Here is a 57,671-nt window from a genome sequence, read left to right as displayed (position 1 = left end):
CATGGCGCTGTCTTCTCCGGACAGTCTCCGGACGGTACGCTGGTAGAGGCGATGGAGATTCCGGGACATCCGTTCTATCTGGGAGTTCAGTACCATCCGGAGTTCAAGAGCCGCCCGAACCGCGCACATCCGATCTTCCGGGAGTTTGTGAAAGCGGCTCTGGAGGTAAAGGAAAAAAATTCTTAAAATAATGGAGAAAATAAAGTATGAAGATCAACGAAAACTATAAAAATCTGGAAGAAAGCTATCTGTTTTCCACCATCGCTAAAAAAGTAGATGAATACACCAAAGCCCATCCAGAGGCAAAAGTAATCAAAATGGGTATCGGTGACGTAACCCTTCCGATCTGCCAGAAAGCAGCTGACGCATTTGCAAAAGCAGCTATGGAGCAGGGCAAGGCGGCTACGTTCCATGGATATGGTCCGGAGCAGGGATATGATTTTCTGCGCGTAGCAGTTCAGAAGTATTATGCGTCCTTCCAGGTTGAGGTGGCGGCGGAGGATATATTCATCAGCGACGGCGCGAAGAGTGATGTCGGAAATATCCTCGATCTCTTTGATGCGGACAACACGGTCCTGATCCCGGATCCGGTATACCCGGTTTACATGGATACGAACGTGATGGCAGGCAGAAAGATCGTATTTATGGATGCCAATGTGGAAAATGGCTTTCTTCCGATGCCTCCGAAGGGACAGAAAGCGGATATTATTTATCTCTGCTCCCCGAACAACCCGACTGGCGGTGTGTACAACCGTGAGCAGTTAAAAGAGTGGGTTGACTATGCGAACGAGCAGGATGCGATTCTTTTATTTGATGCGGCGTATGAGTCCTTCGTAGCAGATCCGGCGCTTCCGAGAAGTATTTTTGAGATTGAGGGCGCAAAGACCTGCGCGATCGAGTTCTGCTCCCTTTCGAAGCTGGCAAGCTTTACCGGAACCCGCTGTGGCTATACCGTGGTTCCGTCTGAATTAGAGCGCGGTGGTTCTTCCATCCGCAAGATGTGGCTGCGCCGCCAGACAACCAAGTTTAACGGCGTTTCCTACCCGGTACAGCGCGCCGCAGAGGCAGCTCTTTCACCGGAGGGCATGGCACAGTGCCGCGAGCACCTGGACGTATACCGCACCAATGCGAAGATCATGACAGAGACCTTAAAAGAGCTTGGCATCTGGCACATCGGCGGCGAAAATTCACCGTACATCTGGATGCAGTGCCCGAACGGCATGAAATCCTGGGAGTTTTTCGACGATCTGCTTGCCAAGGCAAATGTGGTCGGCACACCGGGCAGCGGATTTGGTAAGAATGGAGAAGGATTCTTCCGTCTGACTGCATTTGGTACGACTGCGAATACAAAAGAGGCAATGGAGCGGATCAAGAAGGTTTACGGAAAATAAATAGCTCTATTTTATAAATGAGGGGGCTGGTGCATCTGGGGCATTGTTATCCTATGCACCGTCCCCTTTTTGCTGAAGCAGGGAGGTGAGGACCATGGTGACCTTAAACGATTATCTGTATTCCGGCGATACGATGTTTAAGATTTTAAAGAATTACAGCCGGGATTTGAAAACAGAGGCAAAACAGACAAACAATGAGATAGACCTGATACATGCAAATTTCCTGATTCAGATCCGGGAACTTTTGGAACACAACGATTTCCTGACTGCCCAGTCACAGAAGATCCGGGAATTTTATATCCATATGGCAAAGGAATATCCGCTTCTGGCATTTAATTTTAAGGGAAGAATCAAGTCGCTGATCCGCTCGGAGGCGAAATTTAATGGATATATCGTTGAATATATTTATGACTGTTATACGGAACATAAGGCATTTCCGTCGATCTCCGATTTGAAGCAGAGATTGAGCTGTTTCCGCGACCTGATCGCGTACCGGATCGTGATTTCACTGCCGAAGTGTTACCTGAAACCGGGGGAATCGCAGCAGGAGGCAGATATCCGGTACCTCTACCAGATTGCGAATGAACTTCCGGGATTTCTGGAGGAACGCGGGTTTACGGCGGAACCGGCATATGGGGTTAAGGAGAGCACCTCTTTGCTGATGGATGAGGAAGTCAGACCGTACTACCGTGATTATGTCTGCGGAAATAGTTCGGATGATTACCAGTCTCTGCATATTACGTTTTATGATAATTGTTCCAGAAGCTATGTGGAGGTACAGCTTCGCACGAAGCACATGGACGATATCGCGGAGATCGGCGTGGCAAATCATTTAAGCTATGAAAAGCGCCAAGAGGGCGAGCGGGCCAGGCGGGATGAGATACCGGAAGGTGCATGTATTTATTTTGATGAGGCATATGAACGCTGCCAGCGCCTGGTATCGCTCAATTTAGCTGAAGTGGATGTCAATATGTTTTCGGCGATCAACAATGACCTGGTCAATGACGGCTGCGGGCTGTACCGGGGGCGGCTGATTCTGCCGTATGAGCATTTGTCGAGGCATCAGAATGAGCTGGTGGATTGAGGGGTTCACGGGCAGGCATGAATCCGGTTGCGAATAGTTGACGAAACGGGAAGATTCATATATAGTTGCCTGTAAAGGAAAAATGACCGAAAATGATAGGGAGGAACCAGTTTATGGACCATACATCCTGCCGCCTGCGTCTGGCTGCCATCGCCGATGCACCTGCGATACTGGAAATTTATGCACAATATATGGACACGCCGATCACGTTTGAGACGGAGCTGCCGTCTCTGGAGGAATTTGAGGAGCGCATCCGGGCGATCACGGCGGAGTATCCGTGGATTGTCTGCGAGGATAAAACGGGCAGAATCATTGGCTATGCATATGGGCATAAGCAGCTTGAGCGCGCGGCGTACCGTTGGAATGCGGAACTTTCTGAATATCTGGACAGTCGGGTGACATCGAAGGGCATCGGCAAACGGATGCTTCTGGTGCTTTTAGAGCTTTTAAAGGCGCAGGGCGTCCACACCGTCTACAGTCTGGTGACGAGTCCGAATCTGAAGAGCGATGCGATGCATAATGGATGCGGCTTCCGGACGATGGGCGTGTGCAGGAATACCGGCTATAAGAGCGGAAAATGGCATGATGTTACCTGGTATGAGAAAGCGCTGCTGCCGTATGAGGACGTACCGGCGGAGATGATTCCGATTGGGAAGATGGAGAAGGAGACGGTAGATAAGATTTTGGCGTCTTTTTGAACAGAGACATAAAACAAATCTGCATAAAATAAACAGGGCGTGTGAAAAAGGAATTTCCCATTTTCACACGCCCTGATCAGTTCTCTTTTATTCACCAGCGCCGTAATGCGCTGTCCATTCATTCACTCAGATTAGTTGAAGTATCTCTTTAACAGACCCTCAAATGCCTTGCCATGTCTAGCCTCGTCACGAGCCATCTCATGAACGGTGTCATGGATTGCATCCAGGTTAGCAGCTTTCGCACGTTTTGCAAGGTCAAATTTGCCTTCGGTTGCGCCGTGCTCAGCCTCTACACGCATCTCCAGGTTCTTCTTGGTGGAATCAGTTACAACCTCACCCAGAAGCTCTGCAAACTTAGCAGCGTGCTCAGCCTCTTCGTAAGCTGCCTTCTCCCAGTACAGACCGATTTCCGGATAGCCCTCTCTGTGAGCTACACGTGCCATCGCCAGGTACATACCAACTTCTCTGCACTCGCCTTCATAGTTAGCTCTTAAATCTTCGAGAATATCCTCGCTGACACCCTGTGCCACACCAACTACGTGCTCAGCTGCCCATGTCATCTCGCCGGACTGCTCTTTGAACTTGGAAGCCGGAGCGCCGCATACTGGACATTTCTCCGGAGCAGCCTCACCCTCGTATACGTAACCACATACTGTACAGACAAATTTCTTCATAGTCAATTCTCCTTTTCTAAAATAAATTTTTAATTTCGTGTTTTATAGAAACAATAAATAGATAGTAAAGTTGCTTGCAACCATTCTGTTTCATAGGAGCTTTTAAAACGAAATCGTTTATTTGGCTTAAATGAAATCAGTAATGATTACTGATGTTAAGATATCATAGATTCCTGTGTTTGTCAATAAAAAAATAGAAATAATTCTTATTTTTTTCATTTTTATCGATAACCTGGATATTCTCAGAACTTTTTCGCTGGTGATGTATTCATACCCGGTCAGCGCATGGCAGAAATCGGGAAGCGGCTCATTTGGTCCCGTCTGTTCCGATACAAAATCAGCCGCTTCTATATTAGTGTTTTTCCCCTTTCAGACACTCATCGCATATCCCATAGAAAAACACGGTATGGTCATCGATCGTTCCCGGCGCAAATTCTTTGGCGGCTGTCTCCAGCTCCTTGGTTGCTTCCATCGGAATATCCATGACCCGTCCGCACTGGCGGCAGACGTAGTGGTAATGTGGGGATGTATCATAATCGAAATGATCCGTGCCGTCGCCGCAGGACAGCTTCCGGATCTCGCCCAGCTCAACTAACAGGTTTAAATTGCGGTAAACGGTTCCAAGGCTGATATTCGGAAACTGTTCCCGGATGCTGGTGTAAAGGGCGTCGGCGGTCGGATGATCCTTCCGGCTCATCAGGCAGGCTTTGATCGATTCGCGCTGACGGCTGTATTTTAAGGTTTTCATAAGCGACACTCCAATCCTTCTAAATAATATTGATAATGATTATTATTTATATTATGCGTCCTGACGCGATGAAAGTCAATCTTTTTTCAAAGATTTCCGTGAGAAATTTTAGAGTCAAATTTCAACATCACCGATGCATAAAAGATCCCGTCCTCATACCGGAAATCCACCAGACCCTGGTACCGCTCAGCGATCGAACGGATGGAGGCGGTTCCCGTGCCGAAGCCGTCATGTTTGGTCGAGCGGAACCGCCCATTTTCCTCGATCGGCGGATGGCAGCAGGTGTTGTCAACGGCGATCACGATGTGACCGGCATCCTCCTGGACGCAGATGCGGATAAACGGCGCGCTGTCCGTACATTCCCGACAGGCGTCGAGGGCATTTTCCAGAAGATTGCCGAAGATCGAGCAGAGCTCCGGCTCACCCAGCGGGAGAGAGGGCGGAAGCTGGATGCGGACCGAAAAATCGACCGACGCCTTGCGTGCCTCCTCGCCGTAATAGCTGATAATCGTGTTGACCGCATAATTTTCACACCAGGTCCGCGCGGTGTCCGGTGGAAGCGTCATACGGTATTGTTCGATGTAGGTATTCAGATCCTCCGTTTTCCCGCTTTGCAGGTAATGCTCGATGAGATTTAAGTGCTGGCGCAGGTCGTGGCGCGCCTCCCGCACCTCTTCGATGTGGCGGGAAAGCTGCTGATACTGTGTGTACTGCATCGCCAGGAGGGTGTCCTGCTGCGCCGCGCGTTCTTCCAACTGCGCCTGCTGGCGGACTGCATTGAGCGCTTCCAAAAGGACATAGTAGATGAGAATTGTCATAGCAAAGAGCCAGAGGCGCGTGAGGATAAAACGGAACTTGCGGACGGTATCAATGTTTAAATCAAAGTTATAAGCGCAGATAATCAGGGTGCATGAAAATGGAATAAACCAGACTTTCTGCCAGAATGCGGAGCTGTCTACCTGAAAAACGCGTTCCGTGGCATTTTTCATAAATTTGAGCCCGAGGGGGAGCGTCAGAAGCAGAAGAATCGAGATGAGCAGCAGGCTTTGATCGCGGAGTGAATAATAGGTAATGCTGGGATCGTAGAACAGACGGCTTTCCAGAAAGAAACAGATGCCCCGGACTGTGACAAAATAATTCAGGATGAAGTTTCCCAGAAACAGAAGTTTCCAGAAATTAGCCTTCACACATAAAAAATAGATCGCCAGGGAAACGAAGGCAAATACCGTGTCGGTGACCCGGGTCGGTTTACCGTGGCTGATCAGGTAGGTATACAGGGAGGACTGGAGCAGCTGACCGATAAAAATGAACAGAATCAGGATTTTAATCGGAAATCGAAGCTGCTTTTTAAATGGCAGAATCGATAAAATAAAAAAAAGGAATGGAATAGACGGTTTCAACGAGAAATGCCTTGCCAAACACAGACCAGTTCATAGAGTACCTCCCTTCCGCAATGTGTCAAACAAGTAGGTTGCAAATGCTTCTTTTGTCTCTTTTTTCTTCCGGCGGCTGCAGAAAAAGCAGCTGCCGTTTTTCAGATGGACAGAACCGTCCTCGTCCACCGAGGCAACCTGTGAAAAATTGATAAGCAGCCCGCGTCCGCTCATGTAAAAACGTCTGCCCTTCGGGAGCAGCGACATTAGCTCCGAAAAAGAAATCCGTGTGGCGGTGTCACCGGAACTGGTGTGGATGATCAGCCGGTGGTTCTGCGTCTCCGCATACAGAAAATCATCAAGCAGAATCCGCTGCGTGGATGACTGTCCCCGTCCGAGCGCCGCCTGAATTTCGATGTAGGCAGGCGCGGCAAGAAATGTCCGGATCTCATCGAGACACCAGGCAAGCGCCTTTTCCTCAACCGGTTTTAAGAGATAATCAAGGGGATGGGCACGATAGCCTTGCAGCGAATAATCGCGTTCCGATGTGGTGAAAACGATCGGGAGACGTTGCGCGCTCTTGCGAAGCTCCAGCGCCGTGTCAATGCCATTGCGCCCGTTCCGGTCCAGCATAATATCCATAAAAACCGCATTAAAAAGTCCCGGACGGAACGCTTCCAGAAATGCCTCGCCGCTCTCGTAGCAGTCAAAGTGCGCCGTTTCCCCGTGCTTCTCCAAGTTCTCCTGTATCAAATGAATCAGATGATTCTGATCTATTTTCAAGTCCTCAACAATCGCAAAATGCATCAAAGCTCAACCGCCTGCCACTCAAAATGTGTGTAAATATACTCACATCGAGATGTTGTAAGTTCTCACGAACATTACTTACTGCTTCATCGTATATGCTTTTACAATCTGTAAACAGATATGCTACTCACAAGTTCTTGTATACTCCACAGTCGTTAATTCCCGAAATAGCCTTCGGTACATACTTACATTTGCTTTTCATTATGCAATCTTGTAAGTTTTAGCATCTTTTAAATTAAGTGCCGCATTGAGATCCCTATCTGCAACATAGCTACAATCACATCTATAGATTCTATCTGAAAGTTTTAAATCTTTCTTTATAGAACCGCAACAATGACATAGTTTAGAAGATGGATAAAATCTATCTACAACCCTAAGTTCAATATTGTTATCATCACATTTGCTTTTCAGTGTAGTTCTAAACTCGTAGAATTTCTGTGATGCAACAGCTTTAGAAAGATGCCTGTTCTTCATCATACCTGACACATTCAAATCTTCAATCGTTATATAAGATGGTTTGGTTTTCACTATCTCAGCAATTATCTTATTGATGTAATCAGTATGGATATTATCCCGTCTATGATAAAGTTTCTGTACTTTGAGCTTTTGCTTTTGTATATTTGCTCTTTGAGTGGACTCTCCTTTCTTTAAATATTCATATTTACGAGAGAGACATTTTTGCTCTCTTCGTAGTTGTTTTTCAAGTTTCTTTAATCTTGCTGATTTATTAATGTTCTTGTACGTCTTTCCGTTTGAAACAATAGCAAAATTTTTTAAGCCTAAGTCTATCCCAATGCCATCATTATTACTGCTATCAATAAGCATATCAGGAATCTCTACAAGAACGGATACATAGTATCTACCAGCTTTAATAGATACCGTACCGCTTTTAATTACATACCCATCTTTTGTCGTAGGAATATATCCTTTTTCTTTGATACGAACCCAACCAAGTGATGGAATATTAATTCTGTGTCTTTCGCATCGGCAATCCTTTGGATTATTCTTTACGAAATACATCTTCACATCAGATTTTCCTTTCTTTTTAAAATTAGGAAAAGCACTTTGATGTTTGAAAAATCTGGTAAATGCGACACAACCATTTTCGATTGAACGCTTTACAGATTTTGAACTGACTTCCTTAATCCATAGCTTATCTGGATTTTTGGGAAGATACTCATTGTTCAGCCAGACACTAAAACTTTTACCACTCATAAACTTTTCTCCATTGTCATGAAGCTCTTTGTTGTGAGCGAGATAGAAGTTGTAAATATATCTACAAGTTCCTATTGTTTTACGGATCTTAACTTTCTGCTCCTCTGTCGGATTTATTTCCGTTTTGAAGCTCTTTAGCAATTTCCACATCCCTTTCTATTTGTTTTTTATACTTACGAAGTCCGTACAACCTACAAGAGAACGCATGGAGTATTGAAACAATATCCTGCACGAGTTCTTCTTGTGGTGATAGTTCTTCATTGTTCACTACCACGATGGTCGTATTAAACTTCGTACAGAATTTTTCAAACCAGTCGTAACCAAATCTGATAAATCTATCTTTGTGAGTTACGATTATGGTTTTGATTTTTTGTTCCATCACTTCATCTAATAATTCGTTCCACTTTTTACGATTGTAATTAAGACCACTTCCATAATCTTCAATGCACTGGTCTACAATAATACCTTTAGCATTACAAAACTGTCGTAAAAATGCAACTTGGTTTTGTAAATCATCTTTTTGATTTTTTGTAGATACCCTGGCATAAATAACTACCTGACGTTGGTCATCTTCAGTATTTATTCCTTTGAATTGCAGATATTGGTCATAAGTGTAATAACGTCTATCAGTTGGAGTTCGGTTTGCCTTTAGAGTTCCTTCTCTATCCCAACGCTGTAATGTTTTTACGGATACCCCTAACAGTTCAGCGAAATCTTTTGGCTTGTAATTTGTGATATTTGATGTGTTCATAATAATTTACTCCTTTGAGTATATTTAAACACATTTAATCACATTGGTCAATAAATTCGATTACTTAATATATTCTCCTTTATTCAAAACCGTGACCATTTAGGTCGAGGTTTGACCGTTTGCGTCGATGTGGTTTTCATTAAATCGCTCATTTGGTATGCTTATAGTATAAAAGTTATGACCCGAAATGTAAATGAAATGTTGTTACAGATAAATCAAAAAAGGCAGGTGGGATATGGTACGGGTAGTGATATATGGAGAAAAACCGACCGACATTGAAGGACTGGAAAAAATGCTGCGTGAAATATTGACTGAAAACCGCAGATGGCCGATGATTCACACGTATATCAGCGATCTGGACGCATATCTGCACTTTGTAAAGGGGAATCCCTACCTCATTATGCTGGCATCCGTCCAGGGCAGACAGGGAGCGGAAATCGTAGAAAAAATCCGGGAAAACAACCCGGCGGCGTCCTTGATCTGGCTTTCCGACCGGGACAATGCCCTTGAATCCTGGCGGATCCATGTGACTGCATTCGGGGTATTTCCGACGAAAAAAGAAGAATTAGAAGAACTTCTGGCGGCGTGCAGCGAAAGCCTGCTGGCTCGGAAGAAAAAGTATTTTGTTCAAGTGGGAAACAGACTGAAATAGAAAAATTCGCTCAGAATAAATGGAGGAAAACAGCATGAAAAAGAAATATAAGCGTGCCCTGGCAGCGGCGCTGGCGGCGGTGATGATATGGAATACCTGTGACTGGCACCCGCAGGTGCTGGCAGGCAGTTCGGTGCAGTATATCGAGGAAGTGAAGGAGCTTTCGGATGAAATCCTGCATCAGGAGGTTCCGTATGGAACGAAATATAAGGATCTGGAGCTGCCGGACAAGCTGAAGGTGCGGGTTTTGGCAGAAGAAGCATCGGATGAAGAAGACGGTGCAGAAAAGATTGCTACGCCGTCGGAGCTTCAAAGCGGAGACGGTAAAGTGGAAACAGAAAAAAAGTCTCAGACGCTTTCTTCATCTGAAACAGATGGTACAGTTCGGAAAGCATCCCCATCTGAGGCAGATGCTACAGAAAAATCGGAAATAGGGGGGGGTGGATGACACTGAGCAGAAAGCATCCCCATCCGATGCGGACGGGACGAAAACCGATAAAAACTGGAAGGAAGTAAAGGTCCGCTGGGTTCTGGATGAGACCTTCAGTGAGAAAGATACATACGACGGAGAAACACCGGGTACCTATGTGTTTGATGCGGAATTGAAAAGCAGCCGCTATGAACTGGATACCGGCTTTTTGCCAAGCATCGAGGTGACGGTGCTTCCGGAAGAAAAAGGCCCGGCAATCCTCGGATTTTCGGAGTTAGATGAGGCAGTTGCGGTGCAGAAGCTCCCTCTGGGTGCCAAAGAAAGCGATATCATCCTTCCGGATACACTGGAGGTTAAGGTGGAAGAGGCGGATGAAACGCTGGCGCAAGACAGCCAGAACGTGCATCTGGTGGAAGCAGTGGATAAGGGCACAGAGAAAGATACAGATGCGGAAACGGCAGTCTGGCAGATCTCCGGCATAACCTGGAAACTGGACGAAGAGCAGAGTGATCTTCCGGAGTTTCACGGCGGCATTTCCGAAAAAGACTATTTCGAAGAATTTGACGAGGACGGAGAGCCGGTCGAGACTTCGACGAAGACCTGGGCGGGCTATGAGGAGGCAAATCAGGACTACAACGGCTGTGCCTATGTCTACACACCGGTTCTGCCGGAGGAATATCCGATGGGAGAGGAAGCAGAGCTTCCGGAAATCTGCGTTCTCGTAGGAGAGATGCAGCTGATGACTCTGGCAGGCGAGGAGTATGATCTGAATAATGAGCCGCTACTCATTAATAGTGCTAACAAAAATGAGTTTAACGGAAAAACCATAACCGGCAGATATTGCCCTACCAATCGACCGGAGGCCACTTATACAGACATCAAGGGCGGCATCATAATTGATAATGTTACGGTCGATCTGACGATTAAAAATGTAACGATCCAATCTGGTGGAGCCAGAGGATGGAATCTGGCCGGTATTTACTTGAAAGGCAATGCCCAGCTGAATCTGACCTTAGAAGGAACCAATACACTTGTGGGACTGGATGAGGGAGCCGGAATTGAGGTGGGAAAAGGAGCAACACTGGTTATTACGGAGAATAGTACCGGAAGCCTGAAGGCAGTGGGAGGTGCCTATGGGGCCGCCGGTATCGGAGGAAAAGGAACAGCAAGTGACGAAGGTGCAGATAATAACTGTAGGACAGGAACGATTATAATCAAGGGCGGAACTATCGAAGCTGAAGGTGGAGCTTATTGGGTTTCCTATTCGAGGGATTATCATGGAGGAGCCGGAATCGGAACCGGTCGCTATGGAATCGGCGGAACCATTAAAATACTGGGTGGAACGATAACCGCAAAAGGAGGAAGGCAGACAGGAGCTGGAATCGGAGGCGGAATGGGTGGAAGTGTAGACACGATCGTGATCGACGGGAGGAAAGACGAAGCTCCCAATATAGCCGTATCTTTTTATAAGAATGAAAAATCAGAATATCTGGGAGCTGCCATCGGCAGCGGATGGAATGGAGTGACTGATTTAAAATTATCCTGTGGCGATATCCAGATATTAAGTGGATCTGTGAAGGTAACGGGTGGAAATATTGGTTATGGAGAGTTATGGCCTCTTGATGGAAATGGAATGGAAGGCGGCAGTGTCACTATTTCCGAGGAGGTGCAGCTGGAGCTGCCGCTTGAAAGCAAGATTGCGCCCCGAGGAGAAGAATGTACCTACGGGAAAAAAACATTCCAGATCACCGCTTATGATAACCAGCTACAAAATGAAACCTATCAGGCTGACATAGCCCTGTATTGGAAAAATGATACAGAGAGAAAAAATCCGGTTTATGAAAAAAGCACTCAGATGACCGTCTCAGGATTCAGGGGAACGATACCGGATATAACCCAGTGGATGGGCTATTCCGGAAATATGCAGATGGTTGTAGCGCTGGAGCCTTCCGGTGGCGGGACAGTTAAGACGATGGAGGGAAGCGTTGTTCTAAACAAAGGAAAGGATGAAACCATCTCCGTCACGCTGGGAAAAGCCGCTTACCAGAAGGCAATGGATCTGACCATCCATGATGGCCGTTTGAGGGATGGTAAGAAATATACCCTGACAGTTCAAATCGGGGAAGAAGCAAGCGAAGGCGGCACTGCACCAGATGTAGTAACCTATTTATCTCAAAAAGCTTCCGGTTATCAGCTAAAGACTGATAAAGTCAGCTGGTATACGCCCCTGTCCGGAGAGGTTCCGGTATCGGTTCAGGTACAGGAAGAAGGAGGGGAAGGAGAAAATACGAATAGCTTTACAGTAACAGGATCCCTCTCGATGGAGTCAAAGGAGGAAAAGAATCTTTCCCTTACCATCGGAGAACACCTGTATCCTGTCCGGTTCCACTTCTACTCATCCAAGGTGCAGGAGGCAGAGAATGTATCCCTGACAGCCGGACGGCTGGCTGGAGCCTTAGAAGCTCCGGTGGAATTAAAGCAGGACGAAGGCCAGTTTGCCTTTGACGGGAAGCTGACAATTGATGCAGAAGCAGGTAATCATGCATATGCTCTGGCATATCTTCCGGTCGGAAATTACCGGTTTGTGATAAATACAGGCATCGCAGAATTAGGCAGCTCCAGTGGAAACTTTACCCTGGACAATGAAAAGGTAAATGCAGGGGATGCAGGAACGGATATCATCGTATTAAATGAGGCAGAGGCACTGGAGGGAGAACTGGATCTTTCCCTTGGAAATATATCTTTTTCCGAGGAAGATGGTAAGCTGACAATTTTATATTCTAAAACAGATGATTCCGGTCAGGTGGTTACAGCAAAGTTAATAGACCAGTCCTATGATAATTGCTATCGGATCACTTCATCTGGGCTGGTAGAGAAGTATCATCTCTCCGTGGATACACCAGCTTCCAGGAAACTAAAGCTCGTATTGAAGAACCTTACGATTACCCCGGAAAAGGCTATCGCACCGATTCAGATAAACGGAGAGTCTCAGGTGACCACCTATCTGGAAGGGAAAAACAAGATTTCGATTAATGAATCAGAGAAATCTTCTTCACCTGCCGGCATCAGCGTGGCGAAAGGTGCAAAGCTTACGATTGACAATGAACTGGGGCAGCAGGGCTCCATAGAGGTGCTCAATAATACAAATGCAAGCAAGACGGGTGCAGCAATTGGAGGAAATGTAGGACAGGATGCAGGAATCATTCACATCAAGGGGGGAACTGTAATTGCAAAAATGATGAATTCCAATTCTAGGGGAGCTGCCATCGGTGCTTCGGTAGAAAAAAGTGTAAAAGAAATACGGATTAGCGGAGGAGTTGTAACTGCAAAAGGTAGTTGGGGTGCCGGAATCGGAACAGGAGGTGCTAATGGCAAGGAAAGAACCGGTAAAATCGTGATAGAAGGCGGAACGGTGAATGCAAGCTCGTCGAACGGTGCCGGAATTGGAAGCGGTATTGGATATGCCCGTAGTAAACCGGCGATGGCGATAACTGCCGATATTGAGATTCATGGTGGAATGATTACAGCCTATTCTGAACAGGGAGCCTGCATCGGAAGTGGTAATGACAGTTCATCGAAGGTGCTGATTAACGGCGGCACAATCTGCTTGGATATTAAGGAGTCATGGGAGAGATCAATCGCCCATATTGGGATGGGAAAAAATGATAATACACAGGCACCAACTGATGTGAAGATTAAGGGTGGAACGATCTGTTTGATAAGGGCGAATGGATATATACCGCGACCGATCATTTATGGCTGGGAAAAGACTGCAGATGGAAAGTGGCAACAGAATAAGCCCAAAGATGGGAACGGTAATCCGGTTTATTACACCACTGTGGATCTGACCGGTATCCATGAGAAAGATGCTCCGGTTGAAACTGCAAAGCTGGAAGATATTTCCTACGGCTTTAAGGATGTCCGGACAGATTCCAACGGAAAGCTCTATATGTACCTTCCGGCATCGGAGACAGTGAAAGCCTCCTTTGGCGGTGTGGAATTTACCGGAAAGGTTGAGGCAGGCAAGGATGAGAATGTATTAGAGCGTGAACTGACTTCTGTTGATTATGGAAAGGAATTATTGAAAAACAATTTACAGAGCGCAGTGGAATTTGCACAGTCAAAAGATGCATCGTCCTGGACGGAAATTCCGGTAAATGGTGCGGCATCGCTGACAGAGATTCTGGATAACCAGCCAGAAGGTACAAATGAGATTTCCCTGTATGTCCGTAAGAAAGCGGGCACTTCCGGCGCTGCAGGCGAAGCAACCGAGATAAAGATTCCGGCAAGACCGGCAAAACCGGACCAGATACAGGAAACAGATATAACGAAAGACAGCTACTCTATCAAGGTAAAAAGACCGGTCGGTTCCCGTTACGAGTACGGAATTGCCAAATCTGAGTCTGGTGAGCCTAATTGGTGGTCGGAGAGGACGTTTACATCGCCGAAGCCGGCTAACACCTATTATATAACCCTTCGTGTGAAAGCAACAGACAGCAGTTTTGCATCGAAGCCGGCTGATCGTTTGAAGGTGACAACACCGGATGCATTACTGATCGACGGTCCCGCTGGCGCTGTATCCTTTGAAGCGAAGGGAGCCTATGGACAGACGCTTGAGAATATTCCGGTAAAGCTGGCAGAGGAATTTCAGGTTGTTAATTATGGTAGATCACCGGTTTCAGGAACATGGAAGTTCAGTGCGGATCAGAGCGGAATGTCCGCTTCCTCCATTTATCCGGAGGTAAAGGGAACCACTGCATATCAGGTAGAATTTATACCGACTGAAACATCAGAAGGGCAGTATGGAAAACCTTTGACCCAAAGTGTGATTCCGGAGATATCTCCGAAAGAGTTGACCGCAGTTCTTACGACACCTATTGGAAAAGACTATGACGGAAGTACCGGTATCGCATTAGAGGCGACGGTGGAGATAGAAACTCCGGGTCAGAGCACGGGTCATAGCTATAACATCCGCGACCTGAAAGGAAGCTTTGCAGATGCCAATGCCGGAACCGATAAGACGGTAACCATTGATTCCTCAGAGGCAAAGGTTGAGACAGGCGAGAGTGCAGTGAATCTGCAGAATTACCGTATCATATATCCAGCCCAGACCGGAACGATCCATCAGATACAGGGTTCGGTTTCGATCGATCCGCAAGCATGGACCGGAGAAAAAAACTATGGAGATGACAGCTTTCCGCTGACAGGTGTGAATGTAGTGGGAGATGGAGCTCGGAACTATACAAGCTCTAATGAAAAGGTTCTCACCGTGGACGCACAGGGACAGGTGACTATCAAAGGCCCGGGTTCCGCAGATGTAAGCATCACCATGGAAAACGGAAGAAATTATCTCGGCACAAACACACCGGCAGAGAGAACGATAACCATTGAAAAAGGAACACTCGCCCTAACTTTAACGGCTGTGAACCGGACGACCGGGGCTCAGCTTTCGAAAGGAATTCTGGGAACAGAGGAAGAGAATTTTGATATCATTGCCAGAGTGCAGGGCGTTTACCAGGACAAGCTGCAGGGTTATGTTCATTTCTATGATAATGAAAATCCGGATGCAGATATAGTTTCGGTAGGGGAAGATGGAACCGCTGTACTTAAGTGGATGAAGCCGGGAGAATCATTTGTAGGCACCCACACAATCAAAGCCGAGTTTGATTTTGGTGAATTTGATACGTGGGAATCCAGATACAACACACCAGCTCCGGCATCCCTTACATTTGAAATCAGTAAGGCAGCTCCACCGGCAGAGGATAAGCCAGATAACTCCGACAAGCCAGAAGACTCCGACAAGCCAGACCAATCAGGCAGCCAGAGCGCTTCCTCCGGACGTGACAAGTCTTCCGGCAGCGGAGCGACCAGGCAGGATCCGGTGAAGGGAAGAATCAACAGCAGCATAGGTATTCTCACGGGAACTGCCAACAGTACGGCCAATGACGGAAAGAGTCACTGGATGCAGGATGAACATGGATGGTGGCTGCGCTTCGCAGACAGCAGCTACCCGAAGGCAGAAAAACGCGGTACAAATGGCATTGCATATGCATGGGAGCAGGTAAACGGCAACTGGTGGGCGTTCGATGAAAGCGGCTATATCAAGACCGGCTGGATGCGCGACGAAGACTATGGCGGCTGGTTCTACCTCGATCCGGAACACGGCATGCAGACCGGCTGGGTCCTGATTGACGGCAAATGGCACTATTTCCACCCGACCTCAGACGGAAGAAAAGGCATCCTGTATGTCGGACGTCTGACACCGGACGGCTACTATGTAGATGAAAATGGTGTGTGGGATGGGAAAGACAGACAGTAAAAAGAACATTTAGGTCGAAGTTTGATTGATTGCGGCTTCTATCTAAATACCTTATGAAGCCGAGTCAAAATGAAATTCCAATGTGTTTACAGCTGTATTCATGAAAAAATATAATGAGCGCAGGAGAAAAGAATGCGGCTGCGAAGCAGACATATTCTTTTCTTGCGCCATTAACGAACGAACAGCCATGCGAAGCAGGGCGGTAGAGCGCGATAGCGCGGGTTCGTGAGTGGACGGGTGAGAATACGTATGATATAATGAACCCTGGGGGATCATAACCTGATTCACAAGGGGAAAACAAACCGACACAGGAGGGGAACACATGAAGAATTTCTACACCGAAGAACAGTGGAATGAGATTCTGAAACAGCAGGAATCCGTACTTCGCTACGACACATTTACCCGGAAACAGGCGCTTGAGCTGGGGCTTTTGATTGCAGAGATCACGGGGGAAAAATATCACGGTTCGGTCGCTGTCCGCATCGTGGAGGACGAGACGACCGTCTTTGCCTACAAGATGGAGGGCGCGACGCTGGAAGCAGACTGGTGGATGACCAATAAGCTGGCAGCATCGCGGCTCACGGGGATGAGCTCGCTGCGGGCGCTGACGGCATCGAGAGCCGGAGAACTGGAAGCATCCTGGAAAGTGCGCGAGGAGAACTTCTTCGTGTGCGGCGGCTGCATCCCGGTTTTCATGAGAGATGGAAGCCGTCCTTTTGCCTATGTGATGGTATCCGGCATGGAACACTGGGACGATCATCAGGTGATCGCGGATGCGATGGCGAAACAGCTGGGGGTTGAGATTCCGGAGGTTCAAAAAGAGCAGCCATAAAATGATTGACTTGTAAAAATAAAGACGTTTGCAGAAATGGAAGGTAGATGAGCTATCTGCATTTTTGTAGGCGTCTTTTGTTGTTTTACTGTGCCGTATGGCGATGAATTATCCGTTATTTTGTATAGCGCACTTCCCCACCAGGTGGTATAATTCTAGTATTATAAAATTTTAGATTCAAAGAACATTTGCAATGATTCAGATGTTTTCTGCATAGCCGGGAACCGTCTGAGGCAGCCAGAGAATGCGAGGAATGTGGATGAGTAAAAAAGAGGTACGTCAGGCGGCGGCGGAACTGGCCGAGCGCCTTTGTGAAAAAGACTTTTTAGACCGGTCGGGACTGAGCCGGAAAAATGTCATGATGCTCATGAACAAGGAACACTGGGAGGAGCAGTTTGCCCATATTTTCCCGATCAAAAAGCGGATTTCCTGCCGGGCGGTCTACGAGATCTGTGAGGAACCCTTAAGCCTTTTAGGGCATGAGCCGGAAGAGGGCTGGATGAAGTTTACCTACCAGTATGTGTGCCATATTCTCTACCCGGATGCGGAGTTTAAGAAGGAAAATGCCGCTTTTTCCGCCGGTGCGGAGTTCTATCTGGCAGTGCTTCAGTTCGTGTTTGACCGCGAGCGGGCGGTGCTTCCGTACAAACCGATGGAGGACTTTGCATTTTTGGATGATGAGGAAGCTTCAAGCTTTGAGTGCGCGGCAGAATACAGCCGTTTCAAGAAGTTTTTCGCACAGGAATACATCTATGAGATGATGCGCCTCAATGCGGAGGTGACGCCGTTTCGGACGCTGGAGCACATCGCGGGCGTGCATTATGTCGCGATGACGGTGGCACGGGGGCTTTACGCGGCGGGTGTTCCGATTGATCTGACGCTGACATCGGGGGCAGCAGCAGGTCATGATCTCGGCAAATTCGGCTGCAAGCCGAATGAGCGGGTTCCGTATCTTCATTACTATTATACAAACCAGTGGTTCAACAACCATTCGATGGAATACATCGGCCATATCGCGGCGAACCATTCGACCTGGGATCTGGAACCGGAAAACCTGTCGGTTGAATCCCTGGTGCTGATCTATGCCGATTTCCGTGTAAAACAGAGCCGCGGCGATGACGGGCGCGAGATTACCTACATTTCTAATCTGGATGAGGCGTTCAACGTCATCCTCTCGAAACTCGACAACGTGGATGAGGTCAAATTAAACCGTTACCGCTTTGTTTATTCCAAACTGCATGATTTTGAGGATTATATGCGGTCTCTCGGTGTGGATGTGGATTTGAATGGACACCCGAAAAAGCCGGAGGTGCTGCCGGATATTTCCCTTCGGAATGCAGAGCAGACGGTGCAGTCCCTCGTTTTCATGGGTATCGAGCATAATATCCGCGTCATGCATCAGATGGGGGCGGAACGCCAGTTTGGCAATCTCCTCGAGGCGGCGCGCAGCGAGAAGGATTGGAAGAGTGTCCGCGCGTACTTAAACATTTTCCGTGAATATTTTACATACACAAACGACAAACAGAAAGAGCAGACGCTGGGCTTTTTATATGAGCTTCTGATGCACCGCGAGGGCGACATCCGCGCGCAGGCGGCGAGGCTGCTCGGACACGTGATCGCGCAGTTCAATGCCGGTTACCGCAAGGAGCGCCCAGCGGGCATGCCGGATATTGCCGAGGAGCGGGTGATGGAGATCTGGAAGCAATATCTGGAAATGATCATCCGACCGGATCACAAGCTGATGCTGCAGCAGAAACGGCGCATCCGTTATCACCTGAAAAATGTGCTGGCATCGGTGGTTGATCATGCGACGCTGGGCGATCTGCGGGAATTTCTGGAGGCATTTCTGGTTTGGTATGATCGGGCGGATGAGCTGGATCCGGGCGAGGCATTTTCTTTGCTGGATACGGTGCATTTCATGCCGTTTGATAAGCTGAGTGAAGAGGAACTGGGGAAAATCGCAAAATTTGCCCTGATTGAGTCGCAGAGCGGGGAACCGGATGTGCGGATCGCATCATGGCGCGCCTTCAAGCTTCTGACGGCGTACCAGCCGGATCATCCGTGCTGTGCCGAGATCGGCGTGTGCGTGAGGGCGGCGCAGGTTGAGGACAATATCACGATGACCTTCCTCAAATACCGCGTGTTAAGTAACCTCGGAGAGGACACGGCGAGAGAACAGGAACTTTTGTATGACCGCGACGTTGTCTCTGATATTTTCCTGGATAACCTCAAAACAGCGACGCCGTGGGTCATCAAGTCGGCCAATATCAAGCTGCTCGTCGATCAGATCTCACATGGCAAACAGGAACATATGCTGCATATCGCAGCGCATCTCTCAAACCTTGTAAAAGTCAGCGAGCACGTGATCGTGCGCCATGATGCCGGAACCGCCCTGCTTCGCATCATCGGGCTTCTGACACCGGATCAGAGAAATGAGATCGTGGTCGAGTTGATGAAGGGGCTGGAAGTCGGTGAGTACGAATTTTCCAAATATATTCCGCAGTATCTGGGGCAGGCGGCGCTGTGGCTGCCGCCGGAACAGCTGGAGGAGATCGTTTCCTACCTACATGGCATGATGGCAAATGCAAACGACCAGATAGTCTCGGTTGCGCTTGATACGGTCGGCGTGCTGCTGGAACGGTATTCGTGCTACCCAGAGCGCTTTGCGGAGGAAAAAGAGGTGTGCGAGGAACGGCGCGGACGTCTGCTTGGCATCCTGCTCAGCGGTCTGGCGAATTACCGCGAGTCGGTGCGCCAGGAGGCGATGCTGGTGCTGGGGCAGACCGTCTTCGGCTCATCCTGGATGGAGTGCCGGGAGAAAAAAGAGCTGTTCGCCCTGTCCTTCCGCAAGATGCTGTTCTTATTCAATGAAAATAAGGGAAATGAGCTGACGGCATTTTATCGTGCGGCGTCCCTTTCTAATATTTACCGGTTCATCACGCAGTACCATATGACCGAGGGCAATTTAGAGATCAAAGAGCAGAACCAGGTGGCATTCTTCCCAGGCACATTTGACCCGTTTACGCTGTCGCACAAGGAGATTGTCCGCGAGATTCGCGACCGCGGCTATGAGGTGTTTCTGGCGGTCGATGAATTTTCCTGGTCGAAAAAGGCGCAGCCGCATCTGATCCGCCGTCAGATTGTGAGTATGTCGGTGGCGGATGAGTTCCATGTGAACCTGTTCCCGGATGAGATTCCGGTCAATATTGCCAATCCGGCGGATCTGAAACGCCTGAGAGAGGTGTTTTCCGGAAAAGAGCTGTATATCGTGGTCGGCAGCGATGTCATTGCCAATGCCTCTTCTTATAAGAAGAAACCGGTCAAAAATTCGATTCATTCGATGAACCACATCGCGTTCCGCCGCGTGGGTGATGTCAAGTCGGACAATAAATACAACCGTCAGATGATGGATCAGATCAGCGGCAAGGTTGTGGAGCTGGAGCTTCCGGAGCATCTGGAGGACATCAGTTCGACGAGAATTCGTGAAAATATCGATCTGAACCGGGATATTTCGAACCTGATTGACCCGTCTGTGCAGGAATATATCTATTACAATGGCCTGTATCTGCGGGAGCCGGAATATAAACCATATATTCGTGCGCGTGCGATCTCCTATGAGGAGGTGGAAACGCCGGATGAAATGCTTCTGGCGGAAATTTCGAATTTTGTTCTGCAGGACGAAGAAGATCGGGAGAACCTGTTGAATTCGATGAAGGAGTCGGGCGACCGGCTGCTGCTTCTTAGGAATACCGTGCAGGAAAACCGACTCGTCGGAGTGGCACGGCTTCGTTATCTGGCGCCGGATGAGCTGTTTGCCGTTCTGGGACAGGTCAGTCTGGCAGATCAGGTGCGCCGCCATACCTACGGTGAGATTCTTCTGATTTCGGGTATCTATGTCGAGCGCGACCCGATGATCAACGACGCGGAACAGCTGCTTTTAACCGAGGCGATCGCACGGTCCTTTGAGTATAAATGCGGCTATGCACTTTTCTTCCCGGCAGACGGCTACTGCCCGGAGCGCGTGCTGTCGGCGGTGGTCCGCCAGGGCTTTGTGAAGGCGCCGGAATCCCCGGAAGACGCGCCGCTCTATCTGGTCGATATGCATGCGCCGCTTGTATTAGTGCAGAATCTGGAAACGACGTTAAAAGAACCATTTTCCAGCAATCCGCGCGTTCTGGATGCGATCTACAAGGCGCATCGGGAATTGCAGATGGCGATGACGCGCTTCTATCCGGGACAGCTGGTTCTTTCGATGTCTGCGAGCGTGATTTACCATCGTCTGGTGGAACGGATCACGGCGTTGAATGGTGTGCCGCGTGACCCAGTGACGCCGAGGCACCTCGGCGGGGCGATGTGCGTGCCGTTCGGCAAGATCCTGCGTGGAAAAGTTATTCCGAATACGGTGACGAAGACGCTGCATACAGATAAAGTGTACGATCCGGAGCTGAAAGAGAAGTCGATCGAAGCGTTCCCGTACTATTCGCCGCTGCGAAGCCAGATCAAGGCTATCAAGTCCTTTGACCGCCCGGTGATTCTGGTTGATGATCTGCTGCATCACGGCGGACGTTTCGAGGCATTGGAACCGATGCTGCGCGAAGAGGGCGTGGAAATCAAAAAATTGGTGTTAGGTATGATTTCAGGCTACGGGCGCGACACGATGGCGACGAAGGGCGTGCCGGTAGACAGTATTTATTATATTCCGAATCTGCGGAACTGGTTTGTCGAGTCCACACTGTACCCGTTCATCGGAGGCGATACGGTGCGCCGCGATACCGTGAAGGTGGCGGGACTGACGCCGTCGATCAATATGATCCTGCCGTATGCCGCACCGCCGGTACAGGGAAGTACGCCGGAAGCCGCGTTTGAGTTCTCCGCGTGCTGCATCCGCAATGCGCGCAACATCCTTCTGGTGCTCGAATCCGAGTACCGGGCGCTGTTTGCGAGAAACCTGACGTTAAGCCGCCTGTCTGAAGCGGTCATCCTGCCGCTCTGCCCGGATAAAGGCGAGTGCGTCAGCTACGATCCGAATCTGGCAGCGTCGGTGTATCTGGAAAATGATTTGGAGATGCTGTATCGGACGCGGAAGTGAGAAATTATGTCAAATAATGCAAAATAATATCATATAAGATATCAAAAAAAGAGCAGGGGGTATACAATATGTACTATTATAAAATTGGAGATAAAATCTGCTGTTCCTTCAATGGAAATTTATCATACGAAAAGGCAGAAATGCCGCACCCGGGCACGCCGCTCACATTCTTATTCGAGCGCGAGCCGGGAACCGGAAGAGATTCTTTTAAGGTAAACTCGCCGCTGCTTTTATTCCAGGAGGCAGAGAATGTTTCCTGGCTGAGCAGCCGGAAGCTGGAGGTGCAGGCGGCAAACAAGAATTGCGAGCTTGACGAGGCTGTCAAAGCCGCGATCGATCAGGGTATGATGCGCGCAGTCAACCGCCTGCATCCGGATTTTGAGACAATTCTGGCAGAAAAACCGCAGAAAACGAAGAAAAGAGTCCATGTTCTGGCGATCGGCGACGTCGGAAGTACGCTGTTGACCGGGCTTCATCTTCTGGGCGGCGACTGCATCAGTTCGATCGGCATCTGTGATATTTCCGATAAAGTGACCGCACGCTGGGAATTTGAGGAAAACCAGATTGCCTACCCGTGGGCGTATGACGCGCTGCCGGAGGTCGATGTGGTAAAACCGGAAGACCTCTTCAAGTGCGATGTATTTGTATTTGTCGCTTCTAAGGGAATCCCGCCGGTTGGTTCCGGTGTCAAGGATGTGCGGATGTACCAGTTTGAAAACAACTCCAAGATCGTTGCCCAGTATGCAAGACAGGCGAGAACCGAGCATTTCAAAGGCTTATTTGCCGTTGTCTCCGATCCGGTTGACCCGCTGGCAAAGACGGCATGGCTGGAGAGCAACAAGGACGAAAACGGCATCCTTGATTTAAAGGGACTCCGCCCGGAACAGGTACAGGGCTTCGGACTGGGCGTTATGAATGCGCGTGCGGCTTATTATGCGAAGCGCGACGGGCGGTTTTCACAGTTTTTGACTGAGGGGCGTTCCTTCGGACCGCATGGACAGGATCTCGTCATCGCAGATTCCATTGAGAATTACAACGACGAGCTTTCAAAAGAACTGACCCAGCTGACGGTAACGGCAAACCTGCATATGCGTGCGATCGGTTTCAAGCCGTTTATCGCACCGGCATATTCCTCCGGCGCGATCTCCCTGATTCTGATGATGCGCGGCGAATGGCACTGCGGTTCCGTATTCATGGGCGGCATCTTCATGGGCGTGAAAAACCGTTATACTGAATACGGTCTGGAAACAGAAATCCTGCCACTGCCGGATGCGCTGTATGAGCGGATTGTGACGGCGGAGGAAAATCTGAAAAAGATTGTGTGATCGATGAGTCTTATCGCAGGAAGGAAGCGAAAATAAATGATTCATTCAAATTCAGAAGGAGATATCTATATAGAAGAAATGCCTCTCCTCCTCGTCCATCTGCGCGAGGAGGAAAAAGGCGCGGATGCGCGCCTTTCGGAGGTGTTATCCTATGCGCTGGACGGCTACGCCTACGAGACAGCGATGGAAATCAGTGCTTTTGAAGATTATGTAAACCGATGGAGGCGCCTGGAGAAGACACAGAATCGAAAAAATCCAGTCCAGGGACGTATCCTGTTTGCCGTGCCCCTTGGCACATCTGGCATCAACCTGGAGCTTTACCGTCTGATTCGTTTCCTGCGGGAACATCCGGATTTTCTGAACGGTTTTGTCGGCGGACTTTTGGTGGACAGTGAAAATGACCTCTATTCCAAATCGGCGGCGAAGGATCTGGTATTTGCCGCTAACTGTGCGGGCTGCGCGTTCGTGGGACGCCCGCTCGTCGAGGGCACGCGGACACTTTCCAATTACACGATCGTTTCCAATAATCTTGGAACCGATCTGATGGGGGCATACCGCGAGAGCGCGGCGGGGCTGGTCAAAGAAGTACTGGGAACGGATTGCGTCAGGAAAAAATGTCCGAAAGTATTGGTATTGCACGCGTCAAGCCACAAGACCTCCAACACCTACGCGATCTGGGACCGGGTGAAAGAACAGCTCCCGGAGATGGAGATCCGGGAGATAGGGCTTCGAAACGGTACGCTTTCCGACTGCGCCGGATGCCCGTACAAGATGTGCCTGCATTTTGGCGAGCAGGGAAGCTGCTTCTACGGTGGAGTGATGGTCGAGGACGTCTATCCGGCAGTCCGCGAGGCGGATGCCATCGTGATGCTCTGTCCAAACTACAACGATGCGCTGTCGGCAAACCTGACTGCGTTCATCAACCGCCTGACTTCGCTGTTCCGGACGACGCGGTTTTATGACAAAGCGCTGTTTGCGGTGGTTGTGTCGGGCTATTCCGGAAGCGATATCGTGGCGGAACAGCTTATCGCGGCGTTAAATATGAACAAAACCTTCTATCTGCCGGGGCAGTTTGCGATGATGGAGACGGCAAACAATGCCGGGGCAGCGATGCAGCTGCCGGGGATTGAGGAACGGATGAATGCGTTTGCGGAGAGAATCCGGGAGACGCTATTATATAGGTAAAGAGGCGTTATAAGCAGGGCAGCGTCACTGGGAGAGTTTGTAACTGTTCACAGGTAGGAATTTTTTGAACTGAAAATTCCGTACGATACAGTTCCGGCAGCGGATTTTGCCGATTTGGAATGCGTAGCATCGGCAAAATCCCGTTGCTGGGCACACGTGTGTGAAAAGTAACGAGAGTTTCACATCTGCTATAAAATTCTTTACAGATTTCATGAAACTAAGTATACTATATGAATATGTAAAAACTGTTTTACTCAGGCTAAAGGCCATGTGAAATCGAACCGTTTAAAGAGGGAGAAAGGCAGAAATGAAATCCTGGAGACGAACATTAGCGATAGGCTTTATCATAGCGATAACTTCGCAGCTGTATTGGAACGTATTTGTCAACAATTTCCGTGTGTCAGCGTCGGTTATCCTGCTTCCGGTGCTGATTATGACAGTCGGAAGCCAGATTCACACGATGACGATCTGTACGGTGACGTCGATCATTGTTTTTTTGTTCCGAATTGTGATATATTATCTGCAGGGAATGCCATCCGAGATGCTGGTACAGCTTGCGATGCCCGGAGCATTCTTTTATATCGTGTACGGCATGATGTTCAAGCTGCAGATCCGGAATAAACATATCGCGAATCTGGAAAATGTGATTGCGGCGGCATTTTTCTGTGACTTATGCTCGAATATATTCGAAAACTTCCTGGCGGCGCTTCTTAAAAACAATGCGATGCCGGGACCGGATATAATTCAAAAGCTTTTTATGATCGCTGCAGTCCGCACACTTTTTGTGGCACTGGCACTGATCGGAGAACAGCAGTACCGGCTTCTTCTTACGAAAGCGGATCATGAGAGCCGTTATCAGCGGTTATTTCTTATGACAACGGGACTCAAGACTGAGATTTACCTGATGCATAAGAACACCGAGGAGATCGAGCGCGTCATGAGCAATGCATACAAGCTCTATGAGCAGATTCTGGAAAAGGATCTTCCACGGGAAATGCAGCAGATGGGACTTGAGATAGCGCGGGATGTCCATGAGATCAAGAAAGATTACATCCGCATCATTCAGGGCATTGAGGAGGCGATCGAGGAAGAGTCGAACGAGGAAACGATGAGCCTGCAGGATCTTCTTCGGATTCTGGAATCATCCACCTACCGGACCATGGCGGAGAAAAAGCTGGATATCCGTCTGATGTTTGACTGCCGGGACAATTTTATGACGCAGGAACACTACCAGCTTATGACGATTCTCAAAAATTTGGTAGGAAATGCGGTGGAAGCGATCGAATCGACGAAAAAAAGTGGGATGATCTGGATTCGGGAGTACAAAAAAGATGGTAATTATGTGTTTGAAGTAGCGGACGACGGACCGGGAATTTCAGAAAAACATCTCCCACGGATTTTCAATATGGGATATTCAACGAAGTTTGATGAAAAAACCGGCAATATATATAGAGGCGTCGGGCTCTGCGGTGTGAAAAACGCGGTAGAGGAGCAGTTTGAAGGTAGTATTTCAGTGGATTCGGAAGAGGGAAGAGGAACGAAATTCCATATTGAGATACCGATAGCGAAATTGGAGGAAATAGAGTAAATGGAGATTTATATTGTAGAAGATGATATGTCAGTGATCAGCGTCCTGCAGGATATTATTGAAGATAATGATCTGGGAATCGTCTGCGGAACTTCAGAGGGACAGCCGGCGGATGTGGATGATATCCTGGCAAAGAACCCGGATATGGTTCTGATTGATTTTCTGATGCCGGAAAAGGACGGTGTTCAGGTCATGCGTGAGCTGCGGGAAAGAGGCTGCAAGGCAAAATGCATCATGATTTCCCAGGTGGCGGCGAAAGAATTGATCGGCAAGGCATACGATGCGGGCGTTGAGTTCTTCATCAGCAAGCCAATCAATATCATTGAGGTAAAATCGGTCATCCGCAATGTGGATGAGCAGATCAAGAATGAGAAAACACTGACGAATATTAAGAAAATGTTCATGGCAGAGATCGCGGATATGCCGAAGGAGAAGAAAAAAGATGACGGTTACGGCAGAAAGGTGCTTTACATTTTAAACCGTCTTGGCATGTCCGGCGAGAAGGGCGGCGACGATATCCTTCGGATCTGCGAGTATCTGCACAACAACGGACGCCCGATCTCCCAGGTCAGCATCGGTCAGCTCTGCGAGCTTTTGAGCGATGCGCCGAAGAACATGGAGCAGCGTGTCCGCCGTGCGATCGCGGTCGGCATGTCGAACCTGGCACATTTGGGTATTGAGGATTTCATGAATGAAACCTTTACTGCATACTCCAGCACCCTGTTCCCATTCGAGGAAATCCGGGCAGAGATGGATCACATCCGCGGTAAACGCCGTTACGGCGGCAAAGTCAGCATCAAAAAGTTCATCGACAGCCTGATGCTGGCGGTAGATCGTGAGGTATAACGGGTAGATTTACAAAACTTTCCAATCTGTTTATCATAAGTTAAAAAAATGTTATAAAAATTTTATGTTTTTATGATGGATCTTGTAGTTTTTTGTCGGGGCTACAGTATTATACACTTGCGAGCAAGAAAAAAAATAGGTTGGAGGTAGTTGTATGAAGACAATCGAGCTTGATATGTATCAGGCAACCGCAGTTGCGGCACTTGTACTGTTACTGGGACGTGTTCTGGTAGCTAAAATTTCTATTCTTCGTCGGTATTGTATTCCGGCACCTGTAGTTGGTGGTTTCCTTTATGCAATCGTTCATACCATCGTAAGAGGCATGGGCATTCTGGAAATTTCCTGCGATATGACACTTAAAAACGTATTCATGGTAGCTTTCTTCTGTAGCGTAGGTTTCACAGCATCCTTCCGTATGCTGAAGAAGGGCGGCGTTCAGACAGTTGTATTCCTGGCTCTGTCAGCTGTTATGGTAATTCTTCAGAACGTTCTGGGTGCTGGTCTGGCAAGCGTATTTGGTCTGGATCCTCGTCTGGGTCTGGCAACCGGTTCCATCCCGATGGTAGGTGGTCACGGTACTGCTGGTTCCTTCGGACCGTTACTTGAGGAATTAGGCGTAGCAAATGCGAGCGTTGTAGCTATCGCTTCCGCTACTTATGGTCTGGTTGCAGGCTGCGTAATCGGTGGTCCTATCGCAACTGCTAAGATCCGTAAGTACAAACTGTCCGCAGCTACTGAGGCAGCTACTAAGACTGAGACTGTAGAGACAGATGAGACTGGTGCAATCGATTCCGCTAGAATCCTTGACGGTCTTCTGTACTTAATCGTTGCTATCGGTGCTGGTACTATCGTATCCATGTTCCTTGGCAAGTTTATGACATTCCCGTTCTACATCGGCGCAATGTTAGTTGGTGCTATCATCCGTAACATCATGGATGTTCAGAACAAAGAGATCCCGATGGAAGAGATCAGCACACTGGGCGGTGCTTCCCTTTCCGTATTCCTGGGTCTGGCTATGATCGATATGAAGCTGTGGCAGTTAGCTGAGCTGGCTGTACCGATGGTAGTTATGCTTCTTGCACAGACAGTACTTATGTTCTTCTATGCAAACTTCGTTGTATTCAACGTACTTGGCAAATCCTACGATGCTGCTGTTATGACCAGTGGTTTCTGTGGATTCGGTATGGGTGCTACCCCGAACGCTATGGCAAACATGCAGGCAATCACCGGCGTATATGGTCCGGCTCCGACTGCATTCATGGTAGTTCCGCTGGTAGGTTCCTTATTCATCGACTTTGTAAACGCAACTATCCTGACAGGATTCATCAGCTTCCTGGGCTAATAGATGCGAATTTCAAGAGGTCTGCTTTTGGGCAGGCCTCTTTTTTTGCGTAATAGGAAATTTCTTGGAATTTTCTATCACACAAAAAGGAACTAATGTGCCAATGATACGTACTCGCGCGAAGATGCAGGTTGTCGCAAGCGGCCGCGCGAGACGCCCGAATGTGCCAGGACACATTCGTTGTCCATCCCCGAGTTATAATCAAGAACAATATAACTCCATAAGCAAATGATAATAACATCTATAAGACTATTTTTATTTGATTTTGCCGAAGAGATGATATATAATACATTATAGAAACAGAAAAGTTCACAAAAACGATTTGGAACCAGAGGGAAAATTGTACAAGATAGATGAATATATCATCGAGTATTAGTGGTAACCATAGTTGAGTGAGCTATTCAAACTTATATACATATCAGGAGGTATTATCTAATGAGCAAGTATGTTGACAGAGTTCTTGCAGAACTCAAAGAGAAAAACGCACATGAGCCGGAATTCCTTCAGACTGCAGAGGAAGTATTATCTACTCTGGGTCCGGTTGTAGATGCACATCCGGAGTACGAGAAGGTAGCTCTTCTTGAGAGAATGGTTGAGCCGGAGAGAACAATCGAGTTCCGTGTTCCGTGGGTTGATGACAACGGTGCTGTTCATGTAAACCGTGGCTATCGTGTACAGTTCAACGGCGCTATTGGACCGTACAAAGGAGGCTTACGTTTCGCTCCTTCTGTAAACCTGTCTATCATGAAGTTCTTAGGCTTCGAGCAGACATTCAAAAACAGCTTAACAACTCTGCCGATGGGCGGCGCTAAAGGTGGTTCTGACTTCGATCCGAACGGCAGAAGCGACAACGAGATCATGAGATTCTGCCAGTCCTTCATGACTGAGTTATATCGTCACATCGGACCGGACGTAGATATCCCGGCTGGTGACCTTGGTGTAGGCGGACGTGAGATTGGTTATCTGTATGGCCAGTACAGAAAACTTCGCGGTGCATTCGAGAACGGTACTATCACAGGTAAGGGAATGTCCTTCGGTGGTTCTCTGGTTCGTCCGGAAGCAACTGGTTACGGCGCTGTTTACTATGTAGAAGCTGTTATGAAACATGAGAACGATACAATCGAAGGCAAGAGCGTTGTTGTATCTGGTTTCGGTAACGTTGCTTGGGGTATCTGCAAGAAACTGGCTGAGCTGGGTGCTAAGGCTGTTACCCTGTCTGGTCCGGATGGATACATCTACGATCCAGATGGTGTTGTAACTGAAGAGAAGATCAACTACATGCTGGAGATGAGAGCTTCTGGACGTAACAAAGTTCAGGATTACGCAGACAAGTTCGGCGTACAGTTCTTCCCAGGTGAGAAACCGTTCGGCGTTAAGGCTGACATCATTATGCCGGCTGCTACTCAGAACGATGTTCGTATGGAAGAGGCTAAGAAGATCGCTGCTAACGGCATCAAGTACTACATCGAGGTAGCTAACATGCCAACTACCAACGAAGCTCTGAGATTCTTAATGGATCAGAAGAACATGGTAGTAGCTCCGTCCAAGGCTGTAAACGCAGGTGGCGTTCTTGTATCTGGTCTTGAGATGAGCCAGAACAGCGAGAGATACAGCTGGACAGCAGAGGAAGTTGATTCCAAACTTCATCAGATCATGACTGGTATCCATGATGGTTCCGCAGCAGCAGCTGAGAAATACGGCTTAGGCTACAACCTGGTAGCTGGTGCTAACATCGTTGGTTTCCAGAAAGTTGCTGACGCTATGATGGCTCAGGGTATCTGCTGGTAGTCAGTAGTTCCCCATACCATATGGAGTGAATGTATAAGTAATATAATTGCATAACGCAGTTACATAAAGAGACTGCTGATTCGGACAACCTGGCGACAGGAAGTCCGGCTCAGCGGTCTTTTTTGCGTAATAGGAAATTCCTTGGAATTCCCTATTACGCAAAAAGGCACTAACGTGCCAAGGAATAATTCTTACCTCCCACACATAAAATAGTAATGGTAATTTTTGACAGTCTATCTAAGACGTAAATGTTCAAGCAGGGAGGAGAATGAGAGAATGAGAAGAACAAAAAAGACGAAAAAAACGAGAATGCAGGGACACATGGCAGTAGCAATTTCCATGGCGATGACGGCAGGGCTGGCGCTGACGGGATGCGGCAGTACCGGAACGACAGGAGTATCGGCAGAGACATCTGCGGGAGGTAAAAATGAAGCCGGGAGGAATACTGCCGGTAACACAGCAGGCGGACAGGAAGAAAGTCAGAGTGGGGCTGGCGCTGCGCAGGTGACAGACACGAAAAAGGGCGGAAAGGATGGCGGAACCAGCCTCATTTTTACGACGGGAGGCGATCAGGGTACATATTATGGATTTGGCGGCGTGCTTGCAGGAAAGATAGGGGAATCGACCAGCACTTCGGTGACGGCGATCACATCGGGCGGTTCGCAGGCAAATATCGAGGCGCTGGATGCACATGATGCGGATTTGGGATTTGTGCAGTCGGATGTCATGGCATATGCCTACAATGGTACGAATCTCTTTGAAGAATATGGAAAAGTTGCTGATTTCTCGACCGTGGCGGCGCTCTATATGGAGCAGGTGCAGATTGTTACGCTGGATCCGTCGATTCAGTCGGTAGCCGATCTGGAAGGCAAAAATGTTTCGGTCGGCGCGGCGGGGTCAGGCGTCTATTATAATGCGGTGGATGTGCTGGGAGCATATGGATTGGATATCGAAAAAGATATAAATCCGACGTATCAATCCTTTGGGGACAGCGCAGAGGCGCTGCAGGATGGCAAGATTGATGCGGCATTTGTCGTAGCGGGTGCGCCGACGACCGCAATCACTTCCCTGGCAGCGACGAGGGATGTGTATCTCGTCAGCCTGGACGATGAGCATATGGATCAGCTGATTAAAGAATCGCCATATTACAGCAAAAACACGATCCCAGCGTCCGCGTATGGAACGGATGAGGATATCAGGACGGTGGCTGTCGGTGCGGTAGTAGTGGCGCGCGATGACGTTCCGGCAGAGGATATCTATAACTTCTGCTATGGCGTCTTTGAAAATATGGATTCCATCAAGGCGGCGCATGCGAAGGGAGCGGAGCTGAACCTTGAATTTGCCACTTCGGTCACAGCGGTTCCGTATCATCCGGGAGCAGCGGATTATTTCGCAGAGAAAGGGATGGAGGTGCCGGTGAAATAAGGGGGAAACCCAGAAATGAAGTGTGAAAGGGGGTTATACGAATGGGTGAATGGAAGGAAAAGAAAAACAGGGCACCAGATCTAAAATACCTGGAACGTGAAAGCCTGAAAAAGGGCGATTCGGACACAGGGACAGCTGCGGATGTTGAGTTAGTCATGAAAAAATATGACCGCGAGTCCAACACGCGCGTCTGGCAGGGGAAACCAGCATCGATCATCCGGTGGCTGTCGGTATTATTTTCCGTTTACAGCATTTATGTGACGCTTTTCAGTACCGCCTTGCCGGAAATCCGGTTGTCGATGTTTCTGGGAATGATTCTGATTCTCGGGTATCTGCATTATCCGGTTCAGAAGGGAGACGGACGCATCAACCATATGCCGTGGTACGACTGGGTTCTGATGGCAGTGGGGGCGGTTCCATTTTTCTATTTTGCGGCGAACGCGCATGCGATCATTAAGCTGGCGACGCGGGTCACGAAGAATCCGGTTATGGTGCTGATGGCGATTCTGGCGCTGCTCTCGCTGATGGAACTTTGCAGGCGTTGTGTGGGAATCCCGATTCTCTGTGTGGTCGGTGCGCTGCTTGTATATACATTTGCGACGGTGCGCTTTGGAAAGGTTATTTATGATTTATTTTACACGACGAGCGGCGTTATGAATACGCCGATCAATGTCTGTGCAAAATATATTGTGGTCTTCATCATTTTCGGGGCGTTTCTGGAACGGACGGGGATCTCGAATTTTTTTATCGACCTGGCGAACTGTCTCTGCGGTTCCTCGGCGGGCGGTCCGGCGAAGGTGGCGGTTATCTCCTCGGCGCTCTGCGGGATGGTATCGGGATCTTCGGTTGGAAATACTGTCACAACGGGTTCGGTCACGATCCCGATGATGAAAAAATGTGGTTACCGCCCGGAATTTGCCGGAGCAGTAGAGGCGGCTGCTTCGACCGGCGGGCAGATCATGCCGCCAATCATGGGCGCGGCAGCATTCCTGATGGCAGAATATATGGGCGTGCCGTATGCGACGGTGGCGCTGAAAGCGATTCTTCCGGCAGTGCTGTATTTTGCGGGTATTTATATCGCAGTGCATCTGGAGGCACAGAAACTGGGACTTCGTGGAATTCCGCGGGAGGAACTGCCGCAGATGCGGGTGCTGATGAAACAGATCTATCTGCTGGCACCGTTGATTGTGCTGGTGGTGCTGGTATCGACAAATACATTTACGATGCAGTTTTCTGCGTCGGTAGCGATCTTTGCCGCGATTGCGGTCGGTGCTCTGAACCGGAATAACCGGATCACGCTGAAAAAGATTGTGGATGCGCTGGAGGCAGGCGGACGCGGCACGATCACGGTGGCGGTTGCCTGTGCGATGGCGGGGCTGGTGGCTGGATGTATCACATCGACCGGTCTGGCATCGAAGCTGATCACGGCAATTGTGGCAGTTTCCCAGGGAAAACCGCTGATCGCGCTGTTCCTGACGATGTTATGCTGTATCGTGCTTGGCATGGGCGTTCCGACGACGGCAAATTACTGTATTATGGCGGCGACCTGTGCGCCGATTCTGATTGCACCGGAGATCGGGATCAATCTGGTCTGCGCGCATTTCTTTGTTTTCTATTTCGGAATCGTGGCGGATATCACACCGCCGGTGGCATTGGCAGCTTATGCGGGTTCCGCGATCGCGAAAGCGCCTCCGATGAAAACGGCGCTCAATGCGACGCGGCTGGCGGTTGCCGCTTTTATCGTGCCGTATATTCTGGCATTTAACCCGGCGATGGTATTCATCGACACGAATGCACTGCAGGTTGTGCAGATCTGCATCACCTCGCTGCTCGGTATCTTCGGGATTGCGGCGGCGCTTAACGGTTTTCTGTTTGGATGGCTGTCCGTTGTAGAGCGGCTGGTTTTGATCGTGGGCGGTCTGTGCATGATGGATCCGGGCGCATGGACGGATCTTCTGGGACTTGTGTTGGTTGGCGGTGTGACATTCTGGCAGAAGAACCATGGATTGGAGAAAGATGCGGAGACGGGTGTTGGATGAATGAATTTGCATTGCAGTTTACATAACGTGTAAACTGTGATGTGAAGTGTGTGTAAACGTAGACCGCACAGGCGCAGGCATGTGCGGTCTTTTGTGGCATAGGAAACTTCGTGCGGTTTCAGCAAGGTATGTTTTTTGTTTCCGGTGGGATGTTTGCAAACCAGAGGCTGTGAATCGGGCGGTAGCGAATCGATTTTAAGATAATTTTCACAAATTCACTCTGGAAATATCGGGTGGAATATGGTTAAATAGTCAATAGAGTTTTGCCACCCAAAAGAGTGTAGAAGGAACGGAAAGGAGAAATACCAGGATGGATGAGAATAAAGAGTTGGTAGAGACAATGGAGGACTATGCCGAGGAGCTGGAGGCGTCTTTCAAGCGTCTGCATGAGGGCGATATTGTGACTGGCACGGTTGTTGCAGTGACGGACGACCAGGTGCTGGTGGATTTGAAATATTTTGCTCAGGGCGTGATTGACCGTGAGAATCTGAGCAATGATCCGGATTTTAATATGAAAGAAGAGATTCAGCCGGGCGACCTGCTCACGGCAACGGTAATTCAGATCGACGACGGCGAGGGCAATGTCGTTTTATCCCGCAAGGAGGCGAATGACAGGATGACGTGGGAACATTTCCGTCAGCTGCTCGATGAGCGCACACCGCTTGAGGTTACTATTTCCGAGGTCGTAAACGGCGGTGCGGTTGCGATGGTGGAAGGCGTGCGCGGCTTTATACCGGCGTCGAGACTGGATGCAGCGTATGTCGAGGATCTGGACAGCTGGAATGGAAAGAAGATTCCGGTGCTGGTGATTGAGGCGGATGAGGAGAAGAAACGTCTCGTCCTGTCCGGCAGAGAGTTGGCGAGAGAAAAACAGGATGCGGAGAAGAAGAGCCGGATTGCGCGTTGTGAGACCGGCGCGATCATGGAAGGAACGGTCGAGACAATCAAGCCATACGGCGCGTTTGTTCTGCTGGAAAATGGCTTAAGCGGACTGGTACACGTTTCCCAGATGAGTAAAAAGCGCGTGGAGAATCCGGGTGCAGTCGTAAAGGTGGGACAGAAAGTGACGGTGAAAATCCTGTCTACCGCAAATGGCAAACTAAGCCTTAGCATGAAAGAGGTAGAGCCGGACGAAGCGCCGGAAGAGGAAGTATTTAATTATCATGAGTCAGGCGAGGCGACAACCGGGTTTGCTGAGCTGTTAAAGGGCTTTAAATTTGACTAAATAGCAGTAAAGGAGAGGGAAAATTGAATATCCCTGAGACGTATAATCAGCTTGACCAGTGGACGACAGTCATGTTTCTGTACAATTCTGCCCTGAAAGCGATTAACACGAAAATTGAAATTCTAAATAACGAGTTTATTCATTTATATAATTACAATCCGATTGAGCACATCAAATCGCGCCTGAAAACACCGGAGAGTATCGTCAAGAAGCTTAAACGCGGTGGACATGAGGTGACGATCCCGAACATGATTGAGCATCTGAGCGATATTGCGGGCATCCGTATTATCTGCTCGTTCAGCCCGGATATTTACCGGATCGCGGAGATGATCGCGCGTCAGTCGGATGTGACAGTGCTGGTGGTGAAGGATTATATCAAGAATCCGAAGCCGAACGGCTACAAGAGTTACCATATGGTTGTGACGATCCCGATTTATCTAAGCGATGGTCCGGTGGATACGAAGGTGGAGATCCAGATACGGACGATAGCGATGGATTTCTGGGCAAGTCTGGAACACAAGATTTATTATAAATTTGAAGGAAATGCGCCGGATTATCTGGAGCAGGAACTGAAAGCCTGCGCGGATATGGCGGATATGCTGGATAATAAGATGTTTTCCCTGAATCAGGCGATCACGAAGATTGCGGAGGAACAGGCGAAGGAGAAGGAAGCTGCGAAAGTGGCGGAGGAAATGAAGAAAGCAGAGCGGGAGGATGTGCCCGCGGGGAACGAGCAGGAGCCGAAAGACGGGAAACGGAGCGGGGAAGCTGCGTCCGGGAACCGGAAAGAAGCCGGAGAGTAAGAGACGAAGAAAATGAAGATACGCAGGCGGATGGGTGAGACAAAGCAGATTGTTCAGGTAAATGGGGGGAATATTCTGCTGTTTGAGCTGGCTTTCCGTTTGCTCACGCTGCCGCTTCTTTTGCAGGCAGTGGCGGCGCTGTTCCGGCTGTCGGTGCGCGCGTCTGGCTACAGTTATGTGACGGTCAGCAATCTGGTTTCCTACCTGCTGCGGCCGGTTACGATCGCGATTCTGGTTTTGATGGCAGCGATCCTACTGGTGGGAGTTTCCATCGAGGCGGCGGGACTTCTGGCGGCATATCAGGCGGCGGCACTCTCGCGGAAAATGAGCGCTTTTTCGATGTTTGCGGCAGGCATCCGTCTGACGGTATCAGAGATCCGAAAGCGGAATCTGAGGTTGTTTCTGGTGCTGGCGGTTCACGGCCTGGTGCTTCATTCATTTTTGATTTACCGGATGTTATGTCATGTGAAGGCGGTCAAATTTATCCTTCCAGCGCTTCTGGCGGAGAACTGGGGGCGGCTTTTACTGGTTGGCGTGATTGTTGGCGCGGTTGTGATTTCACTTCCGACGATTTTTATCTGTTTTGGCTGTATGCTGGAGCAGCGGTCGTTTCGGGGCGGATTTCTGCGAAGCAGGGAGCTGCTGCGCGGTAATCGGGTACAGGTAGTTGGGACGCTTGTTTTGTGCAATCTGGCAGTTACGGCGGTAACGGTGGTGCTCTATCTGATTGCGGTTGTGATTGTGGCGGTGTTTGCTGTCTGGTTTGCGGACCGGCGTCTGGAATTGATTCTGGTTTTAGAGGCGCGCGACCGGATCGAGATGGTTTTGATGCCGCTCATGAGCATCGCGCTGATGTCGGTCAATTATGGCGCATTGACGGTGTTATATGTGCAGCTGGACCGGAAACGTCAGAACAAAGAGCGCTGGAAGTTTGAAGCTGGCGAACATGCGGGTCTTCCGTGGATGAGCCGCCGCAACCGGATGGCGGCGCTGGCACTTCTGACGGCATTGAGCGCCGGAGCAATGTACGACGCTTTTTACCGGGGCAATGTGCTGGCGGCGGATCAGCTGAGGGAAGTGCAGCTCACAGCGCATCGGGGCGCATCGACGAGCGCACCGGAGAACACGATGCCTGCGATGGAGGCAGCGGTCGATCAGATGGCGGATTTTGCAGAGCTGGATGTGCAGGAGACGCGGGATGGTGTGCTGGTATTGTTCCATGACAGCACTCTGGAGCGGATCGACGGGACGCGGCGGACGATCCGATCGCTTTCCTGGGATGAGCTGCAGCAGGTAGATGCCGGTGGCTGGTATTCGGAGCAGTACAGCGGGACGCGGATTCCGAAGCTGGAGGACGTTATCGAATATGTCAGGGGACGGATGATGCTGAACATCGAGATCAAATATGCCGGCGCGTCGAGCGATCTGCCGGAAAAGGTCGTGGACTGTATCCGGGAGAATGATTTCGTGGAACAGTGCGTCGTGACATCGACGAGTCTTTCTTATTTAAAGCGGGTGAAGGCGGCGGATCCGGATATTTATACGGGCTATATCCTGTCGGCAGCATATGGAAGCTATTACGAGGATGATGCGATCGATTTTATCAGCCTGATCTCCAGTTCAGCGAACCGGAAGCTGATCGAGCGCGTCCATGCCTGTGGTAAGGAGGTTCATGTCTGGACGGTCAATAAAAAGAGTGAACTGGAGCGAATGAAGATGATCGGCGTCGATAACATCATCACCGACCGGCCGATCCTGGCGCGGGAGGTCATTCTGGGCGAGGAAAATGCGGAGAATCTGCTGGCGCGGCTGAGGGCGCTGCTGCGGTAAAGAAAGATTACAGGAAAAATAAAAATCAGGAGAAAAACATGAGATTTGTACTACAGAGAGTCAAACACGCGAGTGTAAAGGTAGACGGCGAGCTGATCGGCTCGATCGGCCGTGGATATATGGTGCTGATGGGCGTCAGCGACACCGACACGGAGGAAATCACCGACAAAATGGTGGATAAAATGTGCAAGCTGCGTATTTTTGAGGATGAGAACGGCAAGACGAACTGTTCGCTGGCGGATGTGGATGGCGAGATCCTGCTGATCAGCCAGTTTACTTTGTACGCGGACTGTAGCCACGGAAACCGCCCGGGCTTTACGGGTGCGGGAAATCCAGAACTGGCGAACCATCTTTACGAACACGCGCTGGCGCGCTGCGCCGGACAGGTGCGGAAGGTCGAGCACGGTATTTTCGGGGCAGATATGAAGGTCGAGCTTTTAAACGATGGACCATTTACGATTCTGCTGGATAGTGATACGATAGTGAAAAAGAAATGATTTGCAAAAGGAGGAAGGATATGTCAGTAGCGAAAGAACAGAGAGAAAAACTGATCTGGGAATTTCCTAATATTGGAAAGAAAGCCCCGGAGCAGGAGGAAAAGGCATTTGCATATTGCGAGGGATATAAGGAGTTTTTAAATGCGGCAAAGACCGAGCGCGAATTTGTGCGCGAGGCGGTGCTCCGCCTGAAAGAGGCTGGTTATGAGGAGTTCGAAGAAGGAAAAATCTATCAGCCGGGCGACAAGGTATACCAGATCAACCGCAAGAAAGCGCTTCTGATGAGCACGTTCGGAAAACGTCCGCTGGAGGACGGCGTCCGCATTAACGTGGCTCACATCGATTCCCCGCGCCTGGATCTGAAACCGAACCCGCTGTATGAGAAGGCAGAGGCGGCATATTTCAAGACCCATTATTACGGCGGCATCCGCAAATACCAGTGGGCGACGATCCCGCTGGCGATGCACGGCGTTGTGATTTTAAAGGACGGCACCTCGATGGATATTTGCATCGGCGAAAAAGAGGGCGATCCAGTCTTCTGCGTGACCGATCTGCTTCCGCATCTTGCCGCACAGCAGAATGAGCGGAAACTGAAAGACGGCATCAAGGGCGAAGAATTAAATATCATTGTTGGATCCCTGCCGTACCCGTGCGAGGAAGAAGACTCGATCAAGGAGCCGGTCAAGCTGCTGGCGCTGTCGATCTTAAATGAACGCTTCGGCATGACGGAGAAGGATTTCCTGCGTGCAGAGATCGAATTTGTGCCGGCAGTAAAAGCAACGGATGTCGGTCTGGACCGCAGCCTGGTCGGCGCTTACGGACAGGATGACAAGGTGTGCGCGTACACGGCACTGACCGCAGAGATGAAAGTCAAGTCCCCGGAATATACGACTGTTACGATTCTGGCAGATAAAGAGGAGATCGGTTCCGTTGGAAATACCGGCTTAAATTCCGATTTTACCCTGCATTATATCGAGGGACTGTGCAAGGCAGGAAATGTGGATGTCCGCAAAGTGCTGAAGCATTCTCTGTGCCTGTCGGCGGATGTCAATGCGGCGTATGACCCGACGTTTGCGAGCGTATTTGAAGAAAAAAACTCCTGCTATCTGAATAAGGGTGTCGTTTTGACGAAATATACGGGTGCGCGTGGCAAATCCGGCAGCAACGACGCGAGCGCGGAGACGATGGCGAAAGTGATCCAGATCATGGATGAGGCAGGCGTATACTGGCAGATCGGCGAGCTGGGCGCAGTAGACGTCGGCGGCGGCGGCACGGTTGCCCTGTTTGTGGCTGGCATGGATGTAGATGTTGTGGATATGGGTGTTCCGATTTTATCCATGCATGCCCCATTTGAGCTGGCATCGAAACTGGATATCTATAATACATATCTGGCATTTGCAGCATTTTGCAGCTAAAAAACAGCCAGAAAATTCCGTCAGGAAAGACAAAACGTTTTTTTCTGGCGGAATTTTTTATCAAATAATTCATATCCGGTTTCCTTAAATTGGGAAAAGTGATGAACTATGAAAAAAGAGTTGCTGAAAATATAAAATATTGAAAAATCGCTTTTGCGACAGGCTGGTTTGTGGTATGATGATTGGTAAGACATACGTGCAGATATATCATATGTGCGTTTGAAAGCCAGGTGCCGGATGGCGCAGGCAGGAAATTGAGAGATAGAGGACGACTAAATGAAGAGATGGAAAATAGCAGGCATCTGTCTGGCGGTTGCGGTAGCAGCAGCGGCATCTGGATGCGGAAAAAAGACAGGGACTGAGACGACCGCAGCAGAGAGCACGGCAGCAGAGACAGAGGAGTATGTCGCAGAGAGCAGCGTGAAGCTGGGCGAGTACAAAGGCATCGCTGTGACCGTGACCGAGGCATCCGTGACGGACGAGGAAGTAGAAAACCAGATTCAGCAGGTGTTGAATTCAAAGGCCGAGTACCGCGAGGTAGACCGGGCAGCTCAGATGGGCGATCAGGTCAACATTGACTATAAGGGGCTTTTAGACGGCGAGGCATTTAAGGGTGGTACCGCTGAAGGATATGATTTGACGCTTGGATCCGGCAGCTTTATCGATGGATTCGAGGATGGGCTGGTCGGCGCTGTGAAGGGCGATCAGAAAGACTTAAACCTGACCTTCCCGGATTCGTATCCGAACAACCCGGATCTGGCAGGTAAGGAGGTTGTATTTGAGGTAACGGTCAATGCGGTCAAGGAGCGCTCCGTTCCGGAACTGACGGATGAGTTTGTTGCTTCCGTATCACCGGATGATGGAACCGTGGAGAAATACCGTGAATCCACCCGTGAGAACCTCTTAGAGCAGAAACAGCTCTCGATTGACAATCAGAGAGATACGGATATTCTGAATGCGGTTGTGGACAATTCAGAGGTTGTATGCTCGACTGCATCGATCGACGAGGCATATGATACACAGTTAAAGGCATACACCAACATGCTATCCTCCTACGGCGTCGATCTGGCGACCTATGCGGGCATGATTGGAAGCGATGAGGACAGCTTCAAGCAGGAGATCCGCCAGGAAGCCAAGGAAATGGCGAAACAGTCCCTCGTTTTAAATGAGATTGCGAAGCAGGAAAATATCACGATCGACGATTCGGACAAGGAAGCACTGGCGAAACGCTACGGCTACGAGAGCCTGAAGACGATGCTTCAGAATGACAACATCGATCAGAAGATGGTGGACGATACGGCACTGATGCAGAAGACACTTGATTTTCTGGTAGAAAATGCCAAGATCACCGTCAGCACTGAGGAGAACAATGCGGCGCTGAATACAGAAGCAGCCGAGGACGAGGCGGAGTAGAAAGCGTCTCATAAAAATACAGATAAGGGGATAGACATATGCAGATTTTATACGACAGAATCCGTAAAGATGGAATCGTAAGAGCAGGAAATGTATTGAAAGTGGATCGTTTCCTGAATCACCAGATGGATATTCATCTGTTCCAGGAGATCGGCAAGGAGTTTAAACGCCGTTTTGAGAGTGAGGAGATCAACAAGATCCTGACGATCGAGGCGTCGGGTATTGGTATTGCCTGTATCGTAGCCGAATATTTTGATGTTCCGGTTGTATTTGCCAAGAAAACAAAGACGAAAAATATTGCCGGAGAAGTGTATACAACGAAGGTTGAATCGTTTACCCATGGCACTGTATATGATATTATTGTGTCCAAGGAGTTCCTTGGAAAAGGCGATAAGGTTCTGGTTATCGATGATTTTCTGGCAAAGGGCAAGGCATTAGACGGTCTGACCACTTTGATTCAGGATTCGGGAGCAGAATTAGTTGGTGCGGGCATTGTCATTGAAAAAGGTTTTCAGGACGGCGGCAAACGCATCCGTGATAAGGGCATCCGCGTTGAGTCACTGGCGATCGTAGACAGCATGAATGCAGAGACCGGGGAGATCATATTCAGAAATGAAGATAAATAAAAAAGCATTGTTTTTTGATATTGATGGAACATTGTTTAGTGAAAAATTAAGGCAGGTACCGCAAAGCGCGGTGCTTGCCTTAAAAAAAACAATGGAAAAGGGAAATTTGACATTTATTAATACGGGGCGGACCTGGTGCCAGACGTCCAAAATCCGGGAGGAAGCGCCGGTAAACGGGCTGCTCTGTGGCTGTGGTACCTATATTTCCGTGGATGGAAAGACACTCTATGACCAGAGAATTTCGCCGGAACGGGCGGAGAAACTGAAAGAGGATATTCTGCGGTTCCGGATGGATACAGTGATGGAGGGCGTGGACGCCTGCTTTTTCCGGCCAGATGGGGTGCAGACCGAAACGATGCGGGCGATCCGCTCGATTCTCGACCAGAGCGGCTCGGTTTCGGCGAAGAACTGGTCGGATCCGTCCTTTTCGATCAGTAAATTTTGCGTGGCAGTCGGAGCAGACAGTGATCCGGCGGGATTTTTTGAGACACTTCGGGATTTTGAGGTGATTGACCGGGGCGGCGGCTTCTATGAGTGTGTGCCGATGGGGCATTCTAAGGCGAGTGCGATCGAGTGGATTTTGAAGCAATATGGGATCGCGCTGGAGGACGCGTGGGTCTTTGGAGACAGCATGAACGATCTGTCGATGTTCCAGTATGTGCCGAATGCGGTTGTCATGGGAAAACACGATGCCGGGCTGGAGTCGTATGCGACGTTTACGGCGAAGACCGTGGAGGAAGATGGGATTTACCGGGCGATGGAAGAGCTGGGGCTTTTGTAAGAAAGCAATGGTTTGGTGTTTGATATATATGTATAAAGAGTGAAATTTGTGTGGATGTGTGGAGTTCAGAGAAACATCCTGTGGAGAGAGGTTTCAGGAAAGATTGAACTGGTGGATGTCTGAGACTGGAAATGCTCAAGATTGTGGATCGTTGAGACAGAACTAGAATGAAAGGGCGTTGGATAAAGATATATGAATTATGAGAAATCGGAAAAATATGAAGTTCTCAAGCGGTATTTCGGATATGACAGCTTCCGCGAAGGACAGGAAATACTGATTGACGGGATTCTTGATGGGCGTGATGTGCTGGGAATCATGCCGACGGGCAGCGGAAAATCACTGTGTTATCAGGTTCCGGCATTGATTCTTCCGGGAATCACGCTGGTGGTGTCACCGCTGATTTCTCTGATGAAGGATCAAGTCACGGCACTCAATCAGGCGGGCGTCCACGCGGCGTATCTGAACAGTTCGCTGACGACGGCACAGTATTATAAGGCGCTTGGGTATGCGCGCGAGGGGCGTTATCCAATCATTTATGTGGCGCCGGAGCGTCTGATGACGGAGACATTTCTTGATTTTGCGATGCACGTGGATATTGCGATGCTGGCGATCGATGAGGCGCACTGCATTTCCCAGTGGGGACAGGATTTCAGACCGAGTTATTTGAAGATTGTTGATTTTATCGAGAAGCTGCCGAGGCGTCCGGTGGTCAGTGCTTTTACGGCGACCGCGACCAAGGAGGTCCGGGACGATATCATCGACATTTTGCAGTTACAGAATCCGGTGATGCTGACGACGGGATTTGACCGGAAAAACTTGTATTTTGCAGTGGAGACGCCGAAGGACCGCTATGCGGCAATCCGGGCATATCTGGAGGCGTACCCGGGGCAGGGAGGGATTATTTACTGTCTGACCCGCAGAAATGTTGAGGAGATCTGTGAGAAGCTGATCCGGGATGGATTTTCAGTGACGCGTTACCATGCGGGACTTTCCGATGCAGAGCGGCAGAAGAATCAGGATGATTTTATCTATGACCGGGTTCCGGTGATGGTGGCGACCAATGCGTTCGGCATGGGAATCGACCGGTCGGATGTACGGTTTGTCCTGCACTGCGGGATGCCGAAGAACCTGGAAGCCTACTATCAGGAGGCAGGACGTGCCGGGCGTGACGGCGAACCGGCGGAGTGCATCCTGTATTATAGCGGGCGGGATGTGGTGACGAACCAGCTCTTTATTGAGCGGAACCAGGACAATCAGGAGCTTGACGACTATACGCGGCAGGTGGTGCTGGAACGTGACCGGGAACGCCTGAAAAAGATGACATTTTATTGTTTTACGAATGAGTGCCTGCGTGATTATATCCTGCGGTATTTCGGCGAATATGGAAGTAATTACTGCGGAAACTGTTCGAATTGTATGACGCAATTTGACACGATCGACATTCAGGCGGCGGCAGAGAGTCTCTTAGGCTGTGTGCAGTCGTGCGGACAGCGCTATGGAACAACGGTGATTCTCGACACGGTGCACGGGGCGAATACGGTTAAGATCCGCAATTACCGGATGGATGAGAATCCGCATTATGGGGAGCTGGCGAAGGAGAGCGTCGTGCATCTGCGCCAGATGTTTAACTTCCTCCAGGTGGAGGAGTATCTGTTTGTCACGACGGATGAGTATTCGATTGTCAAATTGACGGAAAAAGGTGCTGCTTTCCTGGAAGCACCGGAACCAATCGAGATGAAGATGGCGAAGGAGCGGGAGAAACAGACAGCTGGAAGCAGCAAAAAGAGCCGCCGGGGCGCGAAACTTCCAGCCGGGGCAGACGAATTTACGGAGAAGGAAGAGACGCTCTTCGAGGCACTCCGCGCGCTGCGCCGCGAGATCGCATCCGAGGGAAAAGTGCCGCCGTATATCGTATTTTCTGATAAGACGCTGACGCATATGTGTATTTTAAAACCGGTCACGAAAGCGGAGATGCTGGAGGTGTCCGGCGTGGGTGCGTATAAGTTTGAAAAATATGGAGAACGGTTTCTGGAATGCGTGCGGAAGTTCTTAGAGTCTTAGTATCGGGTGTGTGTTCTGTTTGTGAGTAAAAAATGCCTGGAGAAAAGACAGAAAAATAAAAAAATATACATATGATGACAGATTTTAGCTTGTTAAACGCCACATTTTCTAGTATAATAAGGGTATCAATCCATGGACGGATGTGACTGTGAACATGGAACTTTTTGGTGCAGTTACAAACATTTATGAACACCTATTTAGATGGAGAAGGGGGCGTTTTTATGGAGAAAAGTTATACAAAGATCTACACAACTGGAGCGACAGTACCGTTAAAGATTCGGCCAGGACATTTCGCAACAAACCATGCACATATCAATTATTACATTGATGTGACGACCCTGAAAGCGAGAACGAAAGAGGCGGAGGAAGTTGCACAGGCGCTGGTTGGCATGTATCTGTATGACACCGTGATCGACACGATTGTCTGCATGGAGGGCACGGAAGTTATCGGTGCTTTTCTGGCGGAGGAGCTGGCAAAGGGCGGTTTTCTCTCGACGAACGCGCACAAATCTATCTATGTAATCAGCCCGGAGTTTAACAACAACAGCCAGATCATTTTCCGTGACAACCTGATTCCGATGATCCGCGATAAACATGTGATGATCCTGATGGCATCCGTGACGACGGGACGTACCTTAAATAAGGCAGTTGAGAGCATCCAGTATTACGGTGGTATCTTACAGGGCGCATCGGCGATTTTCAGTGCGATGGATTCGCTGGATGGTGTGCCGATCAAGTCAGTCTTTGGCAAGAAGGATTTACCGGATTATACGTATTCAGATTACCGTGACTGCCCGCTCTGCAAGGCAGGAAAGAAGATTGATGCGCTGGTAAATACGTTTGGATATTCGCCGATGGGGTGATGCGGCGATCGGAAGCTGCTTCGTTTGATGAATACAGGATTTGTAAAAGCCGGATCGTTGAAATGAAACGCGATCCGAATGCGGGTGCTGCATGGCGGCATAGAAAGCATTATTGAGAAAGAGATAGATTTTACAAGGTTTGAGAACAGATAGTGGATACCGCAAAACCACAGAATCCGTGCACTGACCTGTCAGAAATAAGAAGATGGGGAGCAGAGGGATGGGAAAAAGGTTTTGCGGTATCTCTTTTTGTGTCAAAGGTGCCAAGGCACATTAATGAAAAAAATAACAGAAACAAGAATAAAGAAGGGAAAGAAAGAGGGATAAAAATGGATACACAGCAGATGTTTCAGGAACTGGATCGCCTTTATGCGCAGGGAAAACTGGACGAAGCGGAAGAGAAAATGATGGGCTGGATGAAGGAAGGGCTGGATTCAGGGAACAAAAGCCTTTGCCTGATGATGTGCAATGAGATGGAAGGACTCTACCGGAATACCGGACGGGGTGCACAGGCAGTCGATATGGCGGATATGGCGCTGTCCCTGATTGCGGGGATGGGACTGGATGGTTCGATCCACCATGGAACGACACTTTTAAATGCGGCAACCGCGCGCCGGATGGCAGGAGATGTGGAGAAAGCGCTTTCCCAGTACCGGGAGGCGGAAGCGATTTTTAAGAATCTTGGAAAAACGGATGGCTATGAGATGGCGAGTCTCTACAACAATATCAGCCAGATTTATCAGGAACAGGAGGAACATGAAAAGGCGCTGGAATCGCTGGATAAGGCGCTGGAACTGATTAAAAAGATGGAGAACAGCGAGGCGGAGGTGGCAACGACCCATGTCAACCGGGCGCTATCCTTGATGGCGCTGGGACGGCTGGATGAGGCGGACGAAGAGTTAAAGGAAAGCCTGACCTTTTATGCGTCCCCGGAGGGCGTGCAGTCGGGACACTTTGGTTCGGCGCTGGCAGCAGCCGGGGAGCTGGCATGGAGGCGCGGTAATTATGATCAGGCGATCGGGCTGCTGGAAAAAGCGCTGATGGTAACGCAGTCCCGGTTTGGCGAGAGCGATGCGTGCGCGGTGATCCGCCAGAATCTGGAAATGATCAAAAAAGAAAAGGAAGAAAAAGGCATTACCGGAGCTGCAGACAAGAAGGAAGACAAGGGCGGAAACCCGAGCCACTGTGCGAGCTGTCAGTTCAAGGATGCGAAATTCTGAGACAGGACAAGAAAAAAGCGTTTTTTGAAAAGTTTTCAGATGGAAGATTTGATAAAAAGCGTGCAAGAAACGCGCATGAAAAAAAGATACTGAAAATAGAGAAAACGTAGAAATAGAAAAAACCATAAAATCAGGTAGGGGGATCAGATGCAGGGACTAGAACTGGCAAAACGATACTATGAAAAAGTCGGGCGTCCGATGCTGGAGCGGGATTTTCCAGAGCTTCTGCCGCGGTTGGCGGCGGGACTGGTGGGCGAAGGTTCGGAATGTCTGGGATTTGACGATGCGATATCGCAGGATCACGATTTCGGGGCGGGTTTCTGTCTGTGGTTTTCGGCGGAAGATTATAACCAGTACGGAAATGCGCTTCAGGATGCTTATGACCGTTTGCCAGGGGAGTTTGCAGGTGTTCCGGCACGCCTCACAAGTGCGCGGGGCGGCGGACGTGTCGGTGTGTTTGAGATAGAGGCATTTTACAGCCGTTTTATCGGGATGGAACAGCCGCCAAAGAGCCTGATGCGCTGGCTGCATTTGCCGGAAGATAAGTTGGCGGCAGTCGTGGGCGGGGCAGTATTTGAGGACGGACTGGGAGAATTTTCCGCGGTCCGCGAGGAGCTTCGGAAGTATTATCCAGAGGATGTCCGGATCAAGAAGATCGCGGCGCGGGCAGCGAAAATGGCGCAGTCGGGACAGTATAATTATGGCCGCTGTATGCGGCGGGGGGATACGGTTGCGGCGATGCTGGCGCTCGATGAATTTGTGCGGCAGGCGATTTCGATGGTCTATTTACTAAACCGGACGTATATGCCTTACTATAAGTGGATGTTCCGGGGAATGGAAAAATTTCAGATATTGCCGGAGGTGGCGGAAAAAATCCGGGAGCTTTCGGTGATGGGAGATACGAGCGAGATGTGGAAGCCGCCGTTTCCCCCGGGATGGAATCCTTATGTAAACCAGTTAGATCCGCGTGTGGGTCGGATCGAGGAAATCTGTCAGGCGGTAGTTGGGGAACTGCGAAAACAGGGACTGACTGATAGCCGGGATGCATTTCTGGAAGCGCATACGTGGGAGCTCATGAAACGGATTCAGGATCCGGAGCTGAAAAAATGTCATGTGATGGAAGGATAAGCCGCGGATAGACACATCAAAATGGGAACGCGCATGGACTGTAACTGAAAGAAAAGATGCAGGAAATTGATTTGGAAGGGATCTGGCAAGCAAAAGGGAGGACAGCGTATGACGAAACAGGAGAAAATAGAGAAACTGATTCAGATGGAGTGGGAAGATTTTCAGAAAGTCAATAACGAGGGCGGACGTGCTTCTTGTCAGGACGATCCGGAGACATTTTTTATCATGCGACGAAGCCATTTTGCACCGTGGACAGAGGAACTCATCGACTGCGTGCAGGCGGATATGGACCGCGCCCATGAGCAGGGGCGCAATCTGGTAATGGAGAAATATGCGTGGATGATGGCGAGCACCGCACCGGAGCAGTTTAAGAAACTGCATCATTTCCTGATTGATCCGACGCTGGCGGGCGAACGGTGGAGTGATGCGATCGTGAAACAGCAGCTTGCCTGGATGGAAGAGTACCAGGCGAAATATCCGGTGCTGGCGTCTGGAAACCGGCTTCTCTACAGTTCTGAAGATACGCCGTATGATACTTCCTTCCAGACGTACCTGCTCGGTGAACTGCGGACTTACTCGGACAGCACCCTGCATACGTACTGGCAGTTTATCAATGACCTGAAAAAGGAAGGAAAGAGTCTGGCACTTCTGACGATGGAGGCGGAAGTGAAGGCATATGGATATGAGGGGCTGGATGCGGCGGAGAAGGCGCTCTCTAAATAAACAGAAAGTGTGGTAGTTTCTATTTTCGTTGTTTAAACAACTGAAAAAATGTCCCAAAGCATGTATACTCCTTCTTGTAAGCGGCACAATACATATGAATGGCAGGAGAGACTAGAGGCATGCTTGTCCATATGCAGAGAGCGGATGCTAGAAACATGGACATGTAGTATAAGCCGGAGAAAAAAGGAGAAATGAGCGTATGAGCAGAGAGGTAAATCCAAGAAAAGCGGCAGTCATCGGGTGCGGATTTGTGGGTTCAGCAACGGCATTTACACTGATGCAGAGCCGGTTATTTTCCGAGCTGGTTCTGTTAGATGTAAATATGGAAAAGGCGGACGGCGAGGCGAAGGATATCGCGCACGGGATTCCGTTTGCAGGGCAGATGAAGATCTACGCGGGCACGTATGACGACGCGGCGGACGCGGCGATCATCATTATCACAGCGGGGGCGAACCAGAAGCCGGGGGAGACGCGGCTTGACCTGGTGCAGAAGAATACGGCAATTTATCAGAGTATCATCCCGGAGATTGTAAAACGCGATTTTGGCGGGATTCTGCTGATCGTATCGAATCCGGTGGATATTTTGACGTATGTGGCATTGAAACTGAGCGGGCTGCCGGAGAACCGGGTGCTCGGTTCGGGTACGGTGCTTGACACGGCACGGCTTAAATATGCGCTGGGCGAACACCTGGGCGTGGACAGCCGGAGTGTACATTCGTTTATCATCGGTGAGCACGGGGACAGCGAGATCGCGGCGTGGAGCAGTACGAATGTATCGGGCATTCCGCTGAACGATTTCTGCGAGATGCGCGGGCATTTTAACCACGATGCGGCGATGGACGCGATCGCGGAGAAGGTCAAAAACAGTGCTTACGAGATTATTTCGAAAAAACAGGCGACGTATTACGGAATTGCGATGTCGGTAAAACGTATCTGCGAGTGTATCGTCCGCAATGAGCGCTCGATTCTGCCGGTGTCTGCGATGATGCACGGGGAGTACGGCATCGAAGATATCACGCTGAGTATGCCGGCGATCGTGGGAATCGGGGGTGTGGAGACGCATGTACCGATTGCATTGAGTGAGGAAGAGGCGGAGAAGCTGGTGGAGTCGGCTAAGAAACTGAAAGAGGTAGCGAAAGGGCTGATAGAATGATGCCAGATGGGCTGCCGTACATTGGCACGGCAGCCCATCTGAACCAAGCGGTTTTACTATAAAATTCTTTTCTATCAGTAAAGGCCATCTTTTAGGCAGCCGCCTGATTTTCTTTCTGGGTCAGTAAGAAGACAACGATCAGGGTAAGGAAAGAAACCGGAACTGCAACCAGGATGGTTGCCAGACCGAACGGATGTCCCATAACTTCCCAGGTAATCGTAGCAAAGGTTCCGACAAACATGGAAGCGATGCCTTTGCTTTTTGTGTTATTTGAATTGATTGTGATTATTATACTGCAAAGCACAGGCCGCTGCCAGTGAATCCAATCGTGTAAAATGAATGTTTCAGTACATATAATAGGAAACGTCACATGAAATATGATAAGATAGTGAAAGCAATTTTCATAGAACGTCCCAATCGTTTTATTGCGCGGGTAAAGATTGATGGCTCGGAAGCGGTAGAATCGGTTCATGTAAAGAATACGGGACGTTGTCGTGAATTACTGCTGCGGGGGGCGGAAGTGATTTTGGAAGATTGCATAGAAAAGAATCCAAATCGAAAGACTCGCTATGATTTGATTGCAGTTAAGAAGAATAAAAAATGGGTTAACATTGATTCTCAGGCACCGAATAAAGTGGTAAAAGAATGGCTGATGACACAGGGGTATGATTGTATTAAACCAGAGTATACCTTTGGAAATAGCCGGATGGATTTCTATATGGAAAAAGGAAAGCAAAAATATCTAATGGAAGTCAAAGGCTGCACCCTTGAGATAGACGGAGTTGGATATTTTCCAGATGCCCCGACGGAAAGAGGAGTTAAGCATTTAAGGGAACTTGCAGCTGCGTGCGGACAAGGATATAAATGTTTGATAGCATTTGTGATTCAAATGGAAGGCATCAGTGAAGTCAGGCCGAATACGGAAACGCATCCCGAATTTGGCGCTGCACTTCACGAGGCAAAGGCAGCAGGTGTTGAGGTGCTTTTCCTGAAATGTCATATTGGGATGGATAGGTTGGAAATCATAGGAGAAGATGAGTCTTGAGGGCAAGGTTCTAAAGGAGAGAGAAATCTATGATACGTGAAATTGAGAATAGAAGAAGTATAAGAAAATATAAGCCAGATGAGATCGAAAGGAAGTTAATTGACGAGATCATATACAGTGCTTCCCTTGCACCATCTGCTAAAAACAGACAGCCTTGGAAATTTATTGTATATCAGGGGAAAGAAAAAGATAAACTGGTTGATGTCATGCGTCATGGTATAAATTCAGAAAAAATGACCCATGAACTTATGCCGGAATGGGCATTTGCCATACCGGATGCTGAGAATACCGTTAGAATCATGCAGGAGGTCCCATGCCTTATAGCAGTGCTTAATACCAACCAGCATACTCCATTTGCAAGCATTGAAAATGAAAAGCGAATTGTTGAAATATGTGATTCACTGTCCATAGGTGCGGCGATTGAAAATATGATTCTGACAGCAACGGGATATGGATTGGGCACCTTATGGATTGCCAATACTTGTTTTGCCTATAATGAGCTGATGGATTTTATCGGAACAGACAGCCAATTGACAGGAATTGTTGCGATTGGATTTGCCAATGAAGCTCCGGCTAAAAGACCAAGGAAACCTTTCGAAGAAATTGTTGAGTACAGATAGGTAAATCGTAATGAGTTAATCGTGTTATAATCAGGTTGGATGGAGAATAATCGTTATGATTAGAAAGTTGCAGAAGGTAGATATAAATAGAGTCGCTGATATATGGTTGAAAACTAATCTGAAAGCACATTTTTTTATTCCTGAACAATACTGGATAAGTAATTATGAATTCGTGAAGGAAATGCTGCCACAGGCGGAAGTTTATGTGTATGAAGATGATAAAATGATTCAAGGCTTTATAGGAGTAAGTGATGAATACATAGAAGGTATTTTTGTTTCTGACGAAATGCAGTCATGTGGCATAGGTAAAATGTTGTTGGATTACATCAAGGATAAAAAAGACAGATTACAGTTAAAGGTATACCAGAAGAATGTCAGGGCAATGTCTTTTTATCAACGAGAAGGATTTACTATTCAGAGTGAAGAGATGGACGAATTCACAAGAGAAAAAGAATATGTGATGAATTGGGAATCGTCTGGAATTTGAATACCCATGGCAGGAGGGGATGAACCGCCTGTTTGTTTACAAGATGGAAGATGATTCCCATCGGATGTAGTATTTTGCAGCAAGAATGCCGATGAGATTCTTCACCAGAATAAAAATATCTGAAGGGAGGCTTTTGGTATGAAAAATAGAAAATACAGTCTTGTTTTTATAATGCTTTTGTGTATGATAATGGCAGTTTCAGCATTTCCGATGACAGTCAATGCCGATATGGGACCAAAGGCCTCTGTTCGGATTCAGTTTGAGCATATGGGGGATGAGCTCTGTTATGGAACTTTGCTGTCGAAGGAGAAATCTACTGGTCCGGCAAGTGCCTGGGATGGAAGAACGGAGAGTGCCCAGAAAGAGTACATGGATCCTGGTATCTGGGAGATCTTTGTGAATTACAAGGATCCGGATGGATACTATTTTCTGCAGCGGAGCTGGAAGGTAAGTGAAAGCAAAGAGCTTGCATGGACCTATTATCCGCCGGATGATTTTAAAATTCTTCTGTATTATCCGGAAACGGAAACCTTTGTATCCAGTGGAATTTATGCTCGTTATGCATTTGATACGTATTATACAGTGGATATGGATGGTGTGGATATCGGTTCGGTGGAATACAATGATGATTTGAGTACCAATGAGCGGATTGAGGCTTACCGTTCGTATAATTACCGGCAGGAGATGCTGGCTCTTGGAGCAAGGATCGTCCTTACTATTTTAATCGAAATGCTGGTGGCGCTGCTGTTTGGTTTCAGACAGAAAAAACAGCTGTTGATTCTGGCTGTTGTCAACATTATTACGCAGATTATCTTAAATGTGCTGCTCAATGTGATTAATTATAATTCCGGTCCTCTTGCATTTACATTTTTCTATGTACTTTTTGAGCTGATTGTATTTGCTCTGGAGGCAGTGTTGTATTGCACAATTCTTAAGAGGCTATCAGAAAAGAAAAAGGAGGATGCATATTATATCCTGTATTCCTTTGTGGCCAATCTGATCTCATTTGGTTCTGGATTATTCCTGGCGGCGAAACTGCCGGGCATGTTTTGATATAAAGATAGGGTAAGGTAACTCCTTAACGTGGTGAAATAGAAATACATACGGCAGGAGACAAGATATGGAAAAAAGATATTCAATTATATTCAGCAGTTTAACTGGAAATACAAGAAAGCTGGCCGATCAGATTCACGAGGTGCTGCCAGCGGAAACATGTGATTATTTTGGAGAAGCGAAGGGGGAGGAACCATCTTCGGAGGTTCTTTATGTTGGCTTCTGGACCGATAAGGGAAATGCAGACGGAGATTCCCTTAAACTCCTTGCGTCCTTGAGAAATAAAAAGATTTTCCTGTTTGGAACTGCTGGTTTTGGTGTCGATGAGGCCTATTACCGGAGGATCCTTACAAATGTGAAACAGTCGATAGATTCCAGTAACACGGTAATTGGTGAATATATGTGCCAGGGTAAAATGCCGATGGCAGTGAGAGATCACTATGTAAAGCTGAAGGAACAGCCGGAGTATCCGGCGAATCTGGATGTTCTGATTGAAAATTTTGAACGGGCGCTTTCACATCCGGATAAGGATGACTTAGATAAGCTTAGAAATATCGTTTTATCATAAAAATAGACCCAAAGGAGTAAATTTGTGTTGACAAACAGAATCAATGAATCCACCTTGAAACGTTTTGATATCAGTGCGGCGGCACTGCATATCATCGCCATGACGCTTATGCTGATGGATCACCTTTGGGCGACGCTTCTTCCTGCTAGGGAGTGGCTTACCTGTGCCGGAAGAGTGGCATTTCCTATCTTCGCTTTTATGGCGGTGGAGGGGTACTTCCACACCAGAAGCTTTAAAAAGTACATCCTTCGGATGCTGCTGTTTGCAGTGCTTTCAGAAATTCCCTTTGATTTGATGTACGGCGGTACCTGGTTTTATCCGGTTCACCAGAATGTCCTCTGGACATTCCTGTTGGGCCTTTTAGGTGTCTGGCTTATGGAACAGGTACGGAAAAAAGGAAAAACCTGGATGTATCTGCTGGTGTGCGTTTTGGTTGTGCTGGCAGGTCTGGTACTGGGAACTCTTTGCATGGTGGATTACTACGGAGTCGGTGTTCTGACGGTATTTGTGTTCTATTTCCTCCATGGGCGGAAATGGTGGTGCTTCTTGGGACAGCTGGCTGCCCTATACTGGCTGAATGTGGAACTGCTGGGCGGTCTGATGTATCCGGTTCAGCTCTTTGGCATGGAATTTGAACTGTGCCAGCAGGGGCTTGCGCTTCTGGCATTGATCCCCATCTGGCTGTACCGCGGCAGACAGGGCTACCACAGTAAACCATTCCAGTATCTCTGTTATGCATTTTATCCAGTTCATATGCTGCTGCTTGTGGTGGTACTGAATTTCATCAACCGATGATAAAATTTTACAATCCCCGCCATTCATGGTATCATAACAGGTAGTAAAATTGCCTGTGAATACCTTGAATGGCGGTGATTTACGTCAGTCGGTTTACCGGGCTATCCGTCATGGCCTGATGCAGGCACATTCGATGCTTTTGGAGCCATTTTATGCATTTCATCTGACGATACCGGACAAGATGGTAGGACGTGCAATGACGGATCTGGAACGCCGGTTTGCGGTTTTTGAAGGACCGGTTCTGGAGGATGGACAGGCGATACTTACCGGCCGTGCACCGGCTTCATCCTTGGATGGATATCAGACAGAAGTAACGGTTTATACCAGCGGCTTAGGACAGCTTGTCTGTACCCTGGATGGATATGGACCCTGCCATAATGAGGAAGAGGTCATCGAAGCAGCCGGTTATGATCCGGATGCGGATTTGGCAAACCCAAGCGGCTCGGTCTTCTGTTTCCACGGAGCCGGTGTCTACGGTGAGACTGCCGCACACCGGAAGTCCGGAGGATGTAATATCCGCAGCTCTGATTATCGCTGATAAGACGGATGTACGAAGAAGCCGTGTTCGTGAAAAAGAGAGAGCCACTTTTGATATCCACGACCGTGTGAATTATGCGGTAACAGAGTCCAAACTTAAGATTGAAAAGGATCGTTCAGTTATTGCCCTGAATCTTCAGGTAGATGAAAAGATATGTTCCATGTATGATTATTTTGAGATTTTCCTGGGAAGAATGATGCTTTGCCGGAAGTCGGCGGAGATACTGGGAACGACCTTTAAGCTGACAGTAAATGGACGGAAGGTGCTGTAAAAATCAACGGTGAATGAATGGAAAAATGCTTAAGGTGTTTTTGAATATACAATTGTAAATGAGGCGAGAAGTGCAGTGACGAGAAGCACTTCTCGCCTTATTTTAGTCATATGATGCCGGAAAAGACTGAAAATCTTGTTAAAAACGACAAATACATTAAACATACAGACAAAAATGCGATTATAGATTTGTACACTGAGCACAATGAAAAATAAGACAAGGTTTTATAAAATAATTGCAACAAGAAAATATTTACAGCAAGGAGGAATGGGAATGGATTATCAGAAATTTGTAAACAATGCTAGTTTTACAATCTTTGTTGCCGTTGTTTTGGTTTTAGTTACCATTGTCTGTATCATTTTTTTGAAAAATGGTTGGAAAGAAGCAGAAAGGTTGGGAGTAAGCAAGGAAGAGCTAAAAAAAATTGTTATTAATTGCATTGGAATCAGTTTGGTTCCATCTATCCCGATTGTGCTTAGCGTAATCGTAATGGTTCCAGTTCTTGGTGTAGCATTGCCGTGGCTTAGGACTTCTGTTATAGGCTCAGCAAATAATGAATTAATTTCAGCAACAATGGCAGCAGAAGCAATGGGAGTTGAGTTTACATCGACGACAATGACGATCGAGGCATGGATTAATGCTGCATGGTCGATGACATTAGGATGTTCAGTTGCATTGCCAATTGTCTTAGTGGTTTTAAAACCAGTTTGTAAAACCTATGATGTTTTCCGAAAAAAGGATAGCCGTTGGATTGGTATTTTCAGTCTTTGTGCATTAGTTACAGTAATTGCTGCGTTTGCAATTAATAGTGGAAAGAAAGGAATTGTTCCGAGTCTGGTTATTATTGGATGTTTTCTGTTTTCATATGTATGTAATTTGGCAGCGAAAAATCCAGCACTAAAATGGTTGAAAGATTATGCTTTTCCGTTAACAATTTTATTTGGATTAGTATTATCAATGATTATAACACCGCTCTTAGCATAATTAGGAAAGGAGTGAAGTCTAATGACTGATTTTGAAAAGAAAATGCATCATGATGGAAGATTATATGGATGGGCAATGTTGATTGCAATCTGCGCATTTCCGTTTTTTGCTTCAGTACGTTCTGGAATATGGCCGGATTTTAAAATAATATGGCCAGGAGTTTTAACAATGTGGATTTTGATGGCTTCGTATGTTTTAAGTGAAATGATTGCTTTTCCACCTATTTTAGGACCAGGAAGCCTTTATTTGACTTATATTACCGGAAATCTGCAGAATCAGAAAATTCCTTGTGCGTTGTCAGCAATGAGTATAGCTGGTATAGAAGCTGGAAGTGAAAAAGCAAATGCTGTATCAGTTGTGGCAGTGGCAGTATCCAGTATCACGACAACGGTAATTATTGCATTGGGAATCGTTTTGATGCAGCCATTGACCCCAGTGTTAAATTCTGCAGTTCTTGCTCCGGCATTTAGTAATGTCGTTCCTGCAATATTTGGTGCTTTAGCTGGACTGTGGCTTTTAAAAGAATTCAAGGTTTCAGTTGTTTCAGTTGTTCTTTGTTTATTAGGAATACTAGTATTAAAAATTGATCTTCAGTGGGTATTGTTAGGAGGAATAGCGCTTACAATTATTATTGCCAGATTCATGTATAAAACAGGTATTATAAAACAGGAATAAAAATGGAGGTGAAGGATTTATGAGCACTTTATTATTTAAACATGTGAATGTAGTTGATGTTCGAAATCAGCAGATACTTTCAGATGTGGATGTTTGGATCAAAAATGAAAGAATAGAGAAAATAGGAAGAGATATTAAGAGTTCTGCGGATCAGGTGGTAGACGGTGAAGGAAAATATTTATCACCAGGAATTATTGATATGCATGTACATAGTACATGGGACGGAAGCGCTATTTCAGAAGATATGGATGAAATGTACGGTCCATATCAAGCTTTTTTGAGAAGTGTACATAATGTTGAAAATTCTTTAAAAAAGGGAGTTACAACCATACGAGAAGTAGGAAGTCCTAAGGATTTATCAATTGAAACGGCGTTTGCAGTTGAAAAGGGATGGATTAAAGGTTCGAGAGTTATTCCATGCGGTTCTGCAATTCAGAGTATATATGGACATGTTCCATCAATTGGAACGATTGCAAATACGAAAGATGAACTTTTGTATGCAATACGGGAAAAAAAGACTTTGTTTGTAAAAAAAGGAATCCGTTGCCAGTGGATTAAAATTATGGATACTGGTGGTGCAGCTGGACTGGAAGATGTTGGACCAAGCATGTACGATTTAGATCAGCTTAAATTTATTGTTCATGAAGCACATCGTCTTCATATGAAGGTTGCTGTTCATGCAGTTTCGCAGGAAGGAATTATTGAATGTATCAAGGCAGGAATTGATACGATTGAACATGGACCGGACATTCCGGATGAGTATTTAGACATGATGAAAGAAAAAGGACTAACTTTGGTTCCAACATTGGCTATTTATAAAATATTATCGGAAAACAAGGGTGTGTTAAGTGATTTTATGGTGGAACGTTCTGCTCTTGTAACAAGACAGCAGAAAAGCACTTTTGCGAGAGCAATGGAAAAAGGGGTGAAGATTGCATTAGGAACGGATGCGGGTTCTCCGTGTTTTGGTTCACAGCCATCTGCATTTAAGGAAATGCTAGTTATGCAGGATTATGGAATGCCTCCAGAAAAGATTATTTCTTCTGCAACGTTAACATCGGCAGAAGTATTAGGGATGTCAGAAGAAATTGGGACGATTGAACCAGGTAAGATTGCTGATTTAGTGCTTTTGGGAGAAAATCCATATACTAATTTGAAAGCATATACGGATTGCTTGATTGGGGTATACAAATCTGGAGAAATGGTTTAATATAAAGACAATTAAAACTGGAACTAGAGAGGTGCTGCGCTTGTAGTGCCTCTTTGCTAATTGTAGAAGTAGGTGAGAAAATATGA

At 48.2% G+C, this 57,671-nt stretch carries 50 protein-coding genes (2 of these 50 only partly in view); 43 read left to right on the top strand and 7 right to left on the bottom strand.

Annotated elements, in window-relative coordinates; genetic code table 11:
* The 4 genes from DWV73_RS07180 to DWV73_RS07165 form a co-directional block, all read left to right on the top strand.
* Positions 1–186, top strand: partial view of a CTP synthase gene (locus DWV73_RS07180; RefSeq protein ID WP_117796271.1) — the 3' portion only. 1,434 nt of this gene lie to the left of the window's left edge; only the last 186 of its 1,620 coding nucleotides appear in the window; its start codon lies beyond the left edge, outside the window; it ends in the stop codon at positions 184–186.
* A 20-nt stretch (positions 187–206) separates the two neighbouring features.
* Positions 207–1,391: an LL-diaminopimelate aminotransferase gene (locus tag DWV73_RS07175; protein ID WP_107000653.1), complete on the top strand. Its 1,185-nt coding sequence runs from the start codon at positions 207–209 to the stop codon at positions 1,389–1,391.
* Between the two features lie 94 nt (positions 1,392–1,485).
* Positions 1,486–2,475 (top strand): guanosine polyphosphate pyrophosphohydrolase, encoded by a 990-nt coding sequence (locus DWV73_RS07170; protein ID WP_117796270.1) that lies wholly within the window; start codon positions 1,486–1,488, stop codon positions 2,473–2,475.
* A 113-nt stretch (positions 2,476–2,588) separates the two neighbouring features.
* On the top strand, positions 2,589–3,173 hold the full coding sequence (locus tag DWV73_RS07165; RefSeq protein ID WP_117796269.1) for a GNAT family N-acetyltransferase: 585 nt from the start codon (positions 2,589–2,591) through the stop codon (positions 3,171–3,173).
* A gap of 131 nt (positions 3,174–3,304) precedes the next feature.
* Here DWV73_RS07165 and DWV73_RS07160 read toward each other — a convergent pair whose 3' ends face one another.
* From DWV73_RS07160 to DWV73_RS07135, 6 genes are all read right to left on the bottom strand, one after another.
* Positions 3,305–3,847, bottom strand: coding sequence for an NADH peroxidase (locus tag DWV73_RS07160; protein WP_107000650.1), 543 nt, complete (start codon positions 3,845–3,847; stop codon positions 3,305–3,307).
* Between the two features lie 352 nt (positions 3,848–4,199).
* Positions 4,200–4,595 carry a transcriptional repressor gene (locus DWV73_RS07155; protein ID WP_107000649.1) on the bottom strand — a complete coding sequence of 132 codons (396 nt, stop codon included), beginning with the start codon at positions 4,593–4,595 and terminating at the stop codon, positions 4,200–4,202.
* Between the two features lie 86 nt (positions 4,596–4,681).
* Positions 4,682–6,013, bottom strand: a complete 1,332-nt coding sequence (locus DWV73_RS07150) for a sensor histidine kinase (RefSeq protein ID WP_207661065.1) — start codon at positions 6,011–6,013, stop codon at positions 4,682–4,684.
* A gap of 12 nt (positions 6,014–6,025) precedes the next feature.
* Positions 6,026–6,775 (bottom strand): LytTR family DNA-binding domain-containing protein, encoded by a 750-nt coding sequence (locus DWV73_RS07145; protein ID WP_117796267.1) that lies wholly within the window; start codon positions 6,773–6,775, stop codon positions 6,026–6,028.
* 201 nt (positions 6,776–6,976) lie between these two features.
* A complete protein-coding gene (locus tag DWV73_RS07140) occupies positions 6,977–8,131 on the bottom strand; it encodes a transposase (protein WP_333523612.1) in 1,155 nt (384 codons plus the stop codon).
* Positions 8,079–8,726, bottom strand: coding sequence for an IS607 family transposase (locus DWV73_RS07135; protein ID WP_181986229.1), 648 nt, complete (start codon positions 8,724–8,726; stop codon positions 8,079–8,081). Before DWV73_RS07135 ends, DWV73_RS07140 begins: the two co-directional genes overlap by 53 nt.
* A gap of 250 nt (positions 8,727–8,976) precedes the next feature.
* Here DWV73_RS07135 and DWV73_RS07130 point away from each other — a divergent pair, with 250 nt between their 5' ends.
* The 27 genes from DWV73_RS07130 (at position 8,977) to DWV73_RS07000 (ending at position 49,339) form a co-directional block, all read left to right on the top strand.
* A complete protein-coding gene (locus DWV73_RS07130; RefSeq protein WP_117796264.1) occupies positions 8,977–9,393 on the top strand; it encodes a hypothetical protein in 417 nt (138 codons plus the stop codon).
* A gap of 34 nt (positions 9,394–9,427) precedes the next feature.
* Positions 9,428–9,841 carry a hypothetical protein gene (locus DWV73_RS07125; protein ID WP_117796263.1) on the top strand — a complete coding sequence of 138 codons (414 nt, stop codon included), beginning with the start codon at positions 9,428–9,430 and terminating at the stop codon, positions 9,839–9,841.
* Entirely contained in the window at positions 9,834–16,142 is a 6,309-nt protein-coding gene (locus DWV73_RS07120) for a YDG domain-containing protein (RefSeq protein WP_117796262.1), read from the top strand. The genes DWV73_RS07125 and DWV73_RS07120 overlap by 8 nt, the downstream gene beginning before the upstream one ends.
* A gap of 322 nt (positions 16,143–16,464) precedes the next feature.
* Positions 16,465–16,974, top strand: coding sequence for a heme-binding protein (locus tag DWV73_RS07115; RefSeq protein WP_107000644.1), 510 nt, complete (start codon positions 16,465–16,467; stop codon positions 16,972–16,974).
* Between the two features lie 259 nt (positions 16,975–17,233).
* Positions 17,234–22,063 (top strand): cytidyltransferase-related domain protein, encoded by a 4,830-nt coding sequence (locus tag DWV73_RS07110; RefSeq protein ID WP_117796317.1) that lies wholly within the window; start codon positions 17,234–17,236, stop codon positions 22,061–22,063.
* A gap of 68 nt (positions 22,064–22,131) precedes the next feature.
* Entirely contained in the window at positions 22,132–23,388 is a 1,257-nt protein-coding gene (locus tag DWV73_RS07105; protein WP_117796261.1) for a lactate dehydrogenase, read from the top strand.
* A 36-nt stretch (positions 23,389–23,424) separates the two neighbouring features.
* A complete protein-coding gene (locus DWV73_RS07100; RefSeq protein WP_242995767.1) occupies positions 23,425–24,573 on the top strand; it encodes an NAD(P)H-dependent oxidoreductase in 1,149 nt (382 codons plus the stop codon).
* A gap of 307 nt (positions 24,574–24,880) precedes the next feature.
* On the top strand, positions 24,881–26,161 hold the full coding sequence (locus tag DWV73_RS07095) for an ATP-binding protein (RefSeq protein WP_107000642.1): 1,281 nt from the start codon (positions 24,881–24,883) through the stop codon (positions 26,159–26,161).
* Entirely contained in the window at positions 26,162–27,007 is an 846-nt protein-coding gene (locus tag DWV73_RS07090; protein ID WP_117796260.1) for a DNA-binding domain-containing protein, read from the top strand.
* A 154-nt stretch (positions 27,008–27,161) separates the two neighbouring features.
* Entirely contained in the window at positions 27,162–28,349 is a 1,188-nt protein-coding gene (gene gltS / locus DWV73_RS07085; RefSeq protein WP_117796259.1) for a sodium/glutamate symporter, read from the top strand.
* Between the two features lie 435 nt (positions 28,350–28,784).
* Entirely contained in the window at positions 28,785–30,137 is a 1,353-nt protein-coding gene (gene gdhA / locus DWV73_RS07080) for an NADP-specific glutamate dehydrogenase (protein WP_117796258.1), read from the top strand.
* A 276-nt stretch (positions 30,138–30,413) separates the two neighbouring features.
* On the top strand, positions 30,414–31,562 hold the full coding sequence (locus DWV73_RS07075) for a TAXI family TRAP transporter solute-binding subunit (RefSeq protein WP_242995766.1): 1,149 nt from the start codon (positions 30,414–30,416) through the stop codon (positions 31,560–31,562).
* A 41-nt stretch (positions 31,563–31,603) separates the two neighbouring features.
* Entirely contained in the window at positions 31,604–33,601 is a 1,998-nt protein-coding gene (locus tag DWV73_RS07070) for a TRAP transporter permease (protein ID WP_181986226.1), read from the top strand.
* A 310-nt stretch (positions 33,602–33,911) separates the two neighbouring features.
* Positions 33,912–34,826 (top strand): S1 RNA-binding domain-containing protein, encoded by a 915-nt coding sequence (locus DWV73_RS07065; RefSeq protein WP_117796257.1) that lies wholly within the window; start codon positions 33,912–33,914, stop codon positions 34,824–34,826.
* A 71-nt stretch (positions 34,827–34,897) separates the two neighbouring features.
* The gene (locus tag DWV73_RS07060; RefSeq protein WP_333491423.1) at positions 34,898–35,629 is read left to right on the top strand and encodes a GTP pyrophosphokinase family protein; all 732 of its coding nucleotides are present in this window, start codon (positions 34,898–34,900) and stop codon (positions 35,627–35,629) included.
* Positions 35,630–35,641: 12 nt separating this feature from the next.
* Positions 35,642–37,459 (top strand): glycerophosphodiester phosphodiesterase family protein, encoded by a 1,818-nt coding sequence (locus DWV73_RS07055; protein WP_117796255.1) that lies wholly within the window; start codon positions 35,642–35,644, stop codon positions 37,457–37,459.
* A 38-nt stretch (positions 37,460–37,497) separates the two neighbouring features.
* A complete protein-coding gene (gene dtd / locus DWV73_RS07050) occupies positions 37,498–37,956 on the top strand; it encodes a D-aminoacyl-tRNA deacylase (RefSeq protein WP_022359969.1) in 459 nt (152 codons plus the stop codon).
* 20 nt (positions 37,957–37,976) lie between these two features.
* Positions 37,977–39,371: an aminopeptidase gene (locus tag DWV73_RS07045; RefSeq protein WP_117796254.1), complete on the top strand. Its 1,395-nt coding sequence runs from the start codon at positions 37,977–37,979 to the stop codon at positions 39,369–39,371.
* Positions 39,372–39,647: 276 nt separating this feature from the next.
* Positions 39,648–40,784, top strand: a complete 1,137-nt coding sequence (gene tig / locus DWV73_RS07040) for a trigger factor (protein WP_107000635.1) — start codon at positions 39,648–39,650, stop codon at positions 40,782–40,784.
* 38 nt (positions 40,785–40,822) lie between these two features.
* Positions 40,823–41,410 carry a xanthine phosphoribosyltransferase gene (locus DWV73_RS07035; RefSeq protein WP_117796253.1) on the top strand — a complete coding sequence of 196 codons (588 nt, stop codon included), beginning with the start codon at positions 40,823–40,825 and terminating at the stop codon, positions 41,408–41,410.
* Positions 41,367–42,191, top strand: coding sequence for an HAD family hydrolase (locus DWV73_RS07030; RefSeq protein WP_242995765.1), 825 nt, complete (start codon positions 41,367–41,369; stop codon positions 42,189–42,191). The genes DWV73_RS07035 and DWV73_RS07030 overlap by 44 nt, the downstream gene beginning before the upstream one ends.
* Before the next feature lie 192 nt (positions 42,192–42,383).
* A complete protein-coding gene (gene recQ, locus DWV73_RS07025; protein WP_117796252.1) occupies positions 42,384–44,252 on the top strand; it encodes a DNA helicase RecQ in 1,869 nt (622 codons plus the stop codon).
* A 221-nt stretch (positions 44,253–44,473) separates the two neighbouring features.
* Positions 44,474–45,115 (top strand): hypothetical protein, encoded by a 642-nt coding sequence (locus DWV73_RS07020; protein WP_022359975.1) that lies wholly within the window; start codon positions 44,474–44,476, stop codon positions 45,113–45,115.
* A 329-nt stretch (positions 45,116–45,444) separates the two neighbouring features.
* The gene (locus tag DWV73_RS07015; protein WP_117796251.1) at positions 45,445–46,335 is read left to right on the top strand and encodes a tetratricopeptide repeat protein; all 891 of its coding nucleotides are present in this window, start codon (positions 45,445–45,447) and stop codon (positions 46,333–46,335) included.
* Positions 46,336–46,482: 147 nt separating this feature from the next.
* On the top strand, positions 46,483–47,463 hold the full coding sequence (locus DWV73_RS07010; protein ID WP_117796250.1) for a DUF4037 domain-containing protein: 981 nt from the start codon (positions 46,483–46,485) through the stop codon (positions 47,461–47,463).
* A gap of 108 nt (positions 47,464–47,571) precedes the next feature.
* Positions 47,572–48,186, top strand: a complete 615-nt coding sequence (locus DWV73_RS07005) for a DUF4125 family protein (RefSeq protein ID WP_117796249.1) — start codon at positions 47,572–47,574, stop codon at positions 48,184–48,186.
* Between the two features lie 199 nt (positions 48,187–48,385).
* Positions 48,386–49,339 (top strand): L-lactate dehydrogenase, encoded by a 954-nt coding sequence (locus tag DWV73_RS07000; RefSeq protein WP_022359991.1) that lies wholly within the window; start codon positions 48,386–48,388, stop codon positions 49,337–49,339.
* Between the two features lie 91 nt (positions 49,340–49,430).
* On the opposite strand, the gene DWV73_RS12755 is transcribed toward DWV73_RS07000, so the two are convergent.
* Positions 49,431–49,580: a hypothetical protein gene (locus tag DWV73_RS12755; protein WP_181986225.1), complete on the bottom strand. Its 150-nt coding sequence runs from the start codon at positions 49,578–49,580 to the stop codon at positions 49,431–49,433.
* Positions 49,581–49,709: 129 nt separating this feature from the next.
* Between DWV73_RS12755 and sfsA the strand changes: the two genes are divergently transcribed.
* The 12 genes from sfsA to DWV73_RS06940 all read left to right on the top strand — a co-directional run.
* Positions 49,710–50,384 (top strand): DNA/RNA nuclease SfsA, encoded by a 675-nt coding sequence (sfsA, locus tag DWV73_RS06995; RefSeq protein ID WP_117796248.1) that lies wholly within the window; start codon positions 49,710–49,712, stop codon positions 50,382–50,384.
* A gap of 29 nt (positions 50,385–50,413) precedes the next feature.
* Positions 50,414–51,004 (top strand): nitroreductase family protein, encoded by a 591-nt coding sequence (locus tag DWV73_RS06990; RefSeq protein ID WP_117796247.1) that lies wholly within the window; start codon positions 50,414–50,416, stop codon positions 51,002–51,004.
* Positions 51,005–51,059: 55 nt separating this feature from the next.
* Positions 51,060–51,491 (top strand): N-acetyltransferase, encoded by a 432-nt coding sequence (locus DWV73_RS06985; protein ID WP_117796246.1) that lies wholly within the window; start codon positions 51,060–51,062, stop codon positions 51,489–51,491.
* A gap of 138 nt (positions 51,492–51,629) precedes the next feature.
* Positions 51,630–52,544: a hypothetical protein gene (locus tag DWV73_RS06980; RefSeq protein WP_242995764.1), complete on the top strand. Its 915-nt coding sequence runs from the start codon at positions 51,630–51,632 to the stop codon at positions 52,542–52,544.
* A 67-nt stretch (positions 52,545–52,611) separates the two neighbouring features.
* Positions 52,612–53,112 (top strand): flavodoxin family protein BilS, encoded by a 501-nt coding sequence (gene bilS, locus DWV73_RS06975; protein WP_107000621.1) that lies wholly within the window; start codon positions 52,612–52,614, stop codon positions 53,110–53,112.
* Between the two features lie 27 nt (positions 53,113–53,139).
* Positions 53,140–53,907, top strand: a complete 768-nt coding sequence (locus DWV73_RS06970; RefSeq protein WP_242995763.1) for a TraX family protein — start codon at positions 53,140–53,142, stop codon at positions 53,905–53,907.
* A 55-nt stretch (positions 53,908–53,962) separates the two neighbouring features.
* Positions 53,963–54,445 carry a hypothetical protein gene (locus tag DWV73_RS06965; RefSeq protein ID WP_333493403.1) on the top strand — a complete coding sequence of 161 codons (483 nt, stop codon included), beginning with the start codon at positions 53,963–53,965 and terminating at the stop codon, positions 54,443–54,445.
* On the top strand, positions 54,384–54,716 hold the full coding sequence (locus DWV73_RS06960) for a hypothetical protein (RefSeq protein ID WP_333493404.1): 333 nt from the start codon (positions 54,384–54,386) through the stop codon (positions 54,714–54,716). Before DWV73_RS06965 ends, DWV73_RS06960 begins: the two co-directional genes overlap by 62 nt.
* A gap of 273 nt (positions 54,717–54,989) precedes the next feature.
* Positions 54,990–55,700 (top strand): DUF5058 family protein, encoded by a 711-nt coding sequence (locus tag DWV73_RS06955; RefSeq protein WP_181357189.1) that lies wholly within the window; start codon positions 54,990–54,992, stop codon positions 55,698–55,700.
* 21 nt (positions 55,701–55,721) lie between these two features.
* Entirely contained in the window at positions 55,722–56,375 is a 654-nt protein-coding gene (locus tag DWV73_RS06950) for a hypothetical protein (RefSeq protein ID WP_107000619.1), read from the top strand.
* A 19-nt stretch (positions 56,376–56,394) separates the two neighbouring features.
* Positions 56,395–57,585: an amidohydrolase family protein gene (locus DWV73_RS06945; RefSeq protein WP_107000618.1), complete on the top strand. Its 1,191-nt coding sequence runs from the start codon at positions 56,395–56,397 to the stop codon at positions 57,583–57,585.
* An 82-nt stretch (positions 57,586–57,667) separates the two neighbouring features.
* On the top strand, positions 57,668–57,671 hold the 5' portion of the coding sequence (locus tag DWV73_RS06940; protein ID WP_107000617.1) for a PucR family transcriptional regulator. It continues 1,541 nt past the right edge of the window; 4 of the gene's 1,545 nt are visible here — the first part of the coding sequence; the start codon lies at positions 57,668–57,670; the stop codon falls past the right edge of the window.

It is taken from the genome of Clostridium sp. AF12-41 (assembly GCF_003461685.1).
GTDB lineage: Bacteria > Bacillota > Clostridia > Lachnospirales > Lachnospiraceae > Otoolea > Otoolea fessa.
Note: the sequence above shows the minus strand (reverse complement) of the source record. Positions and strands in the feature narration are given on the sequence as shown.

Excerpts from the sequence above, each read along its gene's own strand:
- DWV73_RS07175 (WP_107000653.1), top strand. The coding sequence starts at position 207 with ATGAAGATCAACGAAAACTATAAAAATCTGGAAGAAAGCTATCTGTTT.
- DWV73_RS07170 (WP_117796270.1), top strand. The coding sequence starts at position 1,486 with ATGGTGACCTTAAACGATTATCTGTATTCCGGCGATACGATGTTTAAG.
- DWV73_RS07165 (WP_117796269.1), top strand. The coding sequence starts at position 2,589 with ATGGACCATACATCCTGCCGCCTGCGTCTGGCTGCCATCGCCGATGCA.
- DWV73_RS07160 (WP_107000650.1), bottom strand. The coding sequence starts at position 3,847 with ATGAAGAAATTTGTCTGTACAGTATGTGGTTACGTATACGAGGGTGAG.
- DWV73_RS07155 (WP_107000649.1), bottom strand. The coding sequence starts at position 4,595 with ATGAAAACCTTAAAATACAGCCGTCAGCGCGAATCGATCAAAGCCTGC.
- DWV73_RS07145 (WP_117796267.1), bottom strand. The coding sequence starts at position 6,775 with ATGCATTTTGCGATTGTTGAGGACTTGAAAATAGATCAGAATCATCTG.
- DWV73_RS07130 (WP_117796264.1), top strand. The coding sequence starts at position 8,977 with ATGGTACGGGTAGTGATATATGGAGAAAAACCGACCGACATTGAAGGA.
- DWV73_RS07125 (WP_117796263.1), top strand. The coding sequence starts at position 9,428 with ATGAAAAAGAAATATAAGCGTGCCCTGGCAGCGGCGCTGGCGGCGGTG.
- DWV73_RS07115 (WP_107000644.1), top strand. The coding sequence starts at position 16,465 with ATGAAGAATTTCTACACCGAAGAACAGTGGAATGAGATTCTGAAACAG.
- DWV73_RS07110 (WP_117796317.1), top strand. The coding sequence starts at position 17,234 with ATGAGTAAAAAAGAGGTACGTCAGGCGGCGGCGGAACTGGCCGAGCGC.
- DWV73_RS07105 (WP_117796261.1), top strand. The coding sequence starts at position 22,132 with ATGTACTATTATAAAATTGGAGATAAAATCTGCTGTTCCTTCAATGGA.
- DWV73_RS07100 (WP_242995767.1), top strand. The coding sequence starts at position 23,425 with ATGATTCATTCAAATTCAGAAGGAGATATCTATATAGAAGAAATGCCT.
- DWV73_RS07095 (WP_107000642.1), top strand. The coding sequence starts at position 24,881 with ATGAAATCCTGGAGACGAACATTAGCGATAGGCTTTATCATAGCGATA.
- DWV73_RS07090 (WP_117796260.1), top strand. The coding sequence starts at position 26,162 with ATGGAGATTTATATTGTAGAAGATGATATGTCAGTGATCAGCGTCCTG.
- gltS (WP_117796259.1), top strand. The coding sequence starts at position 27,162 with ATGAAGACAATCGAGCTTGATATGTATCAGGCAACCGCAGTTGCGGCA.
- gdhA (WP_117796258.1), top strand. The coding sequence starts at position 28,785 with ATGAGCAAGTATGTTGACAGAGTTCTTGCAGAACTCAAAGAGAAAAAC.
- DWV73_RS07075 (WP_242995766.1), top strand. The coding sequence starts at position 30,414 with ATGAGAAGAACAAAAAAGACGAAAAAAACGAGAATGCAGGGACACATG.
- DWV73_RS07070 (WP_181986226.1), top strand. The coding sequence starts at position 31,604 with ATGGGTGAATGGAAGGAAAAGAAAAACAGGGCACCAGATCTAAAATAC.
- DWV73_RS07065 (WP_117796257.1), top strand. The coding sequence starts at position 33,912 with ATGGATGAGAATAAAGAGTTGGTAGAGACAATGGAGGACTATGCCGAG.
- DWV73_RS07060 (WP_333491423.1), top strand. The coding sequence starts at position 34,898 with ATGTTTCTGTACAATTCTGCCCTGAAAGCGATTAACACGAAAATTGAA.
- DWV73_RS07055 (WP_117796255.1), top strand. The coding sequence starts at position 35,642 with ATGAAGATACGCAGGCGGATGGGTGAGACAAAGCAGATTGTTCAGGTA.
- dtd (WP_022359969.1), top strand. The coding sequence starts at position 37,498 with ATGAGATTTGTACTACAGAGAGTCAAACACGCGAGTGTAAAGGTAGAC.
- DWV73_RS07045 (WP_117796254.1), top strand. The coding sequence starts at position 37,977 with ATGTCAGTAGCGAAAGAACAGAGAGAAAAACTGATCTGGGAATTTCCT.
- tig (WP_107000635.1), top strand. The coding sequence starts at position 39,648 with ATGAAGAGATGGAAAATAGCAGGCATCTGTCTGGCGGTTGCGGTAGCA.
- DWV73_RS07035 (WP_117796253.1), top strand. The coding sequence starts at position 40,823 with ATGCAGATTTTATACGACAGAATCCGTAAAGATGGAATCGTAAGAGCA.
- DWV73_RS07030 (WP_242995765.1), top strand. The coding sequence starts at position 41,367 with ATGCAGAGACCGGGGAGATCATATTCAGAAATGAAGATAAATAAAAAA.
- recQ (WP_117796252.1), top strand. The coding sequence starts at position 42,384 with ATGAATTATGAGAAATCGGAAAAATATGAAGTTCTCAAGCGGTATTTC.
- DWV73_RS07020 (WP_022359975.1), top strand. The coding sequence starts at position 44,474 with ATGGAGAAAAGTTATACAAAGATCTACACAACTGGAGCGACAGTACCG.
- DWV73_RS07015 (WP_117796251.1), top strand. The coding sequence starts at position 45,445 with ATGGATACACAGCAGATGTTTCAGGAACTGGATCGCCTTTATGCGCAG.
- DWV73_RS07010 (WP_117796250.1), top strand. The coding sequence starts at position 46,483 with ATGCAGGGACTAGAACTGGCAAAACGATACTATGAAAAAGTCGGGCGT.
- DWV73_RS07005 (WP_117796249.1), top strand. The coding sequence starts at position 47,572 with ATGACGAAACAGGAGAAAATAGAGAAACTGATTCAGATGGAGTGGGAA.
- DWV73_RS07000 (WP_022359991.1), top strand. The coding sequence starts at position 48,386 with ATGAGCAGAGAGGTAAATCCAAGAAAAGCGGCAGTCATCGGGTGCGGA.
- DWV73_RS12755 (WP_181986225.1), bottom strand. The coding sequence starts at position 49,580 with ATGTTTGTCGGAACCTTTGCTACGATTACCTGGGAAGTTATGGGACAT.
- sfsA (WP_117796248.1), top strand. The coding sequence starts at position 49,710 with ATGAAATATGATAAGATAGTGAAAGCAATTTTCATAGAACGTCCCAAT.
- DWV73_RS06990 (WP_117796247.1), top strand. The coding sequence starts at position 50,414 with ATGATACGTGAAATTGAGAATAGAAGAAGTATAAGAAAATATAAGCCA.
- DWV73_RS06985 (WP_117796246.1), top strand. The coding sequence starts at position 51,060 with ATGATTAGAAAGTTGCAGAAGGTAGATATAAATAGAGTCGCTGATATA.
- DWV73_RS06980 (WP_242995764.1), top strand. The coding sequence starts at position 51,630 with ATGAAAAATAGAAAATACAGTCTTGTTTTTATAATGCTTTTGTGTATG.
- bilS (WP_107000621.1), top strand. The coding sequence starts at position 52,612 with ATGGAAAAAAGATATTCAATTATATTCAGCAGTTTAACTGGAAATACA.
- DWV73_RS06955 (WP_181357189.1), top strand. The coding sequence starts at position 54,990 with ATGGATTATCAGAAATTTGTAAACAATGCTAGTTTTACAATCTTTGTT.
- DWV73_RS06950 (WP_107000619.1), top strand. The coding sequence starts at position 55,722 with ATGACTGATTTTGAAAAGAAAATGCATCATGATGGAAGATTATATGGA.
- DWV73_RS06945 (WP_107000618.1), top strand. The coding sequence starts at position 56,395 with ATGAGCACTTTATTATTTAAACATGTGAATGTAGTTGATGTTCGAAAT.